Below are 54902 nucleotides of genomic sequence, written 5' to 3' on the forward strand. Positions count from 1 at the left end.
CGAGTCCCTCCCCGAGCTCGAGGCGCAGGTTCTGGAACAGTTCCGACACCGAGCCGTCGGTGACCCGCATGTAGGTGTCGCCGGCCTCCTCGTCGGGCAGGGTGAGGTAGGCCGTGTCGGTGCCCAGGAGCATCCTGGCGCGCCGGACGATGGAGCGCAGCACGGCGTCGAGGTCGCGCAGGGCCGCCAGGTCGCCGGCGGTGTCGAAGAGCGCGGTCAGCTCCGCTTCCCGGCGCCGATGCTGCCTGAGCGTGGTCTGGACGCGCAGCGCCGCTTCGGTGGCCTGTTCGACCTCCGAGAGGTCCTGGGCGGTGGCACCGCTGTGCCGGGCCTCGACGGCGACGGCTCCGAGGTCTTCGGCGGGGGCACCCGCGGCGAGGAGTTCGAGCAGCCTGCGCAGGTGACGGGCGACGGGGGTGGGTGTGTGCGACATGGGCGGGCAACCGTTGCGTAGGCGATGGGCACGGGAGGAGTCGGCGCACGGCCGGGGGACGAACGGCCGACGAGGGCCAGTGTCCTCCCCGAACGGAAAGGACCCTGGCCCTCCGGCCGGGAAGCGGTGCCGGCCGTCAGGTGGACGCGGCGGTCTTCTGGTCCGCGAGGGGCTGGGTCGCGGAGCCGTCCGGCTCGATCGCGGCCAGGTTCCTGCCGCGCGTCTCACGGGCGGCGACGACGGCGATCACGGTGATCAGGGCGGCCAGTCCCACGTACACCGAGATCGGGGTGGCGTTGCCGTAGGAGCTGAGCAGCGCCGTCGCGATCAGCGGGGCCGGGGCGCCGGCAGCCACCGACGAGAGCTGGGCTCCGATGGAGGCGCCGGTGTAGCGCATCCGGGTGGCGAACAGCTCGGAGAAGAACGCCGCCTGAGGCGCGTACATGGCGCTGTGGAAGACCAGGCCGACGGTGACGGCCAGGACCAGCGCGGGGAAGGACTTGGTGTCGAGCAGAGCGAAGAAGGCCCACGACCACAGGCCCACGCCGACCGCGCCCACCAGGTACACGGGCTTGCGCCCGACCCGGTCGGAGAGCGCGCCGAACAGCGGGATCAGGCAGAACTGCACGGCCGAGCCGATCAGCACCGCGTTCAGAGCCGTCTGCTTGTCGAGCTCGAGATGCTCGACGCAGTAGGTGAGGACGAAAGCGGTGACCACGTAGTACGAGATGTTCTCGGCCATGCGCGCGCCCATCGCGATCAGGATGTCCCGCCAGTGGTTGCGCACGACCGCGACGAACGGCGGCTGCTCGGCCCGCTGCTCCGCCTTGCGGCGCTCCGCCTTGGCCAGGGCCTCCTTGAACAACGGGGTCTCGTCGACGGACAGCCGGATCCACAGACCGATCATGACCAGCACGGCGGAGAGCAGGAACGGCACCCGCCAGCCCCAGGAGTTGAACGCGTCGTCGCTGAGCACGGTGGTCATCAAGGAGAGCACTCCGACGGCGACCAGGTTTCCGGCCGGTGCGCCGCCCTGCGGCCAGGACGCCCAGAAGCCGCGTCGCTCGGCATCGCCGTGTTCGGACACCAACAGCACCGCTCCGCCCCACTCGCCGCCGAGGGCGAAGCCCTGGACGAGGCGCAGGATGGTCAGCAGCACGGGAGCCGCGACACCGATCGTGCCGTAGCCGGGCACACAGCCGATCAAGGCGGTGGAGAGCCCCATCATCAGCAGACTGATCACCAGGAGCTTCTTGCGGCCGAGACGGTCGCCGAAGTGGCCGAAGACCACGGCGCCGATCGGGCGCGCGGCGAAGCCGATGGCGTAGGTGAGGAAGGACAGCAAGGTGCCGGTCAGCGGGTCCGACTCGGGGAAGAACACGCGGCCGAAGACCAGGGCGGCGGCCGAGCCGTAGAGGAAGTAGTCGTACCACTCGATGGTCGTGCCGATCAGGCTGGCAGCGACGATCTTGCGCAGACCGCCCGGTCTTCCCGAGGTGCCTGGGTCGTTCACGGCGTTGTGAGCGCTGGGCATGGTTGTCACCGTTTTCCGGAGTGAGGAGTGAGCGGAACCGCCGGACCCGGTCGCCGCTGTTGGACGAAGGGAATGGGACCGGGGGAGTCGGTCGGTGCGGTGCGCCGTGGGAGGCAGTCGGCCGGCGCCGTCTACGTCGGCCCCGGCCGGAGCCGGCACCCGCACGACGGGTGGGTGGACGGCCCCTCAGCGGGCCGTCCAGCCTCCGTCCAGGGGGATCGAGCCGCCGGTGATGTAACCGCTGCGTTCGGTGCACAGCCACAGCGCCGCCTCGGCGACCTCGGCCGGCTCGATCAGGCGCTTGATCGCGGTGCGTTCCAGGAACACCTGGTCCATCACGTCGGCCGTGGGGATGCCGTGGGCGAGCGCCTGGTTGGCGATCTGCTCCTCGACCAGCGGCGTGCGGACGTAGCCGGGGTTGATGCAGTTGCTGGTCACGCCGTGCGCGGCGCCCTCCAGGGCGACCACCTTGCTCAGGCCCTCCAGCGCGTGCTTCGCCGTGACGTACGCCGACTTGTAGGCGCTGGCCCGAAGACCGTGCACCGAGGAGATGTTCACGACCCTGCCCCATGCCTGCGCGTACATGTGGGGCAGGGTGCGGCGGAGGATGCGGAAGGGCGCCTCCACCATGACCCGCTGGATCAGTGCGAAGCGCTCCGGGGGAAACTCGTGCACCGGGGCGATGTGCTGCAGACCCGCGTTGTTGACCACGATGTCGGCGTCGTCCGGCAGCGCGTCCACCGCGTCGGCCTCGGAGAGGTCGGCCACGACGGCGATGCCGCCGGTCGACTCGGCCACCTCCTTGGCGGAGTCGGCGGCCCGGTCCACCACGTAGACCTCGGCACCGGCCGCGGCGAAGCCCTCGGCGCAGGCCCGGCCGATCCCGCTGGCCGCACCGGTGACCAGAACCTTGCGGCCGGTGAGAAACCGGGTCGAGGCCAGGCCGGAGGCGGTGCTGTCACCGGGGCCGGAACGCTGGGGCAGGCCCTCGTCGGAGCTCTTTGTGCTGTCCATGGCCGAACACGGTAGGGAGGACCCAGGAGAGGAGACATGTGGGTCGTCGACATATTTTTGCGCCATGAGATAGGCGTCGCCGCCATGTGCCGGCGTCCCGACGGCCGGCGGGTGTTCCGACAGGCCATGCATGCCGGAACACCCGGTGTGCGTCGGTGGGCGTGGCCCCGTCACATGTCACAGCGGCACCACCGACACCATGGGTGCGCGAGCCACGCCGGGCACCGCAGACCTGGTTGTCCCTCACATGTCATGGGCCGGCCGGCCGGTCGTACAGTCCGCTTCCAGCAAGCCGGTACGACAGCGGGCCGGGTGCGGTCAGGTGCCGTACCGGCCGACGCGACGGGCGCGGTCACAGCCGGGCGGGGTGGGACTGCCGGGCGCCGTGCCCGCGCTCCCCCTCCCTCCCTCCCCACCTTCCAACGGAGTCGCACCATGCTTCACTCCACCTGGCGCGGGTTCCTCCGGCGCACCGCACTGGCTGCCGCACTGGGCGCCTTCATCGCGGGCCTGACCGCCCTCACCCCCCTCGCGTCGAGCGCGGCGGCCGCCGGCACCCTCCAGCAGATCACCGGCTTCGGCTCGAACCCCGGCAACCTGGCGATGTACGAGTACGCGCCCTCCGACCTGCCCGCCGACGCACCGCTGGTCGTCGCCCTGCACGGGTGCACGCAGTCGGCGAGCGACTACCACACGCACTCCGGTTGGCAGAAGTTCGCCGACCAGTGGGGCTTCGCCGTGGTCTACCCGCAGACCAGCTCGGCCAACAACAGCCTGTCCTGCTTCAGTTGGTTCGACTCGACCAAGGACACCCGGGGCAAGGGCGAGGCGGCCTCGGTCATGCAGATGGTCGACACCGCCGCGGCGCAGTACGGCTCCGACCGCAGCCGTATCTTCGTCACCGGCCTGTCCGCCGGGGGCGGCATGACCGCGGACCTGCTCGCCGACTACCCGGACGTGTTCGCCGGCGGCTCCGTCGACTCGGGCCTCCCCGCACAGTGCGCCACCACGCAGACCGCCGCCTCCGGCTGCCAGTACAGCAACCAGAACTTCACCCCGCAGCAGTGGGGCGACAAGGCTCGCAACTCCCATCCGGGGTACTCGGGCCCATGGCCGCGCGTCGCTGTCTGGCAGGGCAGCTCCGACACCACCGTCGCGCCGGTCAACGGCACCGAGCTGCGCGATCAGTGGACCGACGTCTGGGGCATCGGTCAGACGGCCTCCAGCACCCAGAGCCTGACCGGCGGCACCACCGAGAGCATCTACAACGACTCCGCCGGACAGCCCGCCGTCGCCCTGTTCTCGGTCTCCGGCATGGCGCACGGCCTGGCCGTGAACCCCGGTTCGGGCGCCGACCAGTGCGGTAGCACGGGCACCTACTACCTCAACTACATCTGCTCCAGCTACTACACCGCGAAGTTCTGGGGTCTGGACGGCAGCGGCAGCCAGGGCGGCACCGGTTCCCTGCCCGCCCCGTCCGGCCTCACGGTGACCGGCACGACGGACACCGGCGCCTCGTTGTCGTGGAACTCCGTCAGCGGCGCCTCCTCGTACAACGTCTACCGCAACGGAACGAAGGTCGGCTCCGCGACGGGCACCACGTACACCGACACCGGCCTGTCCGTCGGCACCTCCTACAGCTACACCGTCGCCGCGGTCGACTCCTCCGGCGCCGTCGGCACATCGTCCGCATCGGTCACGGCGACAACGACAGGCTCCGCACCCAAGTGCTACACCGACAACAACTACAACCAGGTACAGGCCGGACGCGCCCACCAGAGCGGCGGCTACACCTACGCCAACGGCTCCGGCCAGAACATGGGCCTGTACAACGTCGCCGTCATCCACACGCTGAAGGAGACTTCCGCGGGATACTTCGTCATCGCCGACTCCGGCTGCTGAACCGGCAGGAGCCACCTCGCCTGCGCCGCTCGGACCCAGCTCGGCGCGGGCGAGCCCGACGGCGGATCCGGCCCTCTGATCGAGTAGCACGGTGCCGAGGCCGCTCCGGAGACTCTGCGCCACGACCCGCTCCAGCACGTCAACGGCGCTCTCCCATGATGCACCCGGGTTTCGGACACCGCGGCCAGGTTGGCGGTGCGTCAGCAGACTCCTCAAGAGCCCGGACACGTCAATGGGGCCGGCCCAGGGGCGGGCCGATGCCACGCTGGGTGCCCGAAGCGGACGGACCGACCGTATCGGGGAGCTCGATGCGCAGATCGCGGTGCAGGAGAAGGCGCTCGCCACGGTGATGTCCGTGACGGTCGCCCAGGCCACGCAGCAAGGTCTGGATCAAGGTGCCGCGACCCAGCTCGTGACCCTATGGCAGCGCGACGAGAGGCCGCCCAGCGCCGTCAGGCGCCTTCGTGACCTTGCCGATCGAACTCTCAGAGTCACCTTCCAGAGCCCTGTCCCCGTACGCAAGGGGCGCTCGGGCTGCGCTGTCGGGGTGTGGTTCAAGGGGTGTGGTCTGCTCATTCCGGTCGGGGTTCCCGATACGGCGTGGGTGCTCATCCAGCCGCTTGTCACCAGGTCCGGCCGGGATCGGGAAAGTCCATCGACCTGCCGGCCCGTGAGCCGTCGAGGCGATCCTGTGGAAAGCGCGGAGGGCGAAGACGTGGAACGAGGCTGCTGCACGGATGGCTCATGGCGTGGGCAAGTCGCTCACCGCCGCTGGACCCGTTGGGACGCGGACGGCACATGGGAGCGCGTGGTGGGGGCGCCGGCGGAGGTTCAGAGGGATTCAGACGGTTCCGGTGCCCGTGCCGTCGAAAGAGGCGCCGTTGCCTGAGATGCTGGTCGAGGGTGTGGTCGCCCCCCGTTTGTTCCAGACCGGCGATGGCGATGATGAGGACGGTGAAATGCGCGATGGAACCGTCGCGTCGAGTACCACCATGAGCTGGCAGGCCGCAATCACGGTGAGCGCGATGCCGGGGCGCCCCTGCCGGCGGGCCGCACCCGGTTTCTGGTCCGGTATCAGTTGAGAGGTTGTCACTATGGATCCCCCGCGAAGGTGTTAGTGAACGCCAGCGTTCACTGTCGCGTCAACGGTAGTGAGTCCCCAGTAGAGAACGCAAGCGTTCAGTTAACTGCGCGTCGCGTGCCGCGTCCCCCCTTGTCGTCGCGCGCCGCGTCCCCCGCTCCGGATTCCCGCTTCCCCTCGCTCGCTGGAGAAACATCAGATGGTTACCTCGCGCTGGACTGCCGCTGCCCCCCAGGCGGCCTCACCTCGTCGGCGCGGCGCGGTCCTCGAACGCGCGATCCTGGACGCCGCCCTGGAGCAGCTCAGCACGGTCGGCTGGAACGGCCTCACCATGGAGGGCGTCGCCGCCGGTGCTCAGACCGGGAAGGCGGCGGTCTACCGTCGCTGGCCCTCCAAGGAGGAACTGGTCGCCGACGCGCTGCAGGCCGGCCTGCCACGTCTGGAGGAGGCCCCCGACCTCGGCAGTGTCCGAGAGGACCTGTTGGCCCTGTGCCGTCAGGCCCGGGACGCGATGTTCTCGCGTCCCGGCTTCGCGCTGCGGTCCGTGATTCACGAATGCGATCCGCTGCAGGTCGAGCGGTTCCATGGTGTGATTTTCGACGGGGTGGTGGGGCCGACGATTCAGCTGATCGGCGACATCGTCACCCGCGGGATCGAGCGGGGCGAGGTGCGCGCCGACGCGGCCAACGGCTATGTTCTGGACGCCATTCCGGCGATGATGATGTACCGAAACAAGATTTCCGGAAGCGAATGGAACGACCAGGAGGTCGAGGAGATGATCGACCGGTTCATGCTTCCGCTGCTGCTGTCGCACGGGGAGTGAGCGGCGCCTTGGGCGGTCCCCGGCACGGTCCGGGAGGCCGGGGTGTCGCTCGGGGATCAGTGCGGCGTACGCTAAGGGCGCCATGCCGTACGAACCGCCTACTCACACCGTCGAGCGCTCCCTTCGCGCCACGACCGGAGCCAAGGTCATTGCCGGTGTCGACGAGGTGGGGCGCGGCGCCTGGGCCGGACCCGTCACCGTCTGTGCCGCGGTCACCGGCCTTCGTCGACCGCCCGACGGCCTCACCGACTCCAAGCTGCTGACCGTCAGGCGGCGTACGGAACTTGCGGAGGCGCTGCGGGGGTGGGTCACGGCCTACGCCCTGGGGCACGCCTCGCCGGAGGAGATCGACGACCTCGGCATGACAGCCGCACTGCGACTCGCGGCGGTCCGCGCCCTGGAGACCTTGCCCGTCCGTCCCGACGCGGTCATCCTCGACGGGAAGCACGACTACCTCGGTACTCCGTGGCGGGTGCGCACGGTCATCAAGGGTGACCGATCGTGTGTGGCCGTGGCCGCCGCCTCGGTGATCGCCAAAGTTCAGCGCGACAAAATGATGGCCGAACTGGGTATCGACCATGCAGACTTCGGATTTGCGGACAATGCCGGGTACCCGTCGCCCGTGCACAAGGCCGCACTGGAGGTGCGGGGCCCCACCCCGTACCACCGGTTGTCGTGGGCGTATCTTGATGCGCTGCCCCAGTGGCGGCACCTCAAGAAGGTCCGCAGCTGGGCGGAGGGAAGCGTTCCGGAGATCGAGGGTCAGCTCGGCTTCGATTTCTGACGTTCCGGTCGCACAGTTGTGCCACCCGGTTCACGTGACCTGCACCAACGTTTGATAAATATCAGCTCATGCCTCTCATTCCCGAGGAGCCTCAGATTCACGAGAGTGCCCAGGGTCCCCGCGCCACTCCGGCCAGTGGCCGTACCGCGCCGACCCCTCGTCCCGTACCCGGCCCCCGCCCCGCGGCCCCGTCGCGTCCCGGTCGTCCCGGCCCTGTGCGGCCCACGCCGCCGGTGCAGCGCACGTCGCGTGACGTGGCCAAGCCAGGCCAGTCCGGCCCGGCCGTCCCCGCCGCGGCAGCGGCGGCCCCGCAGATCCAGCTGATCCCGGCCACGGTCGAGAGCGCTCTCGACGCGGCCGAGGAAGCAGTGGACCTGCTCCTCGAATCGGGTCGCGCCCCCGGCGACGTGCTGGTGATCACCACCGGCGCGCAGCATCCGTGGGCCGACCACGAGCTGACCTTCGGCGAAGCCTCCTACTGGGCCCAGCACGACGCGGGCGACGACGTCTTCTACGCGGACGCCGCCGTCGCCTCCCGTGCCGCGACCCGCTCCGTGGTCGTCGTCGCCGTCAACGGCGGCCCCGACACCGCCGCCGCCACCGCGCTGCCACTGGCCCTCTCCCGGGCCGGCGCCCTGCTGATCGTCTGCGGCGACCCGCAGCGCATCAACTCGGTGCTGGGGGCAGGCGTCTGAGCTGCCTCCGGCGCCTCTGGGGCTCCGGAGGTACCGAGGGGGCCACGGCGTTGATGCGCACAGTGGTGCCTTCGGCGTGCCCGGGACGAGGGGCGCCGATCCCGCTGCCCGCCGCGGCGGTGGCCGCCGGGCGGCCGGAGGATCCGGCGCGCGGGCACCGGGCAGGATCCCCCGGATGACCGGACGGCGGAACGTCCCTCTCGCGCGCGGCGCGGCGTGACCGCGGGGTACTCCGCAGGGCGACGTCAGGACGCCGTGCCCGGCGAGACGTGACGGGTCGGCGCTCCCGCGCGGGGGCCGCGGTTCAGCGGGCCGCCGCTCGACGCAGCACCTCGGAGACGGCACCGCCGGTACGCGGCGACAGGGGCGGGGCCTCGGACAGGGCGAAGGGTTCGGGAGGCGAGTCGGCGTTGGGACGCCGGCCGCCACGACCCTCGCCGAGCACCTGCCAGCCGTCGTGCGTCAGCGTGATGTACGCCCCGCAGCGCAGCCCGTGGAGAGTGCAGGCGTCCCGCAGTCCCCACATCCAGGCACCGTCCTCCTCCGTCCAACGCGCGTCCCCCTCGCGGCAGTAGAGCAGTACGGCGGTCCGCACCGGGGTACGGCGGCGCAGGTCGTGCGGGATGACCCGGCGCAACTGGGCCAGCAGTGCGTTGCGGAACATCCAGCCGTCGGCCGGGGCAGGGCGCCGGCCGAAGGAGGCGCTGGCACACAGCCGCTCCTCCGGGTCGAGAACGGCGACGACCGCGGTGCCCGGTCGGGGGCGATGCCGGGTGTGCAGGCCGCTGACGACCTCACGGGGGTTGCGCAGCAGCGGTATTCCGGCGTCGGCCCACTCCGCGGGCTCAAGCAGGCGACTGGCGGACGCGGCGGACGCGGACGGCGACAACGATGCCGCCGAGGACGGAGCGAATCCGAAGGTCACGTTCCTCCCTTCGGCTACGCGCCCACACTGCGGGCGAGATCGGATTCGGGGCCGCGCGCACCGCAGCAAAGCCCAACCGGATCACGGACGAGCCGTGCGGGGAGCGGACCTCAATTCTTGCTGTCGAACTTGGATGCGGCAACGAGCAAATGGGGCCACCGACTGTTATCTGGCGGTGCGTCGCTTATATCCCTACCCGTTGAGATGCCGGGCGACCCCTGGGACGTTCGAGCACGGCACGTTCGTACGCCGCTCCCGGCGCCGGATCCGAGCAGCAGCGGGCCGGTCAGCCCTGCACGGCGAGGACCAGCGGCAACACCCCCCGCACCCCGGCCTTACGGAGCAGGCGCGCCGCCACCGCAAGGGTCCAGCCGGTCTCGGTGAAGTCGTCCACCAGCAGGACCGGTCCCTGGACCTCGGCGAGCGCGGCGGCCAGGCCGGGCGGCACGGTCAGGGCACCGTCGAGGACCTTCAGCCGCTGGGCGCTGTTGCTGCGCGAGACCCGGAGCGCATCGCCCGCGTACTCGACGGATCCCAGCAGGGGCATCCGGCCGACCTCCGCGATCCGCGCGCCCAGGGAATGGACCAGCCGGGGCCTGGAACGCGAGGCGACGGTGACGACACCCGCCGGGCGCTGCTGCGGGTCGGCCGCGCCCGGAGCCCAGCCGCCGGGTCCCTTCGCCCAGTCGGCCAGCACCTCCACCACGGCGCGGGCGACATCGTCCGGCACCGGCGCGTCCGCGGCCTGGGGAGCGAGCAGCGGTCGTAGCCGATTGCCCCACCCGATGTCCGACAACCGTCCCAAGGCCCGTCCCGCCGACGCCTGTTCACCGGCCGGAATGCGCCCCTTGAGATCGATTCCGATCGCCGGCAGCCCGGTCGGCCACATCCGGCGGGGCTCCACCTCGACGCCCGCGCGGCCCAGGTCGACCCGCGCGGCGTCGAGCGCGGCCGAGGTGGTGTCGGCCGTGAAGCGGGGCCGCGCGCAGTTGTCGCAGCGGCCGCACGGTTTCGCGCCCTCGTCGTCCAGTTGGCGCTGCAGAAACTCCATCCGGCACTCCGGCGTGGCCGCGTACTCGCGCATCGCCTGCTGCTCGGCCTCACGCTGCCTGGCCACCCAGGCGTACCGGTCGGCGTCGTACGTCCACGGCTGCCCTGTCGCGACCCAGCCGCCCTTGACCCGCCGGACCGCGCCGTCCACGTCGAGGACCTTCAGCATGGACTCCAGCCGGGATCGGCGCAGTTCCACCAGTGGCTCCAGCGCGGGCAGCGACACGGGAGCGCCGGCCCGGGAGAGAACGTCCAGGGTGCGGCGCACCAGCTCCTCGGACGGGAAGGCGAGCGAGGCGAAGTAGTCCCAGATGGCCTCGTCCTCCCTGCCCGGCAGCAGCAGCACCTCGGCGTGCTCGACACCGCGGCCCGCACGGCCCACCTGCTGGTAGTAGGCGATGGGGGAGGAGGGCGAGCCGAGGTGCACCACGAACCCGAGGTCGGGCTTGTCGAAGCCCATACCGAGCGCGGATGTGGCGATCAGAGCCTTGACCCGGTTGCCGAGCAGGTCGTCCTCGGCCTGCTGCCGGTCGGCGTTCTCCGTCTTCCCCGTGTACGACGCCACGGGATGCCCGCGCTGCCGGAGGAAGGCGGTGACCTCCTCGGCGGCGGCCACGGTGAGCGTGTAGACGATGCCCGAACCCGGCAGGTCGTCCAGGTGGTCCGCGAGCCAGGCCATCCGGTGCGCGGCGTCCGGCAGCCGCAGCACGTTCAGGCTGAGGCTCTCCCGGTCCAACGGGCCGCGCAGGACGAGCGCGTCCGAGGTGCCGCCGGTGCCGAGCTGCTCGGCCACGTCGGCGGTCACCCGCGCGTTGGCCGTGGCGGTGGTCGCCAGCACCGGCACGCCCGGCGGCAGGTCGGCCAGCATGGTGCGCAGCCGCCGGTAGTCGGGCCGGAAGTCGTGGCCCCAGTCGGAGATGCAGTGGGCCTCGTCCACCACGAGCAGACCGGTCGCCGCGGCGAGTCTGGGCAGGACCTGGTCTCGGAAGTCCGGATTGTTGAGACGCTCCGGGGACACGAGGAGGACATCGACCTCGCCGGCCGCGATCTCCGCCTGGATCGACTCCCATTCCTCCGTGTTGGAGGAGTTGATGGTGCGGGCGTGGATGCCGGCCCGGGCCGCGGCCTCCACCTGGTTGCGCATGAGCGCGAGCAGCGGGGAGACGATCACTGTCGGTCCCGCGCCGGACGCTCTGAGCAGCGAGGTCGCCACGAAGTACACCGCGGACTTGCCCCAGCCCGTGCGCTGGACGACCAGGGCCCGGCGCCGGTCCGCGACCAGCGCCTCGATCGCCCGCCACTGGTCCTCGCGCAGCCGGGCGGCGCCCGTGCCGTCCCCGACGAGACGGGCGAGGACGGCGTCCGCCCGGGTCCGCAGTTCCGCGTTGCTCGTGTGCTCCATGCGTCCATACAACAGGACGGGACCGACAGCCGGGCGGGCCTGTGGATACCGGAGACGGCTTTGTCGTGCCCCTGATTCGACTTATCCACAGGCCAAACCGGAATCACAGGATCCGCGAGATCGTCTGCACATGACGAATCACAGCGAAACCACCGGACCTTCCGAAAACGGCGACATCACCCGAGGCGCGGTCCCGCTCGGGCCCTCCGCCCACGACACCCAGGTCACCCTGCGCACCCCGGCCGAACTGGCCGACGCGCTGCCCTATCTGCTCGGGTACCGTCCCGAGGACAGCATGGTGCTGGTGGCGCTCCACGACCGCGCCGGCCGCGGCCGCTTCGGCGGACGCGCCCGGCTCGGCATCCCCGCCCACCAGGACGACTGGGAGGCGGCCGCACGCCAGCTCGCGCAGGGGCTGGTGACCGGCGGCGAGCGCCGGGGAGCCCGGCCCGAGCAGATGGTCGCCTACGTCTGCCAGGAACCGGCGGCCGGCGAATCGGGCCGGGACGTGATGCTCCGGCTGGCGCCGCTGACCCAGCTGCTGCGTGTCGAGTGCGGCCGGCTCGACGTGCCCGTGATCGAGGCACTGTGCGTCTCGGACGGCCGCTTCTGGTCGTACTGCTGCCCGACCGAGGAATGCTGTCCGCCCGAGGGCGCCCCCATGGGCCTGCCCGGCACCTCGGTGCTGGCGGCCGCCGCCACCTACGCCGGGATCCAGGTCCGCGGCAGCCTGCGCGAACTGCGGGCCAGGCTGCTGCCCTGGGAGACCGGCGCCGTGCTGGAGCAGGAGATCGCCCTGGACGGCGCCGGCATGGCGTTGGTGCCCCGCATCCTCGACGACGCCTTCCGCGCGGACGTGGCCGAGGAGACCCTCACCCTTGCCGCGCGGGTCATCGACCGGTACGCCGCGGCCACCCCGGTGTCCGGCACCCACCAGGCGGATGCCCGCGACGACGCCCTGCTCTCCCACGAAGAGGCGGCCACGCTGGTTCTCGGACTGCAGGACCGCCAGACCCGCGACCGCGCGGCCGCCTGGATGGAGGGCGACGAGGCGGGACCGGCCCTGCGGCTGTGGCGAGCCCTGGCCCGCCGCTGCGTCGGCCCCTACGGCGAACACGCCGCCGCTCCTCTCACGCTGGCGGGCTGGGTCGCCTGGTCGACCGGTGACGACCTGGAGGCACGGGAAGCCTTCGCGATGGCCCTGGGCGCGGACCCCGGCTACCTCTTCGCCAAGCTGCTCCACCAGGCCTGCAACGAGGGCATCGACCCGGAGTCGATCCGCCGCTGCCTGCGCACGGAACGCACGGAACCTGCGGAGTACGTGGAACCCACGGAACCCACGGAGCTTACGGAACCCGCGAAGCGCACGGAACGGACGGAACTCACGGACCGCGTCGGCCGCGCGCCGGCGGTCGGCACCGCAGCGGTCGGCACCGCACCGGTTGCGGACGCAGCGGTCGGCGACTCCGGTCCGCCGCACCACGACGCCGCCGACTCGTCGGCCGTCGCTTCCGGCACCCGCCGCGGCCGCCCGCCACGCCCCGGAGAGACCGCCGGCGACCGACGGCAGCGGCCGTCCGGAGCCCGGCCGCGACAGGTGCGCTCGGCGCGCACCCGCCCCGGCGCCGCCGGGCCGGGCCGCACGCGCACGCGTGCCGCGGAGAAGGCGGAGCGGAGTGAGGCAGGTGACCGAGCCGGGCAGGAGGGCGGCCGACCCGCGACCGGCCGCACCGAGGGAGACGAATGAGACGAATGAACAGCGAGGGGACGAGTGAACGGGGGACGGTCATGGGCGGCAGCCAGCCAGCCGGACCTGGACCGGTGAGGTCGGCCGCTGGTCTCGGATCCTCCCGGTTGGGGCGCGCGCGGCACCTCGGCCGCCCGCTCGCCGGCAGGCGCCGCGTCGGCCCACCGGACCCGGGATGTGCGCGGCCACAGGCGCTGGTCGGCGGAGTGAACGACGCGGCACCGCACGGACATCCGATCGGCTTCGGCAGCCGGAGGCGCGTGACCAGGAGGAGTCCGTCTCCGTTCACCTGAGTGGCGGAACGCCTGGACGGGCCGTGCCGCCGTCCGTCCCTCCGGAGCCCTCCGTCCGGCGCCCCGCACATCACGGGCGCACAGGGCACAGAAGAAGCCTCCCCATGCATCAGCCGACTCCGCCCTCCACTGCCACCGACAACCGCCGCCTGCGGGACGGTCCGCCCTGGCCGCCGGCGGACGGCGGCCTCGGCCCCGTGCAGCCGCGCGGCCGGGCACCCCGGCCCACCCCGACCCGCCCGGTTCCCCAGGGCCCGGTGCGCGCCGGCGGCCTGCCGCCCACACACACCGCCCTGATCTGTGTCGCGCTGCCCGGCCTCGCCATCTCCACTGAAGACGGTCAGCTGACCGGCCGGGGGCTGGAAGGGTTCTACCGGGCGGGCCGGCGGCTGCTCGCGCGCTGCCAGGTCCGCGTGGCAGGCCGTGAACCGCTCGCGGTGCAGGCCCGGGTGACGGGAGCGGACTCCGCCCGCTTCGTCGGCACGCTCCGGGTCTCGCCGGCGGCCGGCCCGGATCCGGACGTCGTCGTGGAACGGACCCGGCAGGCCGACGGCACGGAGCGCATCATCTTGCGCAACTGCGCACCGCACCCCCTCCGCCTGCCTCTGGAGGCGGCCCTCGGCACGGACCTTGCGGACCTGAGCGCCATCGCCTCCGGCGCTCCGGGACCCGAACTCCCGGCCACAGTCCACGACTCCGGCCTCCGCTGGACCACCGCCACCGGCAACGCCTTGGTCACGGCGGACCCGCCACCGTCCGATGCGCTGGCCTCGGCGGGACTGCTGCGCTGGGAGTTCGAGCTGCCGCCGGGTGGGACGGTGAGCGTGGAGCTGCGAGTGCGCCCGGACGGCGCGAGCCACCTGCGCGCCGTGGGACGTGCCGCGAGCAGCCCGTTGGCGCAGGCCGGAGCGACGGGCGACGACCCGAGGGGCACCGCCTTGCTGAGGGCGAGCATCGACGACCTCCAGGCGCTGCTGCTCCGCGATCCCGCACACCCCTCCGACAGCTATCTCGCCGCCGGGGCGCCCTGGCGCTGTGGTCTGGCACCGGCCGAGGCACTCGCCGCCGCCCGGATGACCCTGCCCCTCGGCACCCGCCTCGCCGCAGGCACACTGCGCACCCTGGCACGCACCCAGCTCCGCGGTCCGGGACCGCGGACCGGCATGATCCCCGGGCCGCACCGCGACGCCGGAGCACATCTGCCGCCGGGCTGCACGGGGACGGAGGCCACCCTTCTCTTCCCCGTCCTGCTGGCGGAGGCCCGCCGGTGGGGGCTCCCGGAACAGGAGACGCGGGAACTGCTGCCCGCCGCCGAGCGTTGCCTGGCCTGGCTGCGTACCACGGTCAGCGACCAGACCTACCTCCGCGACCCGCAGCCCGGCGGCCTCACGCGTAGCGAGACCCAGGCCCACGCCCACCGGGCCGCCCTGCTAGGTGCCGACCTCCTCGATGCCTGCGGGCGGCCCGGAAGCGCCGGGCTGCGGCAGTGGGCAGCGGAACTGAGGAAGGCGTTCCGCGCTGACTTCTGGATCGATGACCGGGGCGGCGGCCGTCCTGCCGCGGCCCTGACCCCGGACGGCCGCCCCCTGGCCCACCTGGGCTCCGCCACCGTGCACCTGCTCGACACCGGCCTGCTCGGTGCCGGCGAACTGGCCGTCGGTCTGCTCGACAAGGTGCAGACCGAGCAGCTCGCCCGGCTGCTCGGCGGACCGGCCATGGACTCGGGATGGGGGCTGCGTGGCCTGAGCGCGAAGGAGGCCGGGCACAGTCCGTTCGGACATCGCTCCGGCGCCGTCCGGGTCCAGGAGACGGCGCTCGCCGTCGCCGGGCTCGCCGCCGCGGGCTACGAGAAGGAGGCGGGCGGGCTGCTGCGCGGCCTGCTCGCGGCGGCCGAGCACTTCGGTCACCGGTTGCCGGAGATGTTCGCCGGAGAACAGCGCTGCGAGGGAAGTGCTCCCCTTCCGCATCCCGCGGCCTGCCGTCCGGCGGCCACGGCCGCCGCGGCCGGGGTCCTGCTCCTCACCACCCTCGCCGGTATCCGTCCCGACGCCCCGGCAGGTACCGTCACCCTCCGCCCGGTCCACAGCGCCCCCCTGGGCGAGCTCGGCCTGACCGGGCTGCGAGTGGCCGGTGCTCCCTTCTCGGTGCGGGTCAGCCGGCTCGGTCTGGCCATGGTCGAGGAGGCCGCGGACGGCCTGCAGCTGGGGGTGTGAGCTCCTGGCGGGAGAAGGCGCGACCATGTCCGGCGTCACGGCGGTGGCGAAAGGACGACCGGGTCGCGAACGTGTGCCGGAAGGAACGGCGGCGCATACATGAGGCGCATACGGGAGCGAAGTGGATCAGCCGTCGGAGTGGGTACCGAAGGGAGTGTTTATCGTCAGGCAGACGACTATGATCACCGCATGCCCTACGACCCGTCAGCCTTTCCGCCGTTCGCCGTCACCGTGGACCTGGTCGTGCTGACCGTGCGCCGACATGCCCTCTGCGCGTTGGCTGTGCGCAGAGGCGAGTCGCCGTTCCAGGGCCGCTGGGCGCTGCCGGGCGGCTTCGTGAGGGCCGACGAGGACCTTTCGCAGGCGGCGGCGCGGGAGCTCGCGGAGGAGACAGGGCTGCGGGCCCACGACCCCGACGCCCCCGCGCAGGAGGGCGGAGCCCACCTGGAGCAGCTGGCGACCTACGGCGACCCCAAGCGCGACCCGCGGATGCGTGTGGTCAGCGTCGCCCACCTCGCCCTCGCCCCCGACCTCCCCGCACCGCGCGCGGGTGGCGACGCCAGCAACGCTCGCTGGGCGCCGGTGGAGGAGCTGCTCGCGCAGGGTGGCTACGGCCGGGACGGCGAGCCCGTCGCGCCGCTCGCCTTCGACCACGCCCAGATCCTGTCCGACGGGGTGGAACGGGCCCGGTCCAAGATCGAGTACTCGTCGCTGGCCACCGCGTTCTGCCCGCCCGAGTTCACGGTCGGCGAGCTGCGCCGGGTCTACGAGGCGGTGTGGGGGGTGGCACTCGACCCGCGGAACTTCCACCGCAAGGTGACCGGAACCCCCGGCTTCCTCGTCCCCACCGGCGGTACGACCACCCGCCAGGGCGGTCGTCCGGCCCAGCTTTTCCGGGCCGGCGGGGCCACTCTGCTCAACCCGCCGATGCTCCGGCCCGAGGTGTGACCGTCCGACAGCGCGAACTTGGGCGAGGTTAAAACCTTCTATACCCGGAAAAACGGTCATTCCGCGCTATCTTCCCTAAGGTGATCCAGGCCTTCGGACTGACCAGCACCCCCCGCAAGGCGCACCCGCCCGCTGTCGACGACGTGACCTTCGAAGCGAGCGCGGGCCGCGTCACCGCGCTCCTGGGCGGGGCAGGAGCGGGCAAGACCACGACGCTCAGACTGATGCTCGAACTTCAACAGGGCCGCGGCCTCACCTACTTCAGGGGGCGCCCCCTGCACCGCATCGCGCACCCCGCGCGCGAGGTCGGCGTGGTCCTCGGCGACGTGCCCGGTCATCCGTCCCGCTCGGTCCGCGGTCATCTGCGCATGCTCTGCGCGGCGGCCGGGGTGCCCGCCCGGCGCGCCGACGAAGTACTCGAAGCGGTCGGGCTCGTCAGCCTGCGCGAGGAGCGCCTCGGCACGCTGTCGCACGGCGTGGACCGCCGACTCGGCCTGGCCTGCGCCCTCCTTGCCGACCCGCACACCCTCGTCCTGGACGAACCCGCGGACGGCCTCCCCACCCGTGAAGCCCTCTGGCTGCACCGCATGCTCCGGGCGCACGCGGGGCAGGGCGGCACGGTTCTGTTCACCACCGCCGACCCCAAGGAGGCCGCCCGCGCTGCCGACCGCGTCGTCACCCTGGAGGCCGGCAGGCTCGTCGCGGACCAGGAGGCCGGCGAGTTCGCCCGCACCCGGCTCCGCCCGCGCGTGGCCGTCCGCAGCCCCCACGCCGCCCGGCTCGCCGCCGCCCTCAGCAAGGAGGCCCGCACCGCCCACCGCTCGGTGGAGGTCGTGGAGGAAGGCGGCAACCGCCTCTCCGTGTACGGCAGTTCGACAGCCGAGGTCGGCGAGACCGCCTTCCGTCACGGCATCCTGGTCCACCAACTCGCCGACGAGACAGGCGACATGGGGCCGGGCGCCGGGGCTGAGCCCCAGGTGGAGGACGGGCCCGGGCCGGGAGCGGCACCGCGGACGGAGCGGCCGGAGCCGGGCCCCGTCGCACCGGCCGCGGCCGAGGAGGGCCGGCCCACGAGCGACCGGCGAGATGCCGAGAGTGCCGGGGAACAGGCCGCGGTGCACGGTGACCGGCCGGCGTGTCCGCAGCCGGCCGAGGAGGTGCCGGCCGCCGGTCGGCAGGACGCACCACACGCGGACCTGCGCAGGGACGCGGACACGCCCGCGGTCGCACCGCAGCCGCGGACGGAGCTGGGCGGCCCGCAGCCCGCGGTCGCCCCGGGCCTCGCGCAACAGCCGCGCACCACCGACCAGGAGCAGGGCCGGAGCCGGCCGACGGCCGCAACGGAACCCTGTGACGCGGCTGAACCCCAGTGCCGCACCACCGTCGCGGACCGCACCGGCCACCCGGCCGTCACGTCTCTGCCGACGACTGCGGACACGGAGCGTGCCACCCTCGTGCGAACCGCGGGCGAGTTGCCCGCTCCCGCGGCTGCCGAGCCGTCGACCGCTGCCTCGGCCGCCCCCTCGACAGGCACACCGTCGGCCTCCGTCGGATCCATCGGCTCCATCGGCTCCGCCGGCTCCGCGGAGACCTCCGGGCACGCCGGGACGACCCGGACAGTGCCCGCCGTGCCCGCCCAGCCACCGGCCGCCCAGTCGCCGAGCCGTCCGGTGTCCGTCCAGACCTCGACCCCCCGGCCGTCGGCCCAGGTCGCGGCCGCCGCCACCCGGCCGACGCCCTGCGCGCTGTCTGCCGATGCACCTGCGGATCGGCTCTCGACGGACGTCATGTCCGCCGAGGCCGTCAGCGATGAACTGTCGATCCGCGCCGCAACCGCGGACGCTCCTGCAACCCGGCCCTGCACCCCCGCGGGAGCCCCCGAAACCCCCACCGTCCAACGGCCCGCCGAGCACCCGCAGCCGGAACCCCGCAAGGCTCCGGCAACCGGCGAGGAGTCCGCCCCGCCGCCCGTCGCCCCCGCGCGCCGCGACGGCGTCGATGGCGAGCCGGACCTTCTCTCCCCGCTTCCGCCCCCCATCTCCGTCCGCCCCACCCCCGGCCCGCTCCGCCCCCTGCGCTACGAACTCCGCCGGGCCGCCGGCATCGGCACCGGTTTCCTCACCTGCGGTGCCGTGCTGCTGGTGTCCGCCCTCATCGCCGTACTGCTGGCCCGGGTGGGACACACCCCGCAGGCCCGGCTGTTCGCCGCCTGGCCGCGGGAGCTGCCGCTGCCCCCGGCGGCGCTCGGCGCGGGACTGCTCGGGGCCCTGGCCTTCGGAGACGAGTTCCGTCACCCCGCGCTGGCTTCGGACCGTGGCACGGTGCCGCGCCGGCTGGGGCTGCTCACCGCGAAACTGCTGGTCTCCGGAGCGACCGCGGTACTGCTCTCGTTCCTCACCCTGGGCTGTGACGCCGAAGTGCTCTACCTCCTCTACGGACGGGAGCTCGCACAGGTTCCCGCCGACTGGATCTCCCTGACCGCGAGTTGGTTCGCACTGGTCGTCGGCTGCGCCTGGGCCGGCGTACTGGCGGCCGGTGTCTTCCGGTCCACCACGGCCGGTCTCGCCGCGGTGCTCGCCGTACCCGTGCTCGTCGTCCCCGTCGTACACAGGGCTGTGCAGGGGACGGGAGTACGGATGGCCGCCGGACTCCCGATGCGGATGCGGGAGACGTTCCTGCTGAAGTGGCCCTTCGGGGGAGAGCGGTATCTGGTCGGCGCGGTCCGGGTGCTGGCCCAACCTGTGGGCGCCGCACTGGGGTTGTCGCTGGCAGCGCTGGTCTGCGCGTATCTGTTCAGCACCCTGCGGACCAGGGCCCGATGACCGGGGACCGGGCGCTTGCGATCCCGTCGTGCGCACAACTCCGCGCAGATCGGCCATTTCTTTCCGATAAGGCGTCAATTGCGATGGGGTGAGCGATCACCCTTTCGTGTGCTTTTCACCAAAGACCTCAAGGGAGTTGGAGGCAGCGCCGACAAAGGATCCGTGAGTACCCTTGCGCACACCATGATGACCGCCGCCCGCTCCGCAGACTCTGGTCTGGTCGGCCCGGGCGAACTCGACCGCTACCCCTACGCGGAGGTCCCCGTCACCGATCGGGTCGGCACGCCCGCCTGGGAGGGCGCGGATCCGGAGCTGGGCCGTGTGGGCCGGCGCGCCGCGGGCAGCCGTGGCCGCGGACTGCACGGTCAACTCGTCCAACAGCTGGGTCAGATGATCGTCTCGGGCGACCTGGGCGCGGACCGCCCGCTGGTCCCCGAGGAGATCGGCCAGCGTTTCGAGGTCTCCCGCACCGTCGTCCGTGAGTCCCTCCGGGTCCTGGAGGCCAAGGGCCTGGTCAGTGCCCGCCCGAACGTCGGCACGCGGGTGCGTCCCGTCAGCGACTGGAACCTCCTCGACCCGGACATCATCGAGTGGCGGGCCTTCGGGCCGCAGCGCGACGACCAGCGCCGTGAGCTCAGCGAGCTGCGCTGGACGATCGAGCCGCTCGCCGCCCGCCTCGCCGCCGGGCACGGGCGCGAGGACGTCCAGCAGCGGCTCTGCGACATGGTCGAGATCATGAGCCACGCCATGGCGCAGGGCGACGCACTGACCTTCTCGCGCGCCGACGCCGAGTTCCACTCGCTGCTCATCCAGATCGCCGGCAACCGCATGCTGGAGCACCTGTCCGGCATCGTGTCGGCGGCCCTCCAGGTGTCCGGCGGCCCGGTCACCGGCTGTGAGCGGCCGAACGAAGCGTCCCTGGCCCAGCACGCGCGGATCGTCGACGCGCTCGGCACCGGCGACGGCACCGCGGCCGAGTCGGCGATGCGTCAGCTGCTGACCGTCCACCCCGAGGTGGAGCGCGTGGTGCCCGCCCCGCGCGAGCACTGACCCGCGTCGCGAGCGGTGCGCTCGGTCAGCCCCGCGTTGTCGGGGCGCCGTCGGTTCGGGAACCCGCTTCCGCCGGCCGCCGCCGGACCCCGCCGGATCCTTCAGGGCTCCGGCGGGGCCCGGCGATGCGGCGGGGCCGGGCGCGGTCCGGGCGCGGTGGCCGATGGCGCGACGGATCCGGCGGCGGTCGTACGACCGGACCGGTTGCGCGGCAGTCGTACGACCGGACCGGTGGCGCGGCGGTCGTGCGGCGGGCTCCGAAGTGGTCCGAACGGCCGGGAGAGATCATTAACGACTACCTATGCCCCTGTCTGACCGTTTTTGAGCGCTTACGGGGTGTGACTCGGGCCACGTAGATTGGGCGTAACGCTCTTGCGAACAACGCGATGACCTAAGAGGTGACAGCCGCGGAGGGAATACGGACGCCATTCATGGCGCTGTGAATCTTCCCGGCCCCCGCCCGCGCCGTCGGCCCATCCCCAAGCCGGCGGTCGGCTCCAGTCCGTCCCGGACGGGGCCGGAAGCCGTTTTCCAACGTTCCGAGAGGTTGTTCGTGTCGGCCAGCACATCCCGTACGCTCCCGCCGGAGATCGCCGAGTCCGTCTCTGTCATGGCTCTCATTGAGCGGGGAAAGGCTGAGGGGCAGATCGCCGGCGACGATGTGCGTCGGGCCTTCGAAGCTGACCAGATTCCGGCCACTCAGTGGAAGAACGTACTGCGCAGCCTCAACCAGATCCTTGAGGAAGAGGGTGTGACGCTGATGGTCAGTGCCGCGGAGCCCAAGCGCACCCGTAAGAGCGTCGCAGCGAAGAGTCCGGCCAAGCGCACCGCCACCAAGACGGTCGCGGCGAAGACGGTGACCACCAGGAAGGCCACCGCCACGGCCGCCCCTGCCGTGGCGCCCGCCGCCGTCGCCGACGACCCGGCCGAGGAGGCGGCGCCCGTGAAGAAGGCCGTTGCCAAGAAGGCCGCCCCCGCCGCAAAGAAGACGGCCGCGAAGAAGACCGCGACCGCCGCCGCCAAGAAGACGGTGGCCAAGAAGACCGCAGCCAAGAAGGACGACGCCGAGATCCTCGAGGAAGAGGTCCTCGAGGAGGCCAAGGCGGGCGCCGAGGAGCCGGAGGGCACCGAGAGCGCGGGCTTCGTCCTGTCCGACGAGGACGAGGACGACGCGCCGGCGCAGCAGGTCGCCGCGGCCGGTGCCACCGCCGACCCGGTCAAGGACTACCTCAAGCAGATCGGCAAGGTCCCCCTGCTCAACGCCGAGCAGGAGGTCGAGCTCGCCAAGCGCATCGAGGCCGGCCTGTTCGCCGAGGACAAGCTGGCCAACGCCGACAAGCTGGCCCCGAAGCTCAAGCGCGAGCTGGAGATCATCGCCGAGGACGGCCGCCGCGCCAAGAACCACCTCCTGGAGGCCAACCTCCGTCTGGTGGTCTCCCTGGCCAAGCGCTACACCGGCCGCGGCATGCTCTTCCTGGACCTCATCCAGGAGGGCAACCTCGGTCTGATCCGCGCGGTCGAGAAGTTCGACTACACCAAGGGCTACAAGTTCTCCACGTACGCCACCTGGTGGATCCGGCAGGCGATCACCCGCGCCATGGCCGACCAGGCCCGCACCATCCGTATCCCGGTGCACATGGTCGAGGTCATCAACAAGCTCGCGCGCGTGCAGCGCCAGATGCTCCAGGACCTGGGCCGCGAGCCCACCCCGGAGGAGCTGGCCAAGGAACTCGACATGACCCCGGAGAAGGTCATCGAGGTCCAGAAGTACGGCCGTGAGCCCATCTCCCTGCACACCCCGCTGGGCGAGGACGGCGACAGCGAGTTCGGTGACCTCATCGAGGACTCCGAGGCCGTCGTCCCGGCCGACGCCGTCAGCTTCACGCTCCTCCAGGAACAGCTGCACTCGGTGCTGGACACCCTGTCCGAGCGCGAGGCCGGTGTCGTGTCCATGCGGTTCGGTCTCACCGACGGTCAGCCGAAGACCCTCGACGAGATCGGCAAGGTGTACGGCGTCACGCGTGAGCGCATCCGTCAGATCGAGTCCAAGACCATGTCGAAGCTGCGCCACCCGTCGCGGTCCCAGGTGCTGCGCGACTACCTCGACTAGGTCGCGTTCGTACGGCGCCGAAGGCCCGGCCTCCCACCGCGGAGGCCGGGCCTTCGTGCTGCGGCGTGCGGTGCGCTGGATGACTCTGGGTGTCCCAGTCCCACCCAGAGTGAGGAGCGTGCATGCGCCGTTCTGTTGCCCCGGCCCTGATCCGGCCGCTGATCCTGGCGGCCGTCAGCGCGGCCATACCACTGGCCACCACGTCTCCCGCCACTGCCGACAGCGTCGTGGTCGGCGGCTTCCCCGTCGACGTCTCCCAAGCCCCGTGGACGGTCGCGCTGTCCAGCCGTGACCGGTTCGGAGGTACGCGGGCCGGTCAGTTCTGCGGCGGGGTGGCGATCGGCCGGACCACCGTGCTGACCGCGGCCCACTGCCTGGCCGACGAGGTCATCGGCGGGCCGTCCGGCCCGGTCCGCGACCTCAAGGTCATCGCGGGCCGCACGGATCTGCTCGCCGCACAGGGCAAGGAGATCCCGGTGACCGCGGCCCGGATCAATCCGGACTACGACCCCGACGCGAACACCGGTGACTTCGCCGTCCTCACGCTTGCCGAGCCCTTGCCGGCCCGCGCGGTCATCGCGATGGCCCCCCGGGGGGACACCGCCTACGCGCCCGGCACCAGTGCCCTGGTCTCGGGCTGGGGCGACATCACGGGCGGCGGCGACTACTCGCGTCGGCTCTACGCGGCGCGGCTCCACGTGCTGCCGGACGGGACGTGCGAGCGGGCCTATCCCGGTGGCCCCGACGGCACCTACCGGCCCGACTCGATGGTGTGCGCGGGCGAGACCGGGGGCGGCCCTGACGCCTGCCAGGGCGACAGCGGCGGGCCGCTGGTCGCCAAGGGCAAGCTGATCGGGCTCGTGTCATGGGGGAGCGGCTGCGGGCGACCGGGCAGTCCCGGCGTCTACACGCGCGTCTCGGAGGTCGTACGGGCCCTTGGTCCCGGAGGCGCTCTCAGGGGTGCGCGAGGGCCTCACGGGCGCTCCTGAGGGCCCTGACGCGAATACGACGAGGGCGGCCGCTCCCGGAGGAGCGGCCGCCCTTCACCGGCCTGTGCCGGAGCTGGCTCGTCGTGGATGCGAGAGGTCAGCGCTCATCTTCGGAGGCGGTGGCAGGAACGGAGGTCAGCCGTTCCGTCTCGTCCTGTATCTCAGCGGCGATCTTCTTGAGTTCCGGCTCGAACTTGCGACCGTGGTGGGCGCAGAAGAGCAGTTCTCCGCCGCTGAGCAGCACGACGCGCAGGTATGCCTGGGCGCCGCAGCGGTCGCAGCGATCGGCGGCCGTCAGGTGGCTCGCGGGGGTCAGAACAGTAGTCACGTCGCCTCTTCTCTAGCTCGACGAGCTGTCGTACCAGGGTCAACATCCAACCAGCCCGAAAACGTTCCCGCTCGGGGCTTCTCCTCGAAAAAAATCTTTCGAGGTGGCCGTCTGCTGCCGGTTGGCGGCGAATGTGCCGTATTGCGTCGTCTTAGGTGCTTACGGGTTCGCGCGGTTCATCGGTCTCATCCTCCCGGCCGGGTTGCCGGTTGTTTGTGAGGACGTGCCCGGAGCCTAAATGGTTCATGCCTCGAAGGGAACGTGATATGTACTTCACTCCATCGAGGGATCGAACACGCATACGACCCTGGACTAGTGTGAGTTCATGACGAGGGTGGCGTTACAACGGCTCTACCAGGCCTCGGTACCCTCTGAGCGGCGACCGAAGCCGGCCCCTTACCCCAAAGGGGCTCCATTGAAATTCAGCGAGGAGCGAACCGCGTGACCGCCGATACGTCCGTGCCGTCCACAGCGCTGCTGGCAGGAGCAGACCGGGACGGTTCCAACTACACCGCGCGGCACCTGCTCGTCCTTGAGGGCCTCGAAGCCGTGCGCAAGCGCCCCGGCATGTACATCGGCTCGACCGACAGCCGCGGTCTGATGCACTGCCTGTGGGAGATCATCGACAACGCCGTGGACGAGGCCCTCGGTGGGTACTGCGACCACATCGACGTCATCCTCCACGACGACGGCTCCGTCGAGGTCCGGGACAACGGCCGCGGCATCCCCGTGGACGTCGAGCCCAAGACGGGCCTGTCCGGCGTCGAGGTCGTCATGACCAAGCTGCACGCCGGCGGCAAGTTCGGCGGTGGCTCCTACGCGGCCTCCGGCGGTCTGCACGGCGTCGGCGCCTCCGTGGTCAACGCGCTTTCCGCGCGTCTCGACGTCGAGGTCGACCGCGGCGGCAGCGTGCACGCCATCAGCTTCCGCCGTGGTGTACCGGGGGCCTTCACCGGCGCAGGGCCGGACGGCAAGTTCGAGGCCGGGAGCGGGCTGCGCAAGACCAAGCGGGTGCCCAAGACCCGCACCGGCACGCGCGTGCGCTACTGGGCCGACCGCCAGATCTTCCTCAAGGACGCCAAGCTCTCCCTGGACACGCTGCACCAGCGAGCCCGCCAGACCGCGTTCCTGGTGCCCGGCCTGACCATCGTCGTCCGTGACGAATACGGACTCGGCGAGGGCGGCAGCAAGGGCGAGGAGTCGTTCCGCTTCGATGGCGGCATCAGCGAGTTCTGCGAGTACCTGGCCACCGACAAGCCGGTCTGCGACGTCCTCCGTTTCTCCGGGCAGGGCACCTTCAAGGAGACCGTCCCGGTCCTGGACGAACACGGCCAGATGACCCCCACCGAGGTCACCCGCGAACTCGGCGTCGACGTGGCGCTGCGCTGGGGCACCGGCTACGACCAGAACCTCAGGTCCTTCGTCAACATCATCGCCACGCCCAAGGGCGGCACCCATGTGGCCGGCTTCGAGCAGGCCGTCCGCGAGACCCTCAACGAGGCCCTGCGGGCCAAGAAGCTGCTGCGCGTCGCCGAGGACGACATCGTCAAGGACGACGCCCTGGAGGGCCTCACCGCCGTCGTCACCGTCCGGCTCGCCGAGCCGCAGTTCGAGGGCCAGACCAAGGAGGTCCTCGGCACCTCGGCGGCCCGCCGGATCGTGAACAGCGTGATCTCCAAGGAACTGAAGGCGTTCCTCACCTCCACCAAGCGCGATACCGCCGCCCAGGCCCGCGTGGTCATGGAGAAGGTGGTCGCCGCCGCGCGGACCCGCATCGCGGCCCGTCAGCACAAGGACGCGCAGCGGCGCAAGACGGCTCTGGAGTCCTCGTCCCTGCCCGCCAAGCTCGCCGACTGCCGCAGCGACGACGTCGAGCGCAGCGAGCTGTTCATCGTCGAGGGAGACTCCGCGCTCGGCACGGCGAAGCTCGCCCGGAACTCCGAGTTCCAGGCCCTGCTGCCGATCCGCGGCAAGATCCTCAACGTCCAGCGGTCCTCCGTGACGGACATGCTGAAGAACGCCGAGTGCGGGGCGATCATCCAGGTCATAGGGGCGGGTTCCGGCCGCACCTTCGACATCGACGCGGCCCGCTACGGCAAGATCATCATGATGACCGACGCCGACGTCGACGGCTCGCACATCCGCTGTCTGCTGCTGACGCTGTTCCAGCGCTACATGCGGCCCATGGTCGAGGCCGGCCGGGTCTTCGCCGCGGTGCCGCCGCTGCACCGCATCGAGATCGTGCAGCCCAAGAAGGGGCAGGACAAGTACGTGTACACGTACTCGGACCGCGAGCTGCGCGACAAGCTCATGGAGTTCCAGAGCAAGGGCATCCGGTACAAGGACTCCATCCAGCGCTACAAGGGACTCGGCGAGATGGACGCCGACCAGCTGGCCGAGACGACGATGGACCCGCGTCACCGCACCCTGCGCCGCATCAACCTCTCCGACCTGGAGGCGGCCGAACAGGTCTTCGACCTTCTGATGGGCAACGACGTGGCTCCCCGCAAGGAGTTCATCTCCGGCTCGGCGGCGACGCTGGACAGGTCACGGATCGACGCGTAGCCGCTGCGCCGGGCCGCAGCCGGAGAGGCGACCGGAGGGCCCTGACGCGGTGGGCCGGGGCGCGATGGCCGAGGCGTGGTGGGCCGGGGCGCGGTGGGCCGGGCGGCGGGTGTTCGCCGTCCGGTGGGCCTCTCCGGTCCGGCTGGGACGCCCGGCGTCGGCCGTCCGGCCGTCGGTCCGGTCGGTCGTCGTGCCGTGGTCTGTGCGGGGTGGCTGCCGGGGTGCCTGCTGCGTCCTGCCAGGGTCGGCGACCGGCTGAAGTGTGAGGCGTCCGTCGGCCACGGCGCGGCGTGCCCGGCGGGTGTCCTGCGGCGGGACCGTCGCTTTCGCGCTTCCCTGATTCCGTTTCCGCGCGAAGCCTGTCGGCTGTGGTGTGCCGGGCCCGCCGGTTGCTCCGAGGCGGCGTCCGGCGGCGGTTTCGTGAAGCGCTCGGGGTGCTTACGGAACCGAAGCGCTCGCGGAGCGCTTTCGGTGCTTGCAGAGAGCTCTCGGTGCTCGTGATGCTGGGCTGTCAGCTTTGCTGCGCAGTGCCTGCGGGGGGAAAACCGGACGTCGCGTCGCGTCGGGCTGACTGGTGGGCGGCTGTTCTGCGTGGGCGGCTGTTCTGCGTGCTGTCCGTGCCCACCGGACTTTTCACGGGCTCTCCTCGTCGATCACCCACGCCCATCGAGCCCCGCCCGCCGGGTCCAACCCCCGTCGGCTCGCCTGCGCCCGGTCGGCCGCCCCTGTGGCCCGCGTGGGGTTCTCCACCCGGGGGTGGAGGGATCCCGCTCGCTGGAATCCACCCGTGATCCACCCTCGCTCCGATCTGCTGACCTGCGCATTTCCGTAGCGTCGAAGGCGTCGGCAGCTCCCGCTCCCGGCACCGCCCCTTCCCGCTCACGGAGGCTTTGATGTCCGGGCTCGTCAACGCGTTGCTGATCGTGGCCGTCGTCGTCGTGGTGATCGCGCGCCAGTTCCGCGCCCGTCCGATCGACACAGGCAGGCGCTGGTGGCTGGTGCCCGTGATCCTCGCGGTCGTCGCGCTGCGTGAACCCGGCATACTCGACCCCCACCACCGCACCGCCTCCGCCGCGCTGCTCGGCACGGAACTGCTGGTGGGGCTGGTGATGGGTGCCGCCTGGGCCTGGACCACACGGGTGTGGCGGGAAGCAGACGGCGTCGTGTGGACCAAGAGCACCAAGGCCAGCGCGATCGTCTGGTTCGGCGGCATAGCCGTGCGTGTCGGGCTCTACGCCCTCGGAGCCGTGGTCGGCGTCCACCAGGACAGTGCGGCCCTCATGCTCGGACTGGCGGTCACCCTGCTGGTGCGGGCCGGCATCCTCGTCTGGCGCGCGCAGACGCTTCCCTCCGCAGCCTCCGCGAGCGGCCCTGCCCGGGCGTACGGTGACGGAATGGCCCGGGTCACCAGGAAGGAAGGCGTGTGACGGAGAACGCCTGGACACGCTGGCCCTCGCGAGAGGCGCTGAGCCGGGAGGGGCTCTCCCAGCCCCGGCGGTCCCTCGCCTGGGGCGTGCGACTGCTCGTGCTCGCCCTGCTGCTGTGGAGCGCCTTCACCCAGTCGCACGTCCACGGCTGGGGGGCGGCCGCGGCCGTGGCGGGGGTTGTCGTGACCGGTGTGGTCTCCTGGGGTTTCTTCCGGACCACCTATGCCCACAGGCTTGTGCCCTCCCTGGCGCTCGTCAGCGTCCTCCTCGCCATCGCGGTGGTGGCGGAGACCACCGGCTTCCGGGGACCGGCCCTCGTGATCTGGTGCGGCTGCGGCATCTCCGCCCTGGAGCGGCTGCCGGTCGCGATCGCTCTGCCCGTCGCCGCGGTGGCCCTGGCCTCGTACTCCGCGTTCAACAACGACGTATGGCTGACCACCGCGGCCACCGTCGTCGGAATGGCTCTCGCGGGCTACGTCATGCGACTCGACGCCGAGGCTCGGGGCAGTGCCCAGCGGCTGCTCGCCCAGGAGCGTGCCGCGAGAGCGGCGGAGGCCGAGTCCGCGGCGCTGGCGGAGCGGGCGAGGATCGCACGGGAGATCCACGACGTGCTGGCCCACAGCCTCTCGGCACAGATGGTGCACCTGGAGGCCGCGCGGTTGCTGATCGAGCGCGGGGCCGACCGGGAGCAGATCCTCGAACGGGTGGTGGCAGCCCGGGGCATGGCCCGCGACGGGCTCGCAGAGACCCGCCAGGCCCTGTCCGCCCTGCGCGGTGAGCTCACCCCGCTGGAGGACTTCCTGACCGAACTCGTCGGCTCGACCGACGGCGCCGAGGTCACCGTGACGGGTGAACGCAGGTCTCTGCCCGCGGAGGCGTCGCAGACTGTACGGCGCGTAGCCCAGGAGGCGCTGACGAACGTGCGCAAGCACGCCCATGGCGCCAAGGTCCAGGTCCGGCTGGACTACAGCGAGCACGAAGTGGCACTGAACGTAAGGGACTCGGGCGGTCGTCCCGGCGAGCTCAGCGGCGCCGGCGGCGGGTACGGTCTGCTGGGTATGCGGGAGCGGGCCGAGCTGCTGGGCGGGTCGCTGGAGGCAGGGCGTGACGACGAGGGGTTCGAGGTGAGGTTGAGGGTGCCCGTATGACGGAGACGGAGGGGGAGAGGAAGCCCGCACGGGTCGTGGTCGCCGACGACCAGACGGTGGTCAGGGAGGGGATCGTGATGCTCCTCGGGCTGCTGCCCGGCGTGGAGGTCGTCGGAGCGGCGGGTGACGGGGAGGAGGCGGTCCGGCTGGTCGCGGAACTCTCTCCGGACGTGGTGCTGATGGACCTGAGGATGCCGCGCTGCGACGGCGTGGAGGCGACCCGGCGGATCCGGTCGGAGTACCCCGGGACTCAGGTGGTGGTGCTGACGACGTTCGCCGACGACGAGTCGCTGTTCCCGGCGCTGCGGGCCGGCGCCCGTGGATACCTGACCAAGGACGCGGGCGGGGACGAGATCGTGCGAGCCGTGGAGAGCGTGCTGTCGGGGGACGCGGGGCTGTCGCCGAGCATCCAACGGCGACTGCTGGAGCGGCTGTCGCAGCCTGAACCGGCACCCGTGGCCACCGAGGCGCCCGACGGGCTGACCGCGCGGGAGACGGAGGTCCTCGTGCTGATCGCGGAGGGTTTCACCAACCAGGAGATCGCCCGGAAGCTGCACGTGTCCACCGCGACCGTGAAGACACACATCAACAACCTGTTCGCCAAGACGGGGCTCAAGGACCGGGCGCAGGCGGTGCGTTACGCCTATGGGAAGGGACTGGTGCGGCCACCAGGGGATTCAGTCACCTGATGGGGTGAAGAGCCAGGGGAAGAAGAGTCGGGGATCTTCCCGATCTGTCCATCCTTGGGCATGCAGTCAAGCAACGGGCGTCGCCGCGACGGCGGGGGCGACTCCGAGAGTTCGGCCGGGCGGCACGAGGACCAGGGCGAGTACGGCACGGCCTCCCGGGACGTCAGGTACGAGGACCCCTGGTACGACGCACTGGCCTCCGGCTGGGGTGAGCGGGACGGCACCGGGGAGCCGCCGCCGGCCGTACCCGGCGCGCGAACGGAGCGGGACGGCGCGGCTGTTCGCGCCCGTGACGTCTATCTGGAGGTGCAGCGCAGCGCGGCCTTCCAGGAGGTGCGCAGCCGGTACCGAAGATTCGTGGTGCCCGGGGTCGCCGTCTTCCTGTCCTGGTACGTGGGGTACGTGGTGGCCGCGACGACGGCGCCGGGGCTGATGGCGCGGCCCGTCGCCGGCGCGGTGAACGTGGCGATGGTGGCGGGGCTCGGGCAGTTCCTCACCACGTTCCTGCTCACCTGGGCCTACGCCCGGCACGCGCGGTTGCGCAGGGACCGTGCCGCGCTGGAACTGCGCTGGGACACCCAGGAGCTGACCCGGGGCGTCCAGGGCGGTGCGTCATGACGGGTCGGCACCAGACGCTGGCGCTGCTGCTGTTCAGCGCTTTCGTCGCCGTGACGCTCGGGATCACGACGTGGGTGAGCCGGAAACGGCACGGTTCGGCGGAGGAGTTCTATGCCGGCGGTCGGCTCTTCTCCCCGATGGAGAATGGTTTTGCCATCGCGGGTGACTACATGTCGGCGGCCTCCTTCCTCGGCGTGACCGGGCTCATCGCGCTGTTCGGTTACGACGGGCTCCTGTATGTGGTCGGGTTCCTGGTCGCGTGGCTTGTCGTGCTGTTTCTGGTGGCCGAACTGGTGCGGAACTGCGGGAAGTTCACCCTGGCCGACGTGGTCGCGGCGCGGATGCGCGAGCGGCCGGTGCGGATCGCGGTGGGGACGTCGTCGGTCACCGTGTCCGTTCTCTATCTGGTGGCGCAAATGGTCGGGGCGGGGAGTCTGGTCGCGCTGCTGCTGGGGCGGACCAGCGAGGCGGCGCAGGCGTGGACGGTCATCGGGGTCGGCGCGCTGATGGTGATCTACGTGTCGCTGGGCGGGATGCGGGCCACCACCTGGATCCAGATCGTGAAGGCGGTGCTGCTGCTGAGCGGGACGGTGGCGCTGACCGTGCTGGTGCTGCTGCGCTTCCACGGCGACGTCGACCGGCTGCTGCTCACGGCCGCCGACCGCAGCGGGCACGGGAAGTCGTTCCTGGCGCCGGGACTCAGGTACGGCGGGAACTGGAGCGCGCGGCTGGACTTCATCAGCCTCGGGCTGGCGCTGGTCCTGGGCACGGGGGGTCTGCCGCACATCCTGTCCCGCTTCTACACGGTGCCGACCGCGCGGGCGGCGCGGCGCTCGGCGGTCTGGTCGATCGGGCTGATCGGGAGCTTCTACCTGATGACGATCGTGCTCGGCTTCGGGGCGGCGGCCCTGGTCGGGCCGGACGCGGTGCGCTCGTCGAACGCGTCGGGGAACACGGCGGTTCCGCTGCTGGCGCTGGACCTGGGCGGCGGCGCGGGTTCCACAGGCGGAACGGTTCTGTTCGCGGTTGTCGCCGCCGTTGCCTTCGCGACGATTCTCGCCGTGGTCGCGGGGATCACCCTCGCGTCCTCGGCGTCCGTCGCCCATGACCTCTACGCCTCCCTGCGCAGGCCGCACACCAAGCAGCGCAGCGAGGTCACGGTGGCGCGCACGGCGGCGGTCGGCATCGGTGTCGTGGCGATCGCCCTCGGCCTGCTGGCCCGGGACATGAACGTCGCCTTCCTGGTGGGCCTCGCCTTCGCGGTGGCGGCCTCTGCGAACCTGCCGGCGCTGCTCTACTCGCTGTTCTGGCGCAACTTCACGACACGCGGCGCGGTGTGGGCCGTATACGGCGGGCTCGTGCCCGCGCTGGTGCTGGTCGTGCTGTCCCCGGTGGTGTCCGGAAGCCCTGGGGCGCTGTTCCCGGGGGTGGACTTCCAGTACTTCCCGTTGCAGAACCCGGGCATCGTCTCCATCCCCCTCGGCTTCCTGGCCGGCTGGCTCGGCACGGTCACCTCCGACGAGGTCCCGGACGAGGCCCGGCACGCGGAGACCGAGGTGCGGTCGCTGACGGGGGCGGGGGCCGTCTAGGGCCGCGCGGAACGGCTACGGCGCCACCCAGGCGTAGCGGTGCTCCGGGCGGCCCGTGTCGCCGTACTTCAGGGAGAGGCGGAGGCGGCCGGCCTGTTCCAGGTGGCGGAGGTAGCGCTGGGCTGTGGAGCGGCTGAGGCCGGTCTCGGCGGCGACCTCGTGGGCGGAGAGCGGATGGCCGGCGCGGTGCAGGACGCCGCAGATGAGGTCCGTGGTGGGCTCGGAGTGGCCGCTGGGCAGGCCGGGCGCGGACGGCGCCGGTGAGGTGCGCAGGGCGCCGAAGATGCGGTCGACCTGCTCCTGGCCCGTCAGTCCCCGGCCGCCGACCCGGTCGACGGTGCGGCGCAGGGCGGCGTAGGAGTCCAGGCGGGTGCGCAGGGCGGCGAAGGTGAATGGCTTGACCAGGTAGTGCAGGGCGCCCAGGCGCATCGCTTTCTGGACGGTCGTCACGTCGCTGGCCGCCGTGATCATGATGACGTCGGTGCCGTGGCCCTGTTCGCGCATGCGGTGGACGAGTTCGAGGCCGGTCTGGTCCGGCAGGTAGTGGTCCAGCAGGACCAGGTCGATGGCGCCGCGGTTCACGGCGGCCAGCGCCTGGGCGGCGCTGTGCGCGCGGGCGGCCACCCGGAAGCCGGGAACCTTCCCCACGTATTTTGCGTTTATCTCAGCGACGCGGAAGTCGTCGTCGACCACCAGCACGTCAATCATCAGGCCTCTCCTTCAAGGCCGGCGAGCGTTAAGCCCGTGTTTCGTCTGCGCAGTTGTAGCGCGAGCAAAAAGAGCACAACAGATGCTTGCGAGCAAAAGAACGGCTTGCGCCCAGAAGACTGCTGTCGTGGTCCGGGTCACACCTACCGTCCCGGCTCATGAACGCAGACACCAGCCCCGCCATCGAGCTGCGGGGCGCGAGCAAGATCTTCAAGACCCCGTCGGGGGGTCTGCACACGGCCGTCCGCGACCTCGACCTCACTGTGGGGCGCGGTGAGTTCGTGGCCGTCGTGGGGCCGACGGGTTGCGGCAAGTCCACCACGCTGACCCTGGTCAGCGGCCTGGAGGAGCCCAGTGAGGGCGAGGTGCTGGTGGCCGGTGAGCCGGTCGCGGGCGTCGGTGACAAGGTCGGCTTCGTCTTCCAGCAGGACGCCACCTTCCCCTGGCGGACCGTGCTCTCCAACGTGATGGCCGGGCCCCGCTTCCGGGGCGTGCCCAAGGCGGAGGCCAGGGAGAAGGCCCGCGCCTGGCTGGCCAAGGTCGGGCTCGCCGCGTTCGAGGACCGCTATCCGCACCAGCTCTCCGGTGGCCAGCGCAAGCGCGTGGCACTCGCCGCGACCTTCGTCAACGACCCCGAGATCCTGCTCATGGACGAGCCGTTCTCCGCGCTCGACGTGCAGACCCGGGCCCTGATGTCGGACGAGCTGCTCGAGCTGTGGGAGGGCACGGGTGCCTCGGTCGTCTTCGTCACGCACGACCTGGAGGAGTCCATCGCGCTGGCCGACAAGGTCGTCGTCATGACCGCCGGACCCGCGACCGTCAAGCAGGTCTTCGACATCGACCTGCCCCGCCCGCGCAAGGTCGAGTCGGTGCGTCTGGAGCCGCGGTTCATCGAGATCTACCGCGAGATCTGGGAGTCCCTCGGCGAAGAGGTCCGCATCACCCGTGAGAGGGGTGCCGCCCATGTCGCCTGAGGTGCTCAGCACACCGGTCGTCGACACGGTCAAGGCCGGCCCGGACCGCGCCCGGTCCAGGGCCCAGGCCGCCCGCAGACGCAGGGCGATCGTGTTCGCCGTGCGCGTGCTGCTCCTGGTGGCCGTCCTCGGCCTGTGGGAGGTCCTGTCCCGGGCCGAGGTCATCGACCCGTTCAACTTCTCGATGCCGTCGAAGATCTGGGACCAGATCTGGACCTGGATGACCCACGGCACCGCGCTCGGCTCCCTGGGCGAGCAGATCTGGTACACGCTCTACGAGGCGCTGCTCGGCTGGGTCATCGGTGTCGTCGCCGGTGTGGTCTTCGGCATCGCCCTCGGGCGGATCGCCTTCCTGGCCGACGTCCTCGGCCCCTACATCAAGGTGCTCAACTCGATCCCCAGGATCGTGCTCGCCCCGATCTTCGTGATCTGGTTCGGGCTCGGCGCGTCCTCCAAGGTCGCCTCGGCCGTCGTGCTGGTGTTCTTCCCGGTGTTCTTCAACGCCTTCCAGGGCGCCCGCGAGGTCGACCGGAACCTGGTCGCCAACGCCCGGATCCTCGGCGCGAGCGACCGCAGGGTGGCCCTCCAGGTCGTCATCCCGTCGGCCACCTCGTGGATCTTCACCAGCCTCCACGTCAGCTTCGGCTTCGCCCTCATCGGCGCCATCGTCGGCGAGTACATCGGCGCCACCAAGGGCATCGGCCTGCTCGTCGCACAGTCGCAGGGCACCTTCAACGCGGCCGGTGTCTATGCCGCGATGGTCATCCTCGCCGTCGTCGCGCTCGCCGCCGAAGGGCTGCTCACCTTCGCCGAGCGCCGCATCTTCCGGTGGAAGCCGTCGGACTCCGACAGCTGACCGCCCACCTCCTGCCTTCTCCGCTTCTCCCCGCACCGCCCTCTCACAAGGACGTGAACAACATGCGCAAGTCCGCCAGATACAGCACCCTGGCCGCCGCCGGCCTGCTCGCCCTCTCCTCCCTCACCGCCTGCGCCAACGACGCGGCGAGCACGGCCTCCACCGGCTCCGGCAAGGGCACGAAGGTCAAGATCATGGTCGGTGGCCTGGACAAGGTCATCTACATGCCCGCCATGCTCACCCAGCGGCTGGGTTACTTCGACGCCGAGGGCCTGAACGTGGAACTGCTGACCGAGCCGGCCGGCGTCCAGGCCGAGACGGCGCTCGTCGCCGGGCAGGTGCAGGGGACGGTCGGCTTCTACGACCACACCCTGGACCTGCAGACCAAGGGCAAGTCCGTGGAGTCCGTCGTGCAGTTCTCGCACGCTCCCGGCGAGGTGGAGGTCGTCTCCACCAAGGCGGCCGGGGACATCACCTCGCCCAAGGACTTCAAGGGCAAGAAGCTCGGCATCACCAGCCTCGGCTCGTCGACCGACTTCCTCACCAAGTACCTCGCCGTCAAGAACGGGGTGAAGGTCAGCGACTTCTCACCGGTCGCCGTCGGAGCGGGCGCGACCTTCATCTCGGCGCTCCAGCAGGGCTCCATCGACGGCGGCATGACGACCGACCCGACCGTCGCGACGATCCTGGACAAGAAGGCGGGCAAGGTTCTGGTGGACATGCGGACGCCGGAAGGATCCCAGAAGGCGCTCGGCGGGCCGTACCCGTCGTCGAGCCTGTACATGCAGACGGACTGGGTCAACAGTCACAAGGACACCGTCCAGAAGCTGGTCAATGCATTCGTCAAGACGCTCAAGTGGATGTCCACGCACAGCGCCGACGAGATCGCGGCCAAGATGCCCGCCGACTACGCCCAGGGCGACAAGGCCCTCTACACGCAGTCCATCAAGAGCACGCTGCCGATGTTCACCGACGACGGGGTGATGCCGGAGAACGGCCCGGAGACCGTGGAGAAGGTGCTCAAGGCGTTCAACACGAACATCCAGAACGCCGATGTCGACCTGAGCAAGACGTACACCACGGAGTTCGTCAAGGCGGCCAAGTAGGCGGTCAGGTAACACGCCTCAGCCGCGGGTCGCCCACACGTAACGGTGTTCGGGGCGGCCCGCGTCGCCGTACTTGAGGGTCAGCCGGGCCCGTCCGGTGCGTTCCAGGAGCTTCAGATAGCGCTGGGCGGTCTGCCGGCTCACCCCCGTCCGCTCGGCGATCTCCTGGGCCGACAGCGGGCCCTCGGCGCTCATCAGCGACTGGCGCACCAGTTCGGCGGTGGTGGGGGAGTGCCCCTTGGGCAGCCCCGGTTCGGACGGCGCCGACAGGGCGCCGAAGATGCGGTCCACCTCGGCCTGTTCGGCCTCACCGCCGCCGTCCAGGGTCCGCCGCAGCTGCGCGTAGGCCTCCAGCTTGGCGCGCAGCCCGGCGAACGCGAACGGCTTGACCAGGTACTGCAGGGCGCCATGGCGCATCGCCGCCTGCACGGTCGACACGTCCCGGGCGGCCGTCACCATGATCACGTCGGTCTGGTGGCCACGCCGGCGCATCTCCTGGACCACCGCGAGGCCCGTGTCGTCGGGCAGGTAGTGGTCCATGAGGACCAGGTCGAGGCGGGGCAGCGTCGCCAACAGGCGCAGGGCCTCCACCGCGTTGTGGGCCTCACCGGCCACATGGAAGCCGGGTACCTTGCCGACGTAGGCGGCGTTGACCCGGGCGACCCGGGTGTCGTCGTCCACGACCAGGACCTCGATCATCGCGCCTCCTCCTCGGCCGCGGTGAGCGCCGGCCCGAACGCCGGCGCCGGCTCCAGTTCCGGCTCGGTCAGCGCCTCGGGGAGCACGACCGTGAACTGAGCGCCACCGCCCTCCGGTCCGCCCACGGACGCGGTGCCGCCCTGCCGTTCGGCGAGCCGGCGCACCAGGGAGAGCCCGATGCCGCGCTTTCCGTGCGCGGGCGGCTTCTTGGTGGACCAGCCCTCCGTGAAGACCAACTCCCGCTGTTCCGCCGGGACCCCGGGCCCCGTGTCACGCACGCCGAGGACCACCGCTCGGCCCTCCGTGCACAACTCGACCTCCACGCGCGCGTGCGGCGTACCGGCGACCGCGTCCAGCGCGTTGTCCACCAGGTTGCCCACGACCGTGACCAGGCCCCTGGGGTCGATCAGCCGGTCCGGCAGCCAGGTACGGTCCGACACCCACAGGGCGACCCCGCGCTCGGCCGCGACGGTCGCCTTGCCGACCAGCAGGGCGGCCAGCAGCGGGTCCTGGATCTTCTCCGTGACCTGCTCGGCGGTGACCCGGTGGTCGCCGACCACCTCGCCGACGAACTCCACGGCGTCGTCGTACATCTCCAGTTCCAGCAGCCCGAGCAGGGTGTGCATGCGGTTGGCGTGCTCGTGATCCTGGGCGCGCAGGGCGTCGATCAGGCCCCGGGTGGAGTCGAGTTCGCGGCCGAGCTGCTCCAGCTCGGTGCGGTCGCGCAGGGTGGCCACCGCACCGCCGTCGTCGGTGGGCATACGGTTGGCGACCAGGACCCGCTGGCCGCGCACGGTGAGCAGGTCCGTGCCGGTGACCCGGCCGGCCAGCACGTCGGTCGTACGGCCATCGCCGAGCGCCTCGTCGGGGGAGCGGCCGACGGCCTCGTCACCGATGCCCAGGAGCCGCCGCGCCTCGTCGTTCAGCAGGCGGATGCGGCCGCCGCGGTCGAGGGCGACGACGCCCTCCCGGATGCCGTGCAGCATCGCCTCGCGCTCCGCGAGCAGCGCCGAGATGTCGGAGAAGGCCAGGTCGCGGGTCTGCCGCTGGACCCGCCGGGAGATCAGCCAGGCGGCCAGCGCGCCCACCGCGAGGGCGCCGCCGGCATAGGCGAACAGCCCGGGGATCGTGCTGAGCAGCCGGGCCCGCACGCTGTCGTACGCGATGCCGACCGAGACCGCCCCGATGATGCGGTGCCGCGCGTCGTACAGCGGCACCTTGCCGCGTGCGGAGCGGCCGAGGGTGCCGTTGTCGATCTGCATGACCTCCTTGCCGTCCAGCGCCTCCGACGGGTCGGTCGACACGTGTCGGCCGACCTCCGAGGGAGTGGTGTGCGACCAGCGGAATCCGCCGCGGTCCATCACCACGACGTACTCGGCGTTGGTGGCCAACCGGATCCGTTCCGCCTCCTTCTGCACGGGCCCGTTCACGGTCGGCCCGGTGGTCAGCACACCCTCCGCGATCTGCGGGTCCTGCGCCGTGGTCTGGGCGATCGCCAGGGCCCTGCGCATCGCCTCCTGGTCCAGTTGCTTGCTCAGCGGTGCCAGGAAGAGGCCGGTGGCGAGCACCGCGACCCCCGCGGCTATCGCCAGCTGCATCAACAGGAGCTGGGAGAACACCTTCCGGGGCAGCCGGGGGCGCAGACGGCGCACGGGGGGCGTGGGGCTCATACCCACGACGGTACGTGCGCGGGTACGCCGTGCTAAGGGGGTGTGGCGTGGATCTCTTGACCAGTTCTTGGGAAAGTCCGGGTCAGCTCGCCAGGGTCGTGGCCCTCCGCAGCTCCCGCAGCGACACCACGTCCATCCGGGCCGGCGACCCCAGCACCGACACCCCGCAGCTCTCCGGGCGCGGCGGCAGCGAGGCGCCCTGGGCCACCACCACCCGCCAGCGGCGGCCGTCGGTGTGGGTGACCGTGACCTCCCAGCGCGGGGCCGCGCCCTCGGTCCCCACGACACTCAGCGCGCCGGCCGTGTACTCGCCCGCCGCCTCGCGCACCGCCAGTTCGGCCGCCTGGCCGGGCCGTTCCCAGGCGGAGCAGCCGCGGCAGCCGTCCAGCACCACGCGGCCCTCGTGGATGCCGTGCAGGACCTCCTTGACGGCATGGGCCTCGGCGCGGCCGTAGGCGTAGCCGTACGGCAGGACGAGCACCGTCGGGGAGAAACGATGACCACCCAGATGGGTGACCTCCCAGATGTTCTCCACCCCGGACGTGGCCAGCTCGGCGGCGAGCGGGCGGCCCAGCAGGGCGCAGCAGCGGTCGCGCCTGCCGTTGGTGCAGACGAGCGCGAGCGGGCTGCCCGGGTGCGGCCGGCCGCCGAGGGCCGCGCCGAACGAACGGTGGTCGCCCGCGCCGAGCGCGGCGATGTCGAGGTCGAGCAGGCTTGCCGGATCGCGGGTGGTGGCGCTGTGCAGCCAGACGTTGCCGGGGACCGTGTGGGCGACGTACACCTGGCGTACGGCGGGGACGCCGGGGTCGGCGTGGCGGCCGGGGCGGCGGATGAGCGCGACCCGTACGCCGGTCCCCTGGGCGGCCGCCTCCAGGGCGCGGCCCAGCGCGGGGTCCAGGTGGCTCGAAGTGAGCGCCTTGGGACCCCACGGGCCGGGTTGTTCCAGCAGCAGCCACGTCGTCGCGGTGGCCGCGGTGCCGGAAACGGGCTCGTCGAGCATCCGGGAGACGGTTGCGCACCTACTCACACAGGTGAGCCTAACCTGACTTCGGCCCGGGTGAGTTCCGGCCTGGTCCCGCACGCCTCCGCTGGGGCTACTCCGGCAGGGGCTGCGGCGGCTTCGGGCCGACGTAGTGGCCGCTGGGGCGCATGCGCAGCGGGCGTTCCCCGTACTCCTCCAGGGCGTGGGCGATCCAGCCCGCCGTCCGGGCGACGGCGAAGATCGTCTCGCCCGCCGTCGCCGGCATCCCGCAGGAGGCCGTGAACACGGCGAGCGCCAGGTCGACGTTGGCGTGCAGCGGAGTGTGCCGGGCGGTCGTGGCGACGATGTCCCGGGCCGCGAGCAGGGCGGGCTCCGCACGGGGGACGTCCTCGAGGAGTGCGAACAGCGCACGCGCGCGTGGGTCCTCGCCCTGGTAGAGGCGGTGGCCGAGGCCGGGGATGCGGCGGCCCGCGCGGAGTTCGTCCGCGATCACCGTGACCGCGGTGCCCTGGTCGAGGACGTCGAGCAGCATCCGGTGGGCGAGGCCGCTGGAGGCGCCGTGCAAGGGGCCTTCGAGCACGCCGAGCCCCGCCGACACGGCCGCGTACGCGTGCGCACGGGCGGAGGCGGCGACCCGGACGGCGAGGGTGGAGGCGGCCAGGTCGTGGTCGACGAGCAGCGCGAGCGCGGTGTCCAGTACGCGCAACTCGGCGTCGCTCGGGTCGATGCCGGTGAGCCGGCGCCACAGGCGGTGGGCCAGCGGGCCGTCGTCGTGCCCCGGCCGGCGCCGCACCGGAAGGGCGGCGACGAGCGTGGGGATCAGTAGGCGCGCGGTGCCGAGGACGGACTCCTCGGACAGGTCGAAGCGCAGCGGGTCCTCGGCGGCCGCGGCGATCGTGGCCACCCGCAGCCGGTCGGTGGGCGAGGTGTGTTCGGGCAGCGCGTCGACGGCCCGGCGGGCGACCGCGAGGGTGGCCTCCGGGGCGGTGAAGGCCGTGCCCCGGATCATGCGGCCCGTCCACAGCCACTCGGCCACCTCCTCGTAGGAGTGGTGCGCGGCGAGTTCGGTGGCGTCGACGCCCCGGAAGAAGTACCGGTCCTGGTCGATCAGCGTGATCCGGGTGCGCACCGACAGGTCGCCGCCGGAGCCCGGACTCCCGGCGGCCTCCCGCCTGTTGCGCCGGGCGAGCGCCGCCACCTCCCCGGCGTCGAAGGTGCTGGCACGGCCCCCGGGCTCGCGTCTGCTGCTGAGCTGACCCCGGCTCACGTAGGCGTACACGGTCTCGGGCTTCACGCCGAGCAGTTCGGCGGTCTCCCTGGTGCTCAGCCGCCGCGCGGGACTGCCGGGAGCGGGGTGTTGATCGCGCATGGGCGTCACCGTAGCCGCTTCGACACGGGTTGACTCGATCAATGTTGACAGGGGTCGAGGGGGTTGACGGTGCCCAGGGTTGACGGTGCCCAGGATTGACGGCGGCCAGACCTGCCTGCCGCGCCTGCCTGCGCTCCGCCCCTGGAGCCCCCGTGCCGCCGCCGGTGACGGCAGCGGTCGCCGGGACCATAAGCTCACTGCATGACCGACCACACCCGTACCCTCTCCCTGGTCCTGGGTCTGATCAGGAGCGGAGCTGCCGTGACCAGGCCGGACCTCGGCCGGCAGACGGGCCTGGGCCGGACGGTCATCACCCAGCGGGTGGACCACGCGGTCCGGGTCGGCCTGGTGGCCGAGGGCGAGCCGGCCCCCTCCACCGGCGGACGGCCCTCCCGCATCCTGCGGATCGCGTCCGGCCGCGGTGCCGTCCTCGGCGCGGTCTTCGGCGCCACCCACCTGCACGCCGCCGTGACCGACCTCGACGGGACCCTGCTCGCCGACCGGCGCGTGCCGTGGGACATCGAGTCGGGCCCCGAGGCGTCCCTGGCCACGCTGGTCGGCACGGCGGAGCGGCTGCTGAGCCCCGAGCTGCGGGAGCGCCTGTGGGGGGTGTGCGTGGGCGTCCCCGGGCCGGTGGACTTCGCGCGCGGGATGCCGGTGCGGCCGCCCATCATGGCCGGCTGGCACGGCTTCCCGCTCCGGGACCGGCTCGAGGCGCACTACGACGTGCCGGCCTGGGTCGACAACGACGCCAACCTGATGGCGCTGGGCGCCTGGAGCCGTACTCGGGCGACCGCCGGTGACAACATCCTGCTCGTCAAGGCGAGCACCGGCATCGGCCTGGGCCTGATGTCCAGGGGCCGGCTGCACCGGGGAGCGCGGGGCGCGGCCGGCGACCTCGGGCACACCATCGTCGCCGAGGAGTCCAGGCACCGGTGCCGGTGCGGCAAGTTCGGCTGTCTCGAAGCGTTCGCGGGCGGCTGGGCTCTCAGCCGTGACGCCCGGGCCGCGGCCCTGGAGGGGCGCAGCCCCTTCCTGGCCGAGCGCATGGAGCGGCTTGAGCGCCGGCACGCGCCGCTGGCCGTCACCGACGTGGTCGACGGCTGCCGGGCCGGCGACCGGGTCAGCACCGAGCTCGTCACCAGGGCGGGCGAGCTGGTCGGCGGGCAACTGGCGACGCTCGTCAGCGTCTTCAACCCCTCGACGGTCTACCTCGCCGGGGTGCTGGCGCAGGCCGGCGAGGTGTTCCGGGACCCCGTCGCCGAGGTCGTGGCCAGACGCTCCCTGCCGCTGGCCACCGACGAACTCGTCATCGCCCGGGTCGACCTCGGCCGCGCCGAGGGGGTCGTCGGGGCGGCGACCCTGGCCATCGACGAACTGCTGCAGCCGGACCTGCTCGACCAGTGGCTCGGGCACGGCAGCCCGCGCGGGATCCGCGCCCGCACCGGCGACCTCACCGGGCCGCTTCCCCTCGACGTGCCGCTGGCGGGGGCGCGGTAGCGGCTCACCTGCCCGCGGCCGGTACGTCCACCCAGCCGCCGCCGCGCGCCGAGTCGACCACCGCCTCGGCGAGCTCCGCCGCGCGCAGTCCGTCCGCGAAGGACGGCATCCCGGTGACCGGTTCGCCGCGGACCGCCGCGTAGGTGTCGGCCACGAAGTCGGCGAAGGCCTCGTAGTAGCCCTGCGGATGCCCGGCCGGCAGACCGGCCGCCCGCCCGGTGGGGGCGCCGGGCCTGTTCGGGTCGCGCAGCAGCACCTCGTTGGCGGTCCGGCCGCCGATCCACAGCGACTCGGGGGTCTCCTGGCGGAACGCGTAGCTGGCGTCCGGCCCGTCGAAGGAGAACGACAGCGCGTTCTTGTACCCGGCGGAGACCTGGCTGACCACCACCGACCCGATCGCACCGGCGTCGGTTTCGAGGAGGACGACCGCGCCGTCCTCGGTCTCGACCGGGCGCGGGGTGCCGTCGGCCCCGGGCCGTGCCAGGACCGCGCGGGCGAAGGATGCGTTCACCCGGGTGATCCGCTGCCCGGTCACGAACTCGGCGAGATCGCACCAGTGGACCCCGATGTCCCCGAACGCGCGCGTGGCGCCGCCGTCCGCCGGGTCGACCCGCCAGTTGGTGGCCTCGGTGTCGGCCAGCCAGTCCTGCAGATAGCTGCCGTGGATCAGCCACGGCGGCCGGTGCCCGGGCCGCAGGATCCGCTCGCGCGCCTCCCGTACGGACGCGTAGTAGCGGTAGACGAAGGGCACGGCGGTGACGAGCCCGCGCTCCGCCGCCAGTTCGGTGAGCTCGCGTGCGGTCGCGGCGTCGGTGGCCAGCGGCTTCTCGCAGACGACCGGCACCCCGGCGGCGAGGGCCGCGCGGCAGAACCCGGCGTGCGTGGCGTTGGGCGTGCACACGTGCAGGACGTCGACGCCGTGCCGCAGCAGGTCCTCGACCGAGTCGAAACCCTGCCCGGCCCGGAACTCCGCGGCGGCGCGCCGGCCCTTTCCGGGCGTCGACCCGACCACGCCCACGACGTCGCCGCCGGCCACGAGCGCGGACCGGGTGTGCACGGCCCCCATGAAGCCGGTACCGATGACACCGACACGCATGACACGTACCTCTTCTCTCTCCCAGGAGCTGCTGGAGCTGCTGGAGCTGGACGGAGCTACCCGATCTAACGCGTGAACAGATCGAAAAAGCGGAGAGCGACGACTCCCGCAAGGTCGACTTTTGCTCACCGTAAGCTAAAGTGGCGGGAACGCCAAGGAGGCCGCACATGAACCAGAGCCAGGCACAGAGCCGGGAATCGGCCCGGCAGCCGGTCACCCTCTTCACCGGTCAGTGGGCGGATCTGCCGTTCGAGGAGGTGGCGCGGCTGGCGAGCGAGTGGGGTTACGACGGACTGGAGATCGCGGCCTCCGGCGACCATCTGGACCTGGCCCGCGCGGAGGCCGATCCCGACTACCTGCCCCACCGGCAGGCGATCCTGGAGCGCCACGGGCTGAAGGTCTGGGCGATCTCCCACCACCTCGGCGGCCAGGCCGTCTGCGACGACCCGATCGACTTCCGCCACCAGGCGATCCTGCGCCCGGAGATCTGGGGCGACGGCGACCCGGAGGGCGTCCGGCAGCGCGCGGCCGAGGACATGAAGCGCGCCGCCCGCGTCGCCCGCAGGCTCGGCGCAGACACCGTCGTCGGGTTCACCGGATCGAAGATCTGGAAGTACGTGGCGATGTTCCCGCCGGTCTCCCAGGCGGTGATCGACGACGGCTACGAGGACTTCGCGCGCCGCTGGAACCCGATCCTCGACGTCTTCGACGCCGAGGGCGTGCGCTTCGCCCACGAGGTCCACCCGTCCGAGATCGCCTACGACTACTGGACCAGCGAGCGCACCCTCGAAGCGATCGGCCGCCGCCCGGCCTTCGGCTTCAACTGGGACCCCTCGCACATGATCTGGCAGGGCGTCGACCCCGTCGGCTTCATCACGGACTTCGCCGACCGCATCTACCACGTCGACTGCAAGGACACCCGCCTGCGGCCGCCGTCGGGGCGCGCCGGGATCCTCGGCTCCCACCTGCCCTGGGGCGACCCGCGCCGGCGCTGGGACTTCGTCTCCGTCGGCCACGGCGACATGCCCTGGGAGGACGCCTTCCGCGCCCTGGCCGCCATCGGCTACGAGGGGCCCGTCTCGGTGGAGTGGGAGGACGCGGGCATGGACCGGCTGCACGGCGCGGCAGAGGCCGTCGGCCGGATCCGCTCCGCCCTGTGGCCGCTGCCGAAGGCGTCCTTCGACTCGGCGTTCAGCAACCAGTGAGCACGCCCGGGCGGCGGTCGATGACCTCGCCCGGGCAGCCGCCGCTCACCCCGCCAGGGCAGCAGCCGTCGCACCCCACCCGGGCGCCTGCCTGTCGGTGCCGGTCGCGGGCATGGATAGTTGATCCAATCAATGTTGACAGGCATTTCGTCAATGATGGACAGTCGAGTCAAGTTCAAGGAGGAAAACGGAGGCAGGCCATGACCGTCAACAGGACCGCGTCGACCCTTGTCGAGGTGCCGCGCGGGCTCGCCGGCGTCGTCGTCACCGACACCGAGGTCGGTGACGTCCGGGGGAGCGAGGGCTTCTACCACTACCGCCAGTACTCGGCGGTGGAACTCGCCCGCACGCGTGGCTTCGAGGACGTCTGGCACCTCCTGGTCCACGGCCGGCTGCCGGACCCGGAGCGCGCGGCCGCCTTCGCCGCCGAGACCGCAGCGCTCCGGCGCCTGCCGGCCGAGGTCCGGACGGCCCTGCCCGCGGTGTCGGCGGCGAGCGGCACGTCAGGCCCCCTGGCCGGCCTGCGCACCGCCCTCTCGCTGCTCGGCGCGGCCAAGGGGTTCCGGCCGGTGTACGACGTCGACGCGGACCGGCGCCGGGCGGACACGGTCGCCGCCTGCGCGGCGGTACCGACGCTGCTCACGGCGCTGTACCGGCTGGGGCAGGGACTCGACCCGGTGGAGCCGCGCGAGGACCTGTCGTACGCGGCCAACTACCTCTACATGCTGACGGGCGCGGAACCCGATCCGCGGCGGGCGCGTGCGGTCGAGCAATACCTGATCTCAACCATTGATCACGGATTCAATGCATCAACGTTCACCGCACGCGTCATCGCGTCGACGGGCGCCGACGTCGCGGCGTGCCTCGTGGGTGCCGTCGGCGCCCTGTCCGGGCCGTTGCACGGGGGTGCGCCCAGCAGGGCGCTGGACACCCTGGACGCGATCGCGACACCCGACCGGATCGACCCGTGGATCCGCGAACGGGTCCTCGCCGGCGACCGCGTGATGGGCTTCGGGCACGCCGTCTACCGCACGGAGGACCCGCGGTCCCGCATGCTCCGCGAGATCGCCCAGGACTTCGGTGGCCCTCGGGTCGAGTTCGCCGTGGAGGTCGAACGGCACGTCGAGCGGATCCTCGCCGAACTGAAGCCCGGCCGCGAACTCCACACCAACGTCGAGTTCTACGCGGGCGTGGTCATGGAACTGTGCGGCCTGCCCAGGGAGATGTTCACCCCCACCTTCGCGGCGGCCCGCGCGATCGGCTGGAGCGCCAACATCCTGGAACAGGCGACGGATTCGAAGATCATCCGGCCGGTGGCACGGTACGTGGGGCCGAAGCCGGAGGTGGCCGGCGCCGTCGCCGTGTAGCCGGACCGGGGCGCGGTGTCCGGTCCGGCGGGATTTCCTATCCTGGACCGGCCCGCCACCCCCGCCCGCGCGAAAGAGGCCCCCGTTGGAGCACCGCCCCACCCCCCGGCAGATCCCGGTCGTCGTCCTCGCCGGATTCCTGGGGTCCGGGAAGACCACGCTCCTCAACCATTTGCTGCACCGCAGCGGAGGCAGCCGGATCGGGGCGATCGTCAACGACTTCGGGGCCATCGAGATCGACGCGATGGCCGTGGCCGGCGCCCTCGGCGACTCGACCGTCTCGCTCGGCAACGGGTGCCTGTGCTGCGCCGTCGACGCCAGTGAACTGGACGTCTACCTGGAGCGGCTCGCGGGCCCCGGCACCGGCGTCGACGTCGTCGTCATCGAGGCCAGCGGTCTCGCCGAACCCGAGGAACTCGTCCGGATGCTGCTCGCCAGCGAGCACCCCGGCATCGTCTACGGCGGCCTCGTCGAGGTCGTCGACGCCGCCGAGTTCGACGACACCCGCGCCAAGCACCCCGAGATCGACCGGCACCTCGCCCTCGCCGACCTGGTCGTCGTCAACAAGCTCGACCGGGCCGCGGAGGGCGGCGAGCGCGTCCTCGGGCTGGTGCGGTCGCTCAGCGACCGCGGGGCCGCCGTCGTCCCCGCGACCTACGGCCGTGTCGATCCCGAGTTCCTGTTCGACTGCCGGCCCAGCACCGAGCGCGTCGGACAGCTGTCCTTCGACGACCTGCACGTCCACCACGACGGCGACGCCGACGGCGGTGAGCACGAGGGGCATCTGCACACCGCCTACGACACCCTGTCCTTCGCCACGGCGCTGCCCCTGGACCCCCGTCGGCTGATGGCCTTCCTCGACAGCCGTCCCGAGGGGCTCTACCGGATCAAGGGGTACGTCGACTTCGGGCCGTACGATCCGGGACATCGCTACGCCGTGCATGCCGTGGGCCGGTTCCTGCGGTTCTACCCGGAGCCCTGGGGCCGCGGCGAGGACCGGCTCACGCAACTCGTGCTGATCGGCTCCGGCATCGACGCGACCGCGCTCCGCAAGGAACTGGAGGCGTGCACGAACGACGCCCCACACGCCGACGAACACGGCATGTGGGGCGTCCTGCGCTACGTCCAGGGCCTGGCGGAGGGCCCCGACGGCGACGGGTACGAGGTCTAGACCGGGCCCGCCACCACCGACACCGTCTTCGCCAGCGACACGCCGGAGCCGTCGCGGCGCGGGTCGATCTCCGGGAGGTCGACCGGGGTGCCGTTCTTCTGCGCCGCCTTCGCCGGGACCGGGCCCGCCCAGGCGAAGGACAGGCAGTCCTCGCCCTTCAGGAACCGCTGGCAGCGCACGCCGCCGGTGGCCCGGCCCTTGCGGGGGTACTGGTCGAACGGCGTCAGCTTGGCCGTCGTCTGCACCGAGTCGTCGAGGGTGCCGCGCGAGCCGGCCACCGTGAAGACCACCGCGTCGGCCGCCGGGTCGACGGCGGTGAAGGAGATGACCTTCGCGCCCTCGGTGAGCTTGATGCCGGCCATACCGCCCGCCGGGCGGCCCTGCGGGCGCACCTGGGAGGCCTGGTAGCGCAGCAGCTGCGCGTCGTCCGTGATGAAGACCAGGTCCTCCTCGCCGGTGCGCAGCTCCACCGCGCCGACGATCCGGTCGCCCTCCTTGAGGGTGATGACCTCCAACTCGTCCTTGTTGGACGGGTAGTCGGGGACCACGCGCTTGACCACGCCCTGCTCGGTGCCGAGGGCGAGACCCGGCGAGGACTCGTCCAGCGTGGTCAGGCAGACCACCGTCTCGCCGTCCTCCAGCGAGAGGAACTCGGAGAGCGGGGCGCCGCCGGCCAGGTTCGGGGCGGTCGCCGTCTCCGGGAGCTGGGGGAGGTCGACGACGTTGACGCGCAGCAGCCGGCCCGTCGAGGTGACCGCGCCGATCTCACCGCGCGCGGTCGCGGGGACCGCCGAGACGATGACGTCGTGCTTGGCGCGCTTGCCGTCGGTGTCCGCCGGGAACGGCTCGCCGTTCGTGGTGCGGGCGAGCAGGCCCGTCGAGGACAGCAGCACCCGGCACGGGTCGTCGGCCACCTGGAGGTCCACCACGGCCGCCGGGGCGCCCGAGGCCTCCAGCAGGACGGTGCGCCGTTCGGTGCCGAACTTCTTGGCCACCGCGGCCAGTTCGGCCGAGACCAGCTTGCGCAGCTCCGCGTCCGAGTCCAGGATCCGGGTCAGCTCGGCGATCTCCGCGGTGAGCCTCTCCTTCTCCGACTCCAGCTCGATGCGGTCGTACTTGGTCAGCCGGCGCAGGGGCGTGTCCAGGATGTACTGCGTCTGGATCTCCGACAGCGAGAAGCGCTCCATCAGGCGCTGCTTGGCCTGCGCGCTGTTCTCGCTGGAGCGGATCAGCCGGATGACCTCGTCGATGTCGACGAGGGCGGTGAGCAGACCCTCCACCAGGTGCAGGCGGTCGCGGCGCTTGCCGCGGCGGAACTCGCTGCGCCGGCGGACCACGTCGAAGCGGTGGTCCAGGTAGACCTCGAGCAGCTCCTTGAGGCCCAGGGTGAGCGGCTGGCCGTCCACCAGGGCCACGTTGTTGATGCCGAAGGACTCCTCCATCGGCGTCAGCTTGTAGAGCTGCTCCAGGACCGCCTCCGGCACGAAGCCGTTCTTGATCTCGACGACCAGGCGCAGCCCGTGCTCGCGGTCGGTGAGGTCCTTGACGTCGGCGATGCCCTGCAGCTTCTTGGCGTTGACCAGGTCCTTGATCTTGGCGATGACCTTCTCGGGGCCGACCGTGAAGGGCAGTTCGGTGATGACCAGGCCCTTGCGGCGGGCCGTCACCGTCTCCACCGCCACCGTGGCCCGGATCTTGAAGGTGCCGCGGCCCGTCTCGTAGGCGTCCCGGACCCCCTCCAGGCCGACGATGCGGCCACCGGTGGGCAGGTCGGGGCCGGGGACGTGCTTCATCAGCGCGTCCAGGTCCGCGTTCGGGTAGCGGATCAGGTGCCGGGCCGCCGCGATGACCTCGCCGAGGTTGTGCGGCGGCATGTTCGTCGCCATGCCGACGGCGATCCCCGACGAGCCGTTCACCAGCAGGTTCGGGAACGCGGCGGGCAGCGCCACCGGCTCCTGCTCCTGGCCGTCGTAGTTGGGCGCGAAGTCGACCGTGTCCTCGTCGATCGACTCGGTCATCAGGCTGGTCGCCTCGGCCATCCGGCACTCGGTGTACCGCATGGCGGCCGGCGGGTCGTCGTTGCCCAGTGAGCCGAAGTTGCCGTGGCCGTCGACCAGCGGGACCCGCATCGAGAACGGCTGGGCCATGCGCACCAGCGCGTCGTAGATCGACGAGTCGCCGTGCGGGTGCAGCTTGCCCATCACCTCGCCGACCACGCGCGCGCACTTCACGTAGGCGCGGTCGGGGCGCACACCCATCTCGTTCATCTGGTAGACGATCCGGCGGTGCACCGGCTTGAGGCCGTCGCGGGCGTCCGGCAGGGCGCGCGAGTAGATGACCGAGTACGCGTACTCGAGGTAGGAGCCGCGCATCTCGTCCACGACGTCGATGTCGAGGATTCTCTCCTCGAACGAGTCGTCGGGCGGCGGGGTCTTCGTGCTGCGGCGGGCCATCGCTGCCGGCTCCTTGCTCATGCGTGAACGGGATCTGACGCGGACCATTGTGGACCGCGGCACTGACAACCCGGGCCAGGACCCGGTCTCCGCGGCCCGCCCCGGTGCCCGGAGGCCGCCCGGAGCGCGGCCCGGAGACATGCGAGGCGGGTCGGACGCAGGCTACGCGATCCACCCGCGCGATCCGCTGTGGGCGTACGTCGTGCGGGAACTTCGCCCGGCCCCCGCACGCTTGCATACAGTGGCAGGACCGGTAGAAAAACCGCGGTTCGGGACCGCTTCCGCGAGCGAAGGGACGTACATGCCCATGGGTCACACGACCACGGCCGAGACAGGCTCCGGGGGCCTGGCAGCGACCGAGCACCGCTTGGCCAACGGTCTGCGCGTGGTGCTCTCCGAGGACCACCTGACCCCGGTCGCGGCGGTCTGCCTCTGGTACGACGTCGGTTCCCGGCACGAAGTCAAGGGGCGTACCGGCCTGGCTCACCTTTTCGAGCACCTGATGTTCCAGGGTTCCGCCCAGGTGAAGGGCAACGGCCACTTCGAGCTCGTCCAGGGCGCCGGCGGCTCGCTGAACGGCACCACGAGCTTCGAGCGCACCAACTACTTCGAGACCATGCCCGCCCACCAGCTGGAGCTCGCGCTCTGGCTGGAGGCCGACCGCATGGGCTCGCTGCTCGCGGCCCTGGACGACGAGTCGATGGAGAACCAGCGGGACGTCGTCAAGAACGAGCGCCGCCAGCGCTACGACAACGTCCCCTACGGCACGGCCTTCGAGAAGCTGACCGCGCTCGCCTACCCGGAGGGCCACCCGTACCACCACACGCCGATCGGCTCGATGGCCGACCTGGACGCGGCCACCCTGGAGGACGCCCGCGCGTTCTTCCGCACCTACTACGCGCCCAACAACGCGGTGCTCTCCGTGGTCGGCGACATCGACCCGGAGCAGACCCTCGCCTGGATCGAGAAGTACTTCGGTTCCATCCCGGCGCACGACGGCAAGCCCACCCCGCGCGACGGCTCGCTGCCGGAGGTCATCGGCGAGCAGCTGCGCGAGGTCGTCGTGGAGGAGGTCCCCGCGCGGGCGCTGATGGCCGCCTACCGGCTCCCGGAGGACGGTACGCGCGCGTCCGACGCGGCCGACCTGGCCCTCACCGTCCTCGGCGGCGGCGAGTCCTCCCGCCTCTACAACCGCCTGGTCCGGCGCGACCGTACGGCCGTCGCGGCCGGCTTCGGCCTGCTGCGGCTCGCCGGTGCGCCCTCGCTCGGCTGGCTGGACGTGAAGACCTCCGGTGACGTCGAGGTGCCGGTCATCGAGGCCGCCATCGACGAGGAGCTCGCCCGGTTCGCCGAACAGGGCCCGACGCCCGAGGAGATGGAGCGCGCCCAGGCCCAGTTGGAGCGCGAGTGGCTGGACCGGCTCGGTACCGTCGCGGGCCGCGCGGACGAACTGTGCCGCTTCGCCGTCCTGTTCGGCGACCCGCAGCTCGCCCTGACCGCCGTGCAGCGTGTCCTGGCGGTCACCCCGGAGGAGGTCCAGGAGGTCGCCAAGGCCCGTCTGCGGCCCGACAACCGCGCGGTGCTCGTCTACGAACCGAAGTCCCCGGAGACGGTCGAGGACGCCGACGTACCCGAGGACCCCGAGGCCGAAGCCACGGTCGAAGCCGGCGACAACAACGAGGAGAGGGCCAAGTGACCGAGCTCGCCACCATGGACTTCCACCCCCAGCCGCAGCCGGGCGAGGCCAAGCCCTGGGCCTTCCCGGCACCCGAGCGCGGCACCCTGGACAACGGCCTGACCGTGCTGCACTGCCACCGCCCCGGCCAGCAGGTCGTCGCCGTCGAGGTGCTCCTGGACGCGCCCCTGGACGCCGAGCCGGCCGGCCTGGACGGCGTCGCCACGATCATGGCGCGCGCCTTCTCCGAGGGCACCGACAAGCACTCCGCCGAGGAGTACGCCGCCGAGCTCGAGCGGGCCGGTGCCACCCTCGACGCGCACGCCGACCACCCCGGCGTCCGGATCAGCCTGGAGGTCCCGGCCTCCCGGCTCGCCAAGGGCCTCGGGCTGCTCTCCGACGCGCTGCGGGCGCCCGCCTTCGCCGAGAGCGAGGTCGAGCGGCTGGTCCGCAACCGCCTCGACGAGATCCCGCACGAGCTGGCCAACCCCAGCCGGCGCGCCGCCAAGGAGCTCTACAAGGAGCTGTTCCCGTCGACCGCGCGGATGTCCCGGCCGCGCCAGGGCACCGAGGACACCGTCGAGAAGATCGACGCGGCCGCCGTCCGTGCCTTCTACGACCGGCACGTGCGCCCCGCCACGGCCACGGCGGTCGTCGTCGGCGACCTGACCGGCATCGACCTGAACGAGCTGCTCGGCGAGACCCTGGGTGCCTGGCGCGGTTCCACCGCGCAGCCCCGCCCGGTCCCGGCGGTGACCGCCGACGACACCGGCCGGGTCGTCATCGTGGACCGCCCCGGCGCCGTCCAGACCCAGCTGCTCATCGGCCGTGTCGGCGCCGACCGGCACGACCGGGTGTGGCCCGCCCAGGTGCTCGGCACCTACTGCCTGGGCGGCACCCTCACCTCCCGCCTGGACCGCGTCCTGCGCGAGGAGAAGGGCTACACCTACGGCGTCCGCTCCTTCGGGCAGGTCCTGCGGTCCGCCCCCGACGGCACCGGCGCCGCGATGCTCGCCATCAGCGGCTCCGTGGACACCCCGAACACCGGGCCGGCCCTGTCGGACCTGTGGACGGTGCTGCGCACGCTCGCCGCCGAGGGCCTCACGGACGCCGAGCGCGACGTGGCCGTGCAGAACCTCGTCGGGGTGGCGCCGCTCAAGTACGAGACCGCGGCGGCCGTCGCGGGCACCCTGGCCGACCAGGTCGAGCAGTACCTGCCCGACGACTTCCAGGCCACGCTGTACCGGCAACTGGCCGCCACCGGCACCGTGGAGGCCACCGCGGCGGTCGTGAACGCCTTCCCGGTGGACCGCCTGGTGACGGTCCTCGTCGGGGACGCGGCGCAGATCAAGGAGCCCGTGGAGGCTCTCGGGATCGGCGAAGTCCACGTCGTCGCCGCCGAGTAGCGGCGCGCGCGTGCGGAGCCCTGGTGACCATCCCGGTCACCAGGGCTCTGGAATGTCCGAATTGGGGCGGAGGTTGCCTGTCTGCCCTGTGGGATGCGCGACAAAAACGGTGATCCGTTTGAGCATTGAAGGCGGGCCCTCGTAGGTTCTTCCGGGCTGTCCGTCAGGCATCGCGCCGCGTCCGCGGCACCGGACAGCCATCGCCGAGTCCCCGTACGGCGCGAGCCAGGGGAGCCGGGGACCCACGCAGTCCCTGGGGTGAATCGGGCGCCCGCGCGTGTCGCGAGGGGGTCCGTAGGAGACCTTCCTGCTCCGAACCCGTCAGCTAACCCGGTAGGCGAGAGGGAAGGAAAGGACCAGCCTCTACATGGCGTTCATGTGCGCCTCCGGGAAGCATCGTCGTCCCGGCCGGGTGAAGCGCACCACCGCGCAGGCCGCCGGCATCGCGGCCCTCACCACCACAGGTGTCATCGGCACCGTCTCCGCCGCCCCGGCGCTCGCCGCCGAGAACTCCGTGGAGCAGACCGGCCTCACCCCGGTCATCACGATCAGCGACTCCGTCGCCGAGCAGATCGACGCCCAGGCCGCCGCCCAGAAGGCGGTCGCCGAGCGCAAGGCGGCCGAGGAGGCCGCCCGGAAGAAGGCCGCGGAGCAGGCCAAGAAGGAGCGCGCGGCCAAGGCTCGCGCCGCCCGCGAGGCCGAGCGCAAGCGCCTCAACACCTTCGTCGCGCCGATCAGCGACTCCTACGTCTCCACCGGCTACAAGACCGGCGGCTCCCTGTGGTCCTCCGGTGCCCACACCGGCATCGACTTCCACGCCGCGAGCGGCACGGTCGTGCACGCGGTCGGCACCGGCACGGTCGTCTCCACCGGCTGGGGCGGCGCGTACGGCAACGAGATCGTCATCAAGATGGCCGACGGCATGTACACCCAGTACGGCCACCTCTCGTCCATCGGCGTCTCGGTGGGGCAGCGGGTCACCCCGGGCCAGCAGATCGGGCTCTCCGGTGCGACCGGCAACACGACCGGCCCCCACCTCCACTTCGAGGCCCGTACTACCCCCGAGTACGGCTCCGACGTCGACCCGGTCGCCTACCTCCGCAAGCACGGCGTGAACGTCTGAGGGAGCTGGACGCGGGTCCGGCGCCGAGGCCGACGTGGGGTCGCGGTGCGGTCGTCGGGTGCGGGTGCGCCGTGGCTGGTCGCGCAGTTCCCCGCGCCCCTGAAGGGGCGCTGCGGTGACGCCCCTGAAAGGGGCGCGGGGAACTGCGCGAGCAACCCCCACGTACCCGCACCCGACGACCGAGCACCGACGACAACCCGCGACATCTTCCGAAGCTCCGGCCCCACCGCCGGGGCTTTCGTCGTTTTCGTGCCCCTGCTGTCCAAAATATATCCCTGGATTCCGGCCCCCCTTCGGAAATTCCGGCTCATTGCAATAGAGTCACGGAACGAGCGCCACTCGGCGGCGTTTCACGGGGATTAAGGCGGAGGTCGGACATGCGTATTCCGGCGCACTCGGTATGCACGGCGATCCGGGACGACATCGTCGCGGGTGTCTACGAGCGGGGCAGCCGGCTCACCGAGGAACTCCTGGCCCGTCGTTACGGGGTCTCGCGCGTCCCCGTCCGTGAGGCCCTGCGCACGCTGGAGGCCGAGGGCTTCGTGGTGACGCGCCGGCACGCGGGCGCGTGCGTGGCCGAACCGACCGAGCAGGAGGCCGCCGACCTGCTGGAGATGCGCATGCTCCTGGAGCCGCTCGGCGCCTCCCGGGCCGCCCAGCGCCGCACCGAGGCCCACCTCAAGGTGCTGCGCGGACTGGTCAGGCTGGGGCAGGAGCGGGCCCGGCGGGGCAACAGCGAGGATCTGCGCTCCCTGGGCGGCTGGTTCCACGAGACCCTCGCGCAGGCCTCCGGCAGCCACGCCCTGACCTCGACGCTCACCCAGCTGCGCCACAAGATCGCCTGGATGTACACCGTGGAGACGCCCGCCAACCCCGTGGAGTCCTGGACGGAGCACGGCGCCATCGTGGACGCGGTGGCGCGGGGGGACGGCGACCGTGCCCGGGCGATCACGGCCCTGCACACCGAACGCTCGACGGTCTCCCACCGGCTGCGATTTCCCGGCGCCACCGAACGGGCGAACGGTGTGAGGACTTCGCAACATCCCGTAAACATGTCGGGCCTGCGGCATTAACACGCGCGCCGTATACAAAGAGGTGTTATTCGGCGGGGTGTATTTCCGCTGCCCTAATTCACGCGCGCCGGGAATTCACGGTCGCGCTCGTTTCGTATGCCCGCGGTAAAGTCGGGTGCCGGGTTTCCGTGAACTCCGGGGCGGGGCCGGCGTAAAGCCGGGTGCGGTCCCGTCCGGGCGGCGGTGAAACGACGGGGCCGGGGGGGGGGGGGGGGGGGGGGGGGGGGGGGGGGGGGGGGGGGGGGGGGGGGGGGGGGGGGGGGGGGGGGGGGGGGGGGGGGGGGGGGGGG

42 protein-coding genes and 1 riboswitch (1 of these 43 only partly in view) are annotated in these 54902 nt (G+C 71.9%); of the genes, 29 read left to right on the top strand and 13 right to left on the bottom strand.

Features of this window, described 5'->3' with window-relative positions:
- From ACZ63F_RS39035 to ACZ63F_RS39045, 3 genes are all read right to left on the bottom strand, one after another.
- Window positions 1–433, bottom strand: the 5' end (the start) of a protein-coding gene (locus ACZ63F_RS39035) for a helix-turn-helix domain-containing protein (protein ID WP_469718445.1). It extends 1523 nt beyond the left edge of the window; only the first 433 of its 1956 coding nucleotides appear in the window; the start codon lies at window positions 431–433; the stop codon falls past the left edge of the window.
- A 136-nt stretch (window positions 434–569) separates the two neighbouring features.
- The gene (locus ACZ63F_RS39040; RefSeq protein WP_469718446.1) at window positions 570–1967 is read right to left on the bottom strand and encodes an MFS transporter; all 1398 of its coding nucleotides are present in this window, start codon (window positions 1965–1967) and stop codon (window positions 570–572) included.
- Window positions 1968–2153: 186 nt separating this feature from the next.
- A complete protein-coding gene (locus ACZ63F_RS39045) occupies window positions 2154–2981 on the bottom strand; it encodes a 3-hydroxybutyrate dehydrogenase (RefSeq protein ID WP_469718448.1) in 828 nt (275 codons plus the stop codon).
- 435 nt (window positions 2982–3416) lie between these two features.
- Here ACZ63F_RS39045 and ACZ63F_RS39050 point away from each other — a divergent pair, with 435 nt between their 5' ends.
- From ACZ63F_RS39050 to ACZ63F_RS39070, 5 genes are all read left to right on the top strand, one after another.
- Complete coding sequence (locus ACZ63F_RS39050) at window positions 3417–4883, top strand: extracellular catalytic domain type 1 short-chain-length polyhydroxyalkanoate depolymerase (protein ID WP_469718449.1); 1467 nt, start codon at window positions 3417–3419, stop codon at window positions 4881–4883.
- 881 nt (window positions 4884–5764) lie between these two features.
- Window positions 5765–5965, top strand: coding sequence for a hypothetical protein (locus ACZ63F_RS39055; RefSeq protein ID WP_469718500.1), 201 nt, complete (start codon window positions 5765–5767; stop codon window positions 5963–5965).
- 198 nt (window positions 5966–6163) lie between these two features.
- Window positions 6164–6787, top strand: coding sequence for a TetR/AcrR family transcriptional regulator (locus tag ACZ63F_RS39060; RefSeq protein WP_469718450.1), 624 nt, complete (start codon window positions 6164–6166; stop codon window positions 6785–6787).
- 82 nt (window positions 6788–6869) lie between these two features.
- Window positions 6870–7571 (top strand): ribonuclease HII, encoded by a 702-nt coding sequence (locus ACZ63F_RS39065; protein ID WP_469718452.1) that lies wholly within the window; start codon window positions 6870–6872, stop codon window positions 7569–7571.
- Between the two features lie 68 nt (window positions 7572–7639).
- Complete coding sequence (locus ACZ63F_RS39070; protein WP_469718453.1) at window positions 7640–8266, top strand: hypothetical protein; 627 nt, start codon at window positions 7640–7642, stop codon at window positions 8264–8266.
- Between the two features lie 304 nt (window positions 8267–8570).
- Here the strand turns inward: ACZ63F_RS39070 and ACZ63F_RS39075 are convergent, their stop codons facing one another.
- Entirely contained in the window at window positions 8571–9191 is a 621-nt protein-coding gene (locus ACZ63F_RS39075; protein WP_469718455.1) for a hypothetical protein, read from the bottom strand.
- Between the two features lie 286 nt (window positions 9192–9477).
- Window positions 9478–11643, bottom strand: coding sequence for a RecQ family ATP-dependent DNA helicase (locus ACZ63F_RS39080; protein WP_469718457.1), 2166 nt, complete (start codon window positions 11641–11643; stop codon window positions 9478–9480).
- Window positions 11644–11773: 130 nt separating this feature from the next.
- On the opposite strand from ACZ63F_RS39080, the gene ACZ63F_RS39085 reads away from it, so the two are divergent.
- The 7 genes from ACZ63F_RS39085 (at window position 11774) to ACZ63F_RS39115 (ending at window position 23815) form a co-directional block, all read left to right on the top strand.
- Window positions 11774–13390 (top strand): DUF4192 domain-containing protein, encoded by a 1617-nt coding sequence (locus ACZ63F_RS39085; RefSeq protein WP_469718458.1) that lies wholly within the window; start codon window positions 11774–11776, stop codon window positions 13388–13390.
- Between the two features lie 397 nt (window positions 13391–13787).
- Window positions 13788–15896, top strand: a complete 2109-nt coding sequence (locus ACZ63F_RS39090; RefSeq protein ID WP_469718459.1) for a glycogen debranching N-terminal domain-containing protein — start codon at window positions 13788–13790, stop codon at window positions 15894–15896.
- Window positions 15897–16085: 189 nt separating this feature from the next.
- Window positions 16086–16844 (top strand): NUDIX hydrolase, encoded by a 759-nt coding sequence (locus tag ACZ63F_RS39095; RefSeq protein ID WP_093498678.1) that lies wholly within the window; start codon window positions 16086–16088, stop codon window positions 16842–16844.
- 80 nt (window positions 16845–16924) lie between these two features.
- On the top strand, window positions 16925–19666 hold the full coding sequence (locus ACZ63F_RS39100) for an ABC transporter ATP-binding protein (protein WP_469718461.1): 2742 nt from the start codon (window positions 16925–16927) through the stop codon (window positions 19664–19666).
- Between the two features lie 162 nt (window positions 19667–19828).
- Window positions 19829–20716 carry a FadR/GntR family transcriptional regulator gene (locus ACZ63F_RS39105; RefSeq protein ID WP_351484815.1) on the top strand — a complete coding sequence of 296 codons (888 nt, stop codon included), beginning with the start codon at window positions 19829–19831 and terminating at the stop codon, window positions 20714–20716.
- 553 nt (window positions 20717–21269) lie between these two features.
- Window positions 21270–22826 carry an RNA polymerase sigma factor gene (locus ACZ63F_RS39110; RefSeq protein WP_390644042.1) on the top strand — a complete coding sequence of 519 codons (1557 nt, stop codon included), beginning with the start codon at window positions 21270–21272 and terminating at the stop codon, window positions 22824–22826.
- 122 nt (window positions 22827–22948) lie between these two features.
- A complete protein-coding gene (locus ACZ63F_RS39115) occupies window positions 22949–23815 on the top strand; it encodes a serine protease (protein WP_469718462.1) in 867 nt (288 codons plus the stop codon).
- 97 nt (window positions 23816–23912) lie between these two features.
- Here the strand turns inward: ACZ63F_RS39115 and ACZ63F_RS39120 are convergent, their stop codons facing one another.
- Window positions 23913–24143: a DUF7455 domain-containing protein gene (locus ACZ63F_RS39120; protein ID WP_365712001.1), complete on the bottom strand. Its 231-nt coding sequence runs from the start codon at window positions 24141–24143 to the stop codon at window positions 23913–23915.
- A 441-nt stretch (window positions 24144–24584) separates the two neighbouring features.
- On the opposite strand from ACZ63F_RS39120, the gene ACZ63F_RS39125 reads away from it, so the two are divergent.
- The 6 genes from ACZ63F_RS39125 to ACZ63F_RS39150 all read left to right on the top strand — a co-directional run bounded on the left by ACZ63F_RS39125 (window position 24585) and on the right by ACZ63F_RS39150 (window position 32179).
- The gene (locus ACZ63F_RS39125) at window positions 24585–26708 is read left to right on the top strand and encodes a DNA gyrase/topoisomerase IV subunit B (RefSeq protein ID WP_469718464.1); all 2124 of its coding nucleotides are present in this window, start codon (window positions 24585–24587) and stop codon (window positions 26706–26708) included.
- 893 nt (window positions 26709–27601) lie between these two features.
- Complete coding sequence (locus tag ACZ63F_RS39130; protein WP_469718465.1) at window positions 27602–28135, top strand: DUF1453 domain-containing protein; 534 nt, start codon at window positions 27602–27604, stop codon at window positions 28133–28135.
- Window positions 28132–29283, top strand: a complete 1152-nt coding sequence (locus ACZ63F_RS39135; RefSeq protein WP_469718466.1) for a sensor histidine kinase — start codon at window positions 28132–28134, stop codon at window positions 29281–29283. The genes ACZ63F_RS39130 and ACZ63F_RS39135 overlap by 4 nt, the downstream gene beginning before the upstream one ends.
- The gene (locus ACZ63F_RS39140) at window positions 29280–29972 is read left to right on the top strand and encodes a response regulator transcription factor (RefSeq protein WP_469718468.1); all 693 of its coding nucleotides are present in this window, start codon (window positions 29280–29282) and stop codon (window positions 29970–29972) included. Before ACZ63F_RS39135 ends, ACZ63F_RS39140 begins: the two co-directional genes overlap by 4 nt.
- 60 nt (window positions 29973–30032) lie before the next feature.
- Entirely contained in the window at window positions 30033–30590 is a 558-nt protein-coding gene (locus ACZ63F_RS39145; RefSeq protein ID WP_469718469.1) for a DUF485 domain-containing protein, read from the top strand.
- A complete protein-coding gene (locus ACZ63F_RS39150) occupies window positions 30587–32179 on the top strand; it encodes a solute symporter family protein (protein WP_469718470.1) in 1593 nt (530 codons plus the stop codon). Before ACZ63F_RS39145 ends, ACZ63F_RS39150 begins: the two co-directional genes overlap by 4 nt.
- Before the next feature lie 15 nt (window positions 32180–32194).
- On the opposite strand, the gene ACZ63F_RS39155 is transcribed toward ACZ63F_RS39150, so the two are convergent.
- Window positions 32195–32887 (bottom strand): response regulator, encoded by a 693-nt coding sequence (locus ACZ63F_RS39155; protein WP_469718471.1) that lies wholly within the window; start codon window positions 32885–32887, stop codon window positions 32195–32197.
- A gap of 158 nt (window positions 32888–33045) precedes the next feature.
- On the opposite strand from ACZ63F_RS39155, the gene ACZ63F_RS39160 reads away from it, so the two are divergent.
- From ACZ63F_RS39160 to ACZ63F_RS39170, 3 genes are all read left to right on the top strand, one after another.
- Window positions 33046–33861, top strand: coding sequence for an ABC transporter ATP-binding protein (locus ACZ63F_RS39160; RefSeq protein ID WP_469718473.1), 816 nt, complete (start codon window positions 33046–33048; stop codon window positions 33859–33861).
- Entirely contained in the window at window positions 33851–34717 is an 867-nt protein-coding gene (locus tag ACZ63F_RS39165; RefSeq protein WP_469718474.1) for an ABC transporter permease, read from the top strand. Before ACZ63F_RS39160 ends, ACZ63F_RS39165 begins: the two co-directional genes overlap by 11 nt.
- Window positions 34718–34779: 62 nt before the next feature.
- Window positions 34780–35823 carry an ABC transporter substrate-binding protein gene (locus ACZ63F_RS39170; RefSeq protein ID WP_469718475.1) on the top strand — a complete coding sequence of 348 codons (1044 nt, stop codon included), beginning with the start codon at window positions 34780–34782 and terminating at the stop codon, window positions 35821–35823.
- An 18-nt stretch (window positions 35824–35841) separates the two neighbouring features.
- Here the strand turns inward: ACZ63F_RS39170 and ACZ63F_RS39175 are convergent, their stop codons facing one another.
- The 4 genes from ACZ63F_RS39175 to ACZ63F_RS39190 all read right to left on the bottom strand — a co-directional run bounded on the left by ACZ63F_RS39175 (window position 35842) and on the right by ACZ63F_RS39190 (window position 40543).
- Window positions 35842–36522, bottom strand: coding sequence for a response regulator (locus ACZ63F_RS39175; protein ID WP_469718477.1), 681 nt, complete (start codon window positions 36520–36522; stop codon window positions 35842–35844).
- Window positions 36519–38192: a sensor histidine kinase gene (locus ACZ63F_RS39180; protein WP_469718478.1), complete on the bottom strand. Its 1674-nt coding sequence runs from the start codon at window positions 38190–38192 to the stop codon at window positions 36519–36521. The genes ACZ63F_RS39175 and ACZ63F_RS39180 overlap by 4 nt, the downstream gene beginning before the upstream one ends.
- Window positions 38193–38274: 82 nt before the next feature.
- A complete protein-coding gene (locus tag ACZ63F_RS39185) occupies window positions 38275–39219 on the bottom strand; it encodes a sucrase ferredoxin (RefSeq protein WP_469718479.1) in 945 nt (314 codons plus the stop codon).
- A 67-nt stretch (window positions 39220–39286) separates the two neighbouring features.
- The gene (locus ACZ63F_RS39190) at window positions 39287–40543 is read right to left on the bottom strand and encodes a citrate/2-methylcitrate synthase (protein WP_469718481.1); all 1257 of its coding nucleotides are present in this window, start codon (window positions 40541–40543) and stop codon (window positions 39287–39289) included.
- A 201-nt stretch (window positions 40544–40744) separates the two neighbouring features.
- On the opposite strand from ACZ63F_RS39190, the gene ACZ63F_RS39195 reads away from it, so the two are divergent.
- Window positions 40745–42043 (top strand): ROK family protein, encoded by a 1299-nt coding sequence (locus tag ACZ63F_RS39195; protein WP_469718483.1) that lies wholly within the window; start codon window positions 40745–40747, stop codon window positions 42041–42043.
- Between the two features lie 4 nt (window positions 42044–42047).
- On the opposite strand, the gene ACZ63F_RS39200 is transcribed toward ACZ63F_RS39195, so the two are convergent.
- Entirely contained in the window at window positions 42048–43139 is a 1092-nt protein-coding gene (locus tag ACZ63F_RS39200; protein WP_469718485.1) for a Gfo/Idh/MocA family protein, read from the bottom strand.
- Between the two features lie 167 nt (window positions 43140–43306).
- Between ACZ63F_RS39200 and ACZ63F_RS39205 the strand changes: the two genes are divergently transcribed.
- The 3 genes from ACZ63F_RS39205 (at window position 43307) to ACZ63F_RS39215 (ending at window position 46882) form a co-directional block, all read left to right on the top strand.
- A complete protein-coding gene (locus tag ACZ63F_RS39205) occupies window positions 43307–44344 on the top strand; it encodes a sugar phosphate isomerase/epimerase family protein (RefSeq protein WP_469718486.1) in 1038 nt (345 codons plus the stop codon).
- 200 nt (window positions 44345–44544) lie between these two features.
- Window positions 44545–45711: a citrate synthase gene (locus ACZ63F_RS39210; RefSeq protein WP_469718488.1), complete on the top strand. Its 1167-nt coding sequence runs from the start codon at window positions 44545–44547 to the stop codon at window positions 45709–45711.
- Between the two features lie 85 nt (window positions 45712–45796).
- Window positions 45797–46882, top strand: a complete 1086-nt coding sequence (locus ACZ63F_RS39215) for a CobW family GTP-binding protein (protein ID WP_469718489.1) — start codon at window positions 45797–45799, stop codon at window positions 46880–46882.
- Here the strand turns inward: ACZ63F_RS39215 and ACZ63F_RS39220 are convergent.
- Window positions 46879–49335: a DNA gyrase/topoisomerase IV subunit A gene (locus tag ACZ63F_RS39220; protein WP_469718499.1), complete on the bottom strand. Its 2457-nt coding sequence runs from the start codon at window positions 49333–49335 to the stop codon at window positions 46879–46881. The two genes, ACZ63F_RS39215 and ACZ63F_RS39220, sit on opposite strands and share 4 nt — an antisense overlap.
- Before the next feature lie 301 nt (window positions 49336–49636).
- Between ACZ63F_RS39220 and ACZ63F_RS39225 the strand changes: the two genes are divergently transcribed.
- The 4 genes from ACZ63F_RS39225 (at window position 49637) to ACZ63F_RS39240 (ending at window position 54612) form a co-directional block, all read left to right on the top strand.
- Complete coding sequence (locus ACZ63F_RS39225) at window positions 49637–51031, top strand: M16 family metallopeptidase (protein ID WP_469718490.1); 1395 nt, start codon at window positions 49637–49639, stop codon at window positions 51029–51031.
- Entirely contained in the window at window positions 51028–52416 is a 1389-nt protein-coding gene (locus ACZ63F_RS39230) for a M16 family metallopeptidase (protein WP_469718492.1), read from the top strand. The genes ACZ63F_RS39225 and ACZ63F_RS39230 overlap by 4 nt, the downstream gene beginning before the upstream one ends.
- A gap of 191 nt (window positions 52417–52607) precedes the next feature.
- Window positions 52608–52771, top strand: a riboswitch (cyclic di-AMP (ydaO/yuaA leader).
- Window positions 52772–52783: 12 nt separating this feature from the next.
- On the top strand, window positions 52784–53539 hold the full coding sequence (locus tag ACZ63F_RS39235; RefSeq protein WP_469718493.1) for a M23 family metallopeptidase: 756 nt from the start codon (window positions 52784–52786) through the stop codon (window positions 53537–53539).
- 377 nt (window positions 53540–53916) lie between these two features.
- Window positions 53917–54612 (top strand): GntR family transcriptional regulator, encoded by a 696-nt coding sequence (locus ACZ63F_RS39240; protein WP_351502842.1) that lies wholly within the window; start codon window positions 53917–53919, stop codon window positions 54610–54612.
- Window positions 54613–54902 lie beyond the last annotated feature (290 nt).

The organism is Streptomyces sp. NPDC104761, assembly GCF_055583445.1.

What these genes read in the sequence shown, in the direction of transcription:
- ACZ63F_RS39210 (WP_469718488.1), top strand. Translation starts at nt 44,545, where the DNA reads ATGACCGTCAACAGGACCGCGTCGACCCTTGTCGAGGTGCCGCGCGGG.
- ACZ63F_RS39090 (WP_469718459.1), top strand. Translation starts at nt 13,788, where the DNA reads ATGCATCAGCCGACTCCGCCCTCCACTGCCACCGACAACCGCCGCCTG.
- ACZ63F_RS39235 (WP_469718493.1), top strand. Translation starts at nt 52,784, where the DNA reads ATGGCGTTCATGTGCGCCTCCGGGAAGCATCGTCGTCCCGGCCGGGTG.
- ACZ63F_RS39170 (WP_469718475.1), top strand. Translation starts at nt 34,780, where the DNA reads ATGCGCAAGTCCGCCAGATACAGCACCCTGGCCGCCGCCGGCCTGCTC.
- ACZ63F_RS39115 (WP_469718462.1), top strand. Translation starts at nt 22,949, where the DNA reads ATGCGCCGTTCTGTTGCCCCGGCCCTGATCCGGCCGCTGATCCTGGCG.
- ACZ63F_RS39165 (WP_469718474.1), top strand. Translation starts at nt 33,851, where the DNA reads ATGTCGCCTGAGGTGCTCAGCACACCGGTCGTCGACACGGTCAAGGCC.
- ACZ63F_RS39080 (WP_469718457.1), bottom strand. Translation starts at nt 11,643, where the DNA reads ATGGAGCACACGAGCAACGCGGAACTGCGGACCCGGGCGGACGCCGTC.
- ACZ63F_RS39150 (WP_469718470.1), top strand. Translation starts at nt 30,587, where the DNA reads ATGACGGGTCGGCACCAGACGCTGGCGCTGCTGCTGTTCAGCGCTTTC.
- ACZ63F_RS39190 (WP_469718481.1), bottom strand. Translation starts at nt 40,543, where the DNA reads ATGCGCGATCAACACCCCGCTCCCGGCAGTCCCGCGCGGCGGCTGAGC.
- ACZ63F_RS39085 (WP_469718458.1), top strand. Translation starts at nt 11,774, where the DNA reads ATGACGAATCACAGCGAAACCACCGGACCTTCCGAAAACGGCGACATC.
- ACZ63F_RS39205 (WP_469718486.1), top strand. Translation starts at nt 43,307, where the DNA reads ATGAACCAGAGCCAGGCACAGAGCCGGGAATCGGCCCGGCAGCCGGTC.
- ACZ63F_RS39070 (WP_469718453.1), top strand. Translation starts at nt 7,640, where the DNA reads ATGCCTCTCATTCCCGAGGAGCCTCAGATTCACGAGAGTGCCCAGGGT.
- ACZ63F_RS39180 (WP_469718478.1), bottom strand. Translation starts at nt 38,192, where the DNA reads ATGAGCCCCACGCCCCCCGTGCGCCGTCTGCGCCCCCGGCTGCCCCGG.
- ACZ63F_RS39225 (WP_469718490.1), top strand. Translation starts at nt 49,637, where the DNA reads ATGCCCATGGGTCACACGACCACGGCCGAGACAGGCTCCGGGGGCCTG.
- ACZ63F_RS39040 (WP_469718446.1), bottom strand. Translation starts at nt 1,967, where the DNA reads ATGCCCAGCGCTCACAACGCCGTGAACGACCCAGGCACCTCGGGAAGA.
- ACZ63F_RS39175 (WP_469718477.1), bottom strand. Translation starts at nt 36,522, where the DNA reads ATGATCGAGGTCCTGGTCGTGGACGACGACACCCGGGTCGCCCGGGTC.
- ACZ63F_RS39045 (WP_469718448.1), bottom strand. Translation starts at nt 2,981, where the DNA reads ATGGACAGCACAAAGAGCTCCGACGAGGGCCTGCCCCAGCGTTCCGGC.
- ACZ63F_RS39095 (WP_093498678.1), top strand. Translation starts at nt 16,086, where the DNA reads ATGCCCTACGACCCGTCAGCCTTTCCGCCGTTCGCCGTCACCGTGGAC.
- ACZ63F_RS39240 (WP_351502842.1), top strand. Translation starts at nt 53,917, where the DNA reads ATGCGTATTCCGGCGCACTCGGTATGCACGGCGATCCGGGACGACATC.
- ACZ63F_RS39220 (WP_469718499.1), bottom strand. Translation starts at nt 49,335, where the DNA reads ATGGCCCGCCGCAGCACGAAGACCCCGCCGCCCGACGACTCGTTCGAG.
- ACZ63F_RS39200 (WP_469718485.1), bottom strand. Translation starts at nt 43,139, where the DNA reads ATGCGTGTCGGTGTCATCGGTACCGGCTTCATGGGGGCCGTGCACACC.
- ACZ63F_RS39155 (WP_469718471.1), bottom strand. Translation starts at nt 32,887, where the DNA reads ATGATTGACGTGCTGGTGGTCGACGACGACTTCCGCGTCGCTGAGATA.
- ACZ63F_RS39130 (WP_469718465.1), top strand. Translation starts at nt 27,602, where the DNA reads ATGTCCGGGCTCGTCAACGCGTTGCTGATCGTGGCCGTCGTCGTCGTG.
- ACZ63F_RS39145 (WP_469718469.1), top strand. Translation starts at nt 30,033, where the DNA reads ATGCAGTCAAGCAACGGGCGTCGCCGCGACGGCGGGGGCGACTCCGAG.
- ACZ63F_RS39050 (WP_469718449.1), top strand. Translation starts at nt 3,417, where the DNA reads ATGCTTCACTCCACCTGGCGCGGGTTCCTCCGGCGCACCGCACTGGCT.
- ACZ63F_RS39140 (WP_469718468.1), top strand. Translation starts at nt 29,280, where the DNA reads ATGACGGAGACGGAGGGGGAGAGGAAGCCCGCACGGGTCGTGGTCGCC.
- ACZ63F_RS39160 (WP_469718473.1), top strand. Translation starts at nt 33,046, where the DNA reads ATGAACGCAGACACCAGCCCCGCCATCGAGCTGCGGGGCGCGAGCAAG.
- ACZ63F_RS39065 (WP_469718452.1), top strand. Translation starts at nt 6,870, where the DNA reads ATGCCGTACGAACCGCCTACTCACACCGTCGAGCGCTCCCTTCGCGCC.
- ACZ63F_RS39195 (WP_469718483.1), top strand. Translation starts at nt 40,745, where the DNA reads ATGACCGACCACACCCGTACCCTCTCCCTGGTCCTGGGTCTGATCAGG.
- ACZ63F_RS39060 (WP_469718450.1), top strand. Translation starts at nt 6,164, where the DNA reads ATGGTTACCTCGCGCTGGACTGCCGCTGCCCCCCAGGCGGCCTCACCT.